Source organism: Mycobacterium shunyiense, from assembly GCF_058270035.1.
In genome coordinates this window covers 115,344-170,333 of sequence record NZ_JBZDPT010000002.1, presented here as the reverse complement: position 1 = coordinate 170,333, position 54,990 = coordinate 115,344, and the positions used below count along the sequence as shown (strand labels likewise).

Below are 54,990 nucleotides of genomic sequence, written 5' to 3'. Positions count from 1 at the left end.
ACCCGTGGTGTTCGGAGCCAACCATGCGGCGATGCCGGTAGTGAACCGTAGAGCGGCAAAGGTGCGGATGAGCACGTTGCGATTCATACTCTCAACACTTCAGGAAAGCCGGGAGCCCTTCAAGGAATGCCCTGAGGTTCGCCGTGGGGGAGCACCGCGTGTGTCAGTTGCGTCGCGGTGTCACAGCGCGTCGTACACCGCGGCGATGAGCCGATAGGCACGGCGATCGCCGGCCAACCAGTCGCGGCGCAGATTGGGCGTGAACGCGAAAGCGACCTTGCGTTCGAGATCGGCGAGTCCCACCGAGCCGCCGGCGCCCGGGTGGCCGAAAGCCGTCCGTTGTGCCGGTTCGGGCACCACGAAGTTCTGCGACGGCAGCATGTAGCCGAGCCCGAATGCGCTTTCCAAACACAGCACCCGGTCGTTGCCGCGCACGCGTTCTGTCGTCGCTTCCCGCAGAGGGCCTGGGGCGACCAGGGTTCCGCTGATCAGGTCACCATAGAATGTGGCCAGGTCGCGAGCGGTGGTGACGAGCCCAGCCGCGGGCCAGCCGGCCGCCAATACTTCTGGATCGTTGTAGGATGCAACGGGATTCGTTGATGCCCGGAGGAACAGCGATTCTGGATCGGACATCGCGGTCACCATCTCGGCGACGATGTCTTCCGGTATAGGCGGCGCGTTCTCGACGCTCCAGACTCGCTGCTCCGGCGGCGGCGAACTGATCCGGGCAACGTCGCCCACCGCCGAACCAGAAGTGCCGATGAACAGCCGATCGCCCAAGTGGCGCCGGGTGAACTCGCCGACAGTCATATCGCTGTGGCGGCGCACGAATTCGCCGACCAGCCAGCCGAAAGACAAAGCGTGATAACCATGTTCGGTCCCGGGCTGCCAGAGCGGAGATTGGCCCGCCAACAGGTCGGCCATCGCCGCGGGGTCCGCGGCCTGGGCCACCGAAACCGGGCGCTCCAAGACGGGCAACCCGGCTCGGTGGGTCATCAGGTCGCTCAGCGTGGTCTCGTGCTTGTCGTGTTGTGCGAATTCCGGCCACCAGGCGCTCACCGGGTCGTCGGCGCCGTGGCCGCATTGCTGGACGACCATGAGGGCGGCCGTCGCGGTCACACCCTTGGTGCAGGAAAAGGTTGGACACGCGGTGTCGCGCGTCCACGGACGTCCGGTCCGTCTGTCGGCGATGCCTCCCCATAGATCCACCACCGCACGACCGTCGACGAATACCGCCACCGCGGCGCCGAGGTCGTCGCCGTTGGCCAAACCTGCTTCAAAGACGGCTTTTACTTCCGCAAACGCAGGGTCCGCGTGCCCCGCCGCTGAACTGGACATGCACCGAATTAGAACACGTTCTAGTATTCGGCGAGTGCGGTTCCTCGACATCCCGCTTTGTTCGACTCGGCCGTATTCCTTTCGCCACGCAGCAGTGCCTCGCTCCAGATGTGGCGGGGGAGAGCTGCCTCTCATCCCATGGATCGAGTGGGCGCGAAGCGGATCGTCACCAGTGGCACCGGCCGGTCGATTGTCGCCTGGAACTCGGCCAACAGCTGGTTGTTTCGCCGCACCCACTCGGCGAACTCGTCGTACTCGGCACCCGCCAGTGCCGTCGCCGTTCCCTCACGCGTCTCGGTCCCGATCTCGACAGTGACGGTCGGGTTCGTTCTGATGTTGTGGAACCAGTCCGGATCCCGATCTTCTCGGAACGAACTGAGGTAGAGCGTGTCGCCGCGATAGTTGGGCGCCAGAGGCACTACTCGGAGCGCACCGCTGCGGGCACCGGTCGTAGTCAACAGGATCAGCGGGGACCCGGTGTAGTGACCGCCGACCTGGCCCGCGTTCGCCCGGAACTCGGCAATCACGTCGTCGTTCCAGTTCGATGGATCTTGGCCGGCTTCCTGATTCCAAGGGGCGTCGGCGTCGTCGTAGCTGATGTCTTGGTCCGCCATGATTGGAACCTACTTCTGGTCGATCAGTTATGGGGGTCAAGGACTTTGGGGAGCGCCTGAAGCAGTGTGTCGTGGATATAGGTGAGTTCGGGAGTCGGTTCCCACGCCGCCGAATCGTCAGTGTTTCCGGACCAGTCGGTGCCGGTGGAGCTCTCGCCCCGGTTGTTGTCCAGGGCGGTCCCGCGTTGGTAGACCCACCACAGGTTGTGCCAGGGGTCGAGGAAACGGGAGAAGACTTCACCGAAGAACTCGGTTGGGGAGGTGATGATCTCGGCACTGCCAGCGGCCGCACGCTCCAGCACGACCTCGACATTGTCGACATAAACTTGCAGCAGTGCCGGGGTGAATGGCCAGCCGGGCTTCCGTTCGGCGAACATCACAGTGCTGCCACCGATCTGAAGCTCGGCATGCAGGAGGAGCCCGTCGTCGTCGACGGTGCGGGCGTCGGGATGCTCGACGGCGTCGAACACATCGGTCAAAAAACGGATCAGCCCCTCGGCGTCACGCGTGATGATGAACGGGTTGATCGTCGAGAATCCGGCCGGTGCAGCGGGGGCAGCAGTCATGGGTTTCCTTTCGTCACCACTAGTTGATCGCGAAACCGCAGGCCAGTTCTTGAACCAGAACGACAACTCCCGATGCCGACACCGTCGCGGTGTCGTCTGCAGGCGCGTCAGTGCTGCCTACGCCTTTGGGCGGCAATGATCGCGGCCGGGGTCTGACCGCGGATCAACCGCAGTGAGCGCGTCAGATGCGGCTGATCGGCGAATCCGGCCGCGGCCGCCGCTTCCGCAGGCGAGTGCCCCGTCTGCAACAGGAAGTAGCCGTGCTGCGCGCGGTGAAGTTGATCGATCTGTTGAGCGGTCAGCCCGACCGTGCGACGGTAGCGGCGTTGCCAAGTCCGTTCCGAGGCGCCGGTCCGATCCCCGTTCAGTGCCTTGCGGACCTCCTCGTCGACCAGTAGCCCGCGGTTCTCAGCCAGGTGATCGACCCAGTCTTCAAGATCGGGCCAGGTTGGCACCGGCCATCGGTGATCCCCGAGGAGGACGTGGCCGCCCGATACGGGCAAGGTCACCGTCTCGCCGAGTATCGCTCGCTTGGGCACGCCTGGGATTGCGACATAGGCGGCGAGTTCGACGCCCCAGTACCGCTCACCCAAATGCCCGTCGACGACCCGATTGCGCAGGCTCGGACCATCCAGCTCCGCGGCCAACTCTCCGTCCCGGCGACGGATGAACGACAAACCCCAATACTCTGATCCGATTACCGAATAGCGTTCGGGACTCTCCACGTTCGCGCGCCAGACTGTGCGTACCCACGGTGATCGGCCCACCCGTTCCTCCCACACCCGAGGAAACATACTGCCCGGCAACCCCCGGCCACTATTGGTGCCCGGATGAGGTCCGGTTTGCTACTTGCACAGAACTGCTCGTACGGATCGCCTGCACGCTGAACCCTCACGGCGTGCCGGCAGCGGTGTACGAAGCCGAGGCGTCACCAACGACACGTGAGCAGGGCGGCCTGCTCGATATCGAGGAGCGCACCGGGCAGGTCGAAGACGACTTCGGGCTCGCCGCTGGTGGTGGCCACCGCCCGGACCGCCTTGTGTCCCCAGCGGATCGCGCCGGTAGGCAGTGCGTCGATCAGCATGGCCCGCAGCTCGCCGCGGTGGCATGTTCCGCGACCGTCTGGGCTAGGCGTCGACACCCTTGCGTGAGTAGCGGTAGGCCGACGTTTACTGCTCTTTGGCCCCGATCAGGGCTTCCGAGATCACGCCGGTGGCCTTCTTCAGCGCGGGCACGGCTCGGGCGATGAGTTCCTCACTGACATGAGCCGAGGGCCCGGAGATGCCGATTGCCATCGGAGTCGGGGCGCCGGGCACTGCCATCGCGACGGAGCGAATCCCGATCTCGAGTTCCTCGTTGTCGATCGCGTACCCGTCGATGCGCACGCGCTCTACGTTCGCGAATACCGCGGAGAGGGTGGATGCACTGTTCTCGGTCGGTGCGGGAAGTCCGGACTGTGTCACCAGTTTCAGAATGCGCGCGTCGTCCAACTCGCCCAGAACAGCCTTGCCCACACCGGACGTGTGCAGACCGACGCGCTGGCCGACTTCACTGTTCGTGCGCACCAGCGTCGAAGGCAGAACCTGTCCGGTGTAGATCACCATGTCACCGTCCAGCACTGCGAGACTCGCGGTCTCGGACAGTTCGTCGACCAACGACTGCAGTACCGGAGCGGCGACCGCGCCCAATTGGCGGTTCGCAACTTCGCCGAGCCGAATCAATCGCGGCCCCAGGGCGTAGCGGCGATTGGGCAGTTGGCGCACGTAGCCGATTCCGACCAGGGTGCGCAGGAAACGGTGAATGGTCGGCGGCGGCAACGGAGACTCCGCCGACAACTCTGTCAGCGAGCACTCTCCTCCGGCACGCCCGATCAACTCCATCAGCTCGAACGCGCGCTCCACCGACTGCACGCCGCCTGTCTTCCCCGCCATACATTCCACTCCCGGCCGACAACTGTCGTTCCATCCAACACGCGCAAGATTATTTCCGCAATATGGAATAAGTGTTTCGATCAGGAAACGCATATCAGGCGCCGATTGCACTCGCGTTAAACTCCACAATGTGGAATTGTGTCCATACGGGAACTTTCAGACAAGGGAGGCACATCTGTGACACGACGCCTCGACGATGCGGTGCTGGCCGACGTCGATCGCCGCCTCTCGGCCGCTGACGCAGAACTGGTGAACCGATACCCCGGCGACGACGGCCGTCGGCAGCCGGTCCACACCGTCTACATCCCGGGCAACCGGTACTCGGCGACGATGCCCGCCGACTGGGGATCGATCGCCCTCGCGGCTGCGAAGGACGCGGGCGGGCTCGACGCCGTGGCCGCACTCGTCGGCGCCGGCAGCGGAACCGACTGTGAACCCGAGACTCTCGCAGGCCTCGTCCAAAACAAGCTGGCCACCGAGCCGATCGAAGACCTCCGCATCGACTTCGAGGACGGCTACGGCACCTTCGACGACGCGACCGAGGACGCCGATGTCGCACACGCGATTGCCGCACTGCGCGTCGCGCTCGACGCCGGCACCTCGACGCCGTTCGTCGGCACCCGCTTCAAATGCTTCGAAGCCGGCACCCGGGCGCGCGGGCTGCGCACACTCGACATGTTCGTCAGCGGGCTCGTCGAATCCGGTGGCCTCCCGGAGGGTCTCATCCTCACCCTGCCCAAGGTGACGTCCGTCGGCCAGGTCGAGGCGATGGTCATGGTCGCGAGCGCACTCGAAGGGGCGAACGGACTCACCTCCGGCCGCATCCGCTTCGAAGTGCAGGTCGAAACGCCGCAGGCGATCCTCGGCGCCGATGGCCGCGCACCCGTAGCCCAATTCATCCACGCCGGCCAGGGCCGCGTCAGCTCACTGCACTACGGGACCTACGACTACTCGGCGTCCCTCGGTATCGCCGCCGCCTACCAGTCGATGGAGCATCCCGCGGCGGACCACGCCAAGAACGTCATGCAACTCGCCGTCGCCGGCACGGGCGTGCACATGTCCGATGGCTCGACCAACATCCTCCCGGTCGGCGAGCCCGGCAATGTCGCCAAGGCGTGGAAGCTGCACGCGCGCCTGGTCCGGCGCCACCTGGAACGTGGCATCTACCAGGGCTGGGATATGCACCCCGCCCAACTCGTCACCCGATTCCTGGCGACCTATGCGTTCTACCGTGGCGCCTTCGCGCCGGCCGCGACACGCCTACGCAACTATGTCCACCGGCTCGACTCGACCGTCATGGACGAGCCGGCCACCGCCCGCGCGCTCGCCAACGTCATCCACCGGGGCAGCGTGTGCGGCGCCCTCACCGTCGATGAGATCGAGACAGCCACCGATCTCTCCATGTCCACCGTGCGCGACATCGCGCTCGGCCACACCACCAGGAGCAATCAGTGACCCCCCCGAGGACCGAAGCGTCGTACTACACGCCCCGCGGCGGACTGCCCCCGCAGACCGATCTGCTGACCGACCGCGCCATCGTCACCGAGGCCTACACGGTGATCCCGCGCGGCGTCCTCTCCGACATCGTCACGTCGGTGTTCCCGGAGTGGACCGATACGCGCGCGTGGATCATCAACCGGCCGGTCGCCGGTGGTGCGACCACGTATTACCAGGCGATCGTCGAGGTCAAGCCAGGTGGCGGGGCGCAGCGACCCGAGCCGCAACCCGAGGTGCAGGGCTTCCTGTTCGTCACGTCCGGTGCGCTCACCGTCGACGCGGCAGATCAGTCGCAGACCCTCACCGAGGGCGGCTTCGCCTACCTTCCGGCGGGCACCGCCTGGTCGGCCCATAACAACGGCGACGCCGACGCGACGTTCGTGTGGATCCGCAAGCGCTACGAGGCCATCGAGGGCCACACGCCGTCGGTCAAGTTCGGCAACGAGCAGGACATCGAGCCGTCGGCCATGCCCGGAACTGACGGCAAATGGCGCACGACACGCATGCTCGACCCGCAGGACCTCGCGTACGACATGCACGTCAACGTCGTCACGTTCGAGCCCGGCGCGACCATTCCGTTCGCCGAGACCCACGTGATGGAACACGGCCTGCTGATGCTCGAGGGCAAGGCCGTCTATCACCTCAACGGAGACTGGGTCGAAGTGCAGGAAGGCGACTTCCTCTCGCTGCGCGCCTTCTGCCCGCAGGCCTGCTACGCGGGCGGGCCGTCCAACTTCCGTTACCTGTTGTACAAGGACGTCAACCGCCAGATCATGCTCTGACATACGACGAGGCCGGGCCCCTGATCAGGTGCCCGGCCTCGTCGTATGTGGTTGGCCTACAACTGGATTGGCCAGCCGATGACCTTCTTCTTGCGCGGAGTCGCGTAGGTCCGCACCTTCGACGTGGACAGACCCATCCGAACCAGCCCTTCGGCGATGGTGACCGCCGAGCGGACTCCGTCGACGATCGGGACGCCGGTCGCGGCTCGCACCTTGGCTTCGAGCTCGGCCATGCCGCCGCAGCCGAGACAGATCACTTCGGCGTGGTCGTTCTCGACGGCCTCTCGCGATTGGCGGACGATCGCCTCGACCGCCCGGTCCGGATCCGACTCGAGTTCGAGCACACCGAGGCCTGATGCCCGCACCGACGCGCATCGCGCGTCGAGTCCCGCGAGCTTGAGCCGGTCTTCGATCAGCGGGACGGTGCGGTCGAGCGTGGTGACGACCGCGTACTTGTGTCCCAGATACATCGCCGTCGACGCGGCTGCCTCGGTGATGTCGACCACCGGGACGTCGAGCAACTCCTGCAGACCTTCCCGACCGTGCTCGCCGTAGCCGGCCTGAATCACTGCGTCGAACGGCTCGGGGTACGACGTGATCGCGTCCATGACCGCGATGGCCGCGAGATAGCTCTCGAAGTTCCCTTCACACGAGTCCGCACCGAAACGCGGTGTGATGCCAACGATCTCGGTACCCGGCGACGCGACACCGCGTGCCGACTCGGCGATCGCATCGGTCATAGAGACCGTCGTGTTGACGTTGGCGATGAGGATTCTCATGGGGCCCTGTCTAGTGCGTGCTCGCCACGGCGATGGGATCGCCGGAGATGTCGTGGAACGGACCTCGGCGGTCTGCGACCACCAGATACACGATCGCACCGAGTCCTGCGCCGATGAACCAGGAGAACTCCGAGACAACTCTGAACGCCGGAACGAACGCGAGCAGGAGTGCCACTACCGCCGTGATGACGAGGGCGATCACCGCACGCACGTTGATGCCCTTCGCGTAGTGGTATTCACCGAGCGCATCGGTCGAGAACAGGGCGGGAACGTTGATCTTGGAACGACGCACCAGCCAGTAGTCGGCCATGATGATGCCGAACAACGGCCCGAGGATGGCGCCGAGGCCGCCGAGGAAGTAATTGATCACGGCGGGGGAGTTGTACAGGTTCCAGGGCAGGATCACCAGGCCGATGACCGCCGAGATCAGTGCTGCGCGACGGAAGTTGAGGTGCTTCGGGAACAGGTTGTTGAGCGCATAGATCGGGGCGACGAAGTTCGCCATCAGGTTCACCGCGATGGTCAGGATCAGCAGCGCGAGCCCCGCGAGCACCAGCAGCAGGGTATTCGGCACTTCCTTGACGATGTCGGCAGGCGATTCGATGATGCGTCCGTCGATGCGGAACTGAGCGCCGGCCAGGGTGACGACGATGCTGCCGAACACCAGCATGTTCAGGGGGATGCCCCAGAAGTTGCCTTTCACGATGGCCCGCTTCGACGTCGCGTTACGGGTGAAGTCGCAGAAGTTGAGGACGAACGTACCGTAGATCGCAACCCACAGGCTGGCGCCGCCCACGATCTTCAGCCACATGTCGACGCCGGTCAGCGAGTCGGGCGTGGTCCACGCGATGGCCCAGTCGGCGCTGTTGAGCATCCAGATCGCGAGTGTGACCATCGTGATCAGAATGACCGGACCGGCGACCGCCTCGTACTTGCGGATCATCTCCATGCCGTAGCTGACGATGACCACCTGGATGACCCACAACCCGACGAACGAGATCCATCCGAGCGTCGACAGCCCCAGGAAGCTGTTCGAGTCGAGGGTCGCCGCCGACGGAGCGAGTGCCACGATCAAGATGCGCAGCACCACCGACGCGAGGTACGTCTGGATGCCGAACCAGGCGATCGCGACCGCGCCGCGGACGACGGCGGGGATCTGCGCGCCGCGGATGCCGAACGAGATGCGGCTCATCACCGGGAACGGGACTCCGGTCTTTTCTCCCATGAACCCGGAGAGGCTGAGCAGGAGGAAGAGGAACGCGCCGCCGAGTCCGAGGACCAGCAGGATCTGCCACCCACCCAGGCCGAGCGCGAACAGGCCGATGGCGAACGAGTAGTTCCCCAGGCTGTGTACGTCGTTCGCCCACAAGGTGAAGATGTTGTACGCGCCCCATCGTCGGCCTTCGCGCTCGGTGGGCGCGAGATCGGCGTTGTACAACAACGGGCTCACGTCGGCGAACGGGGTCGCATCGGTACGACTGGAGTCGCCGATGAGCCCGGTGGACTCTGTGGTCATGGATAAGCCTGTCACGGTCAGTGCGACGACGCTCAACGTCGGCGCATGCATTCCATTATGTGGAAGTAATATTCCACGAATTTAGTAAGTAGGTCGCATCCAGGCACCCACTGTCAAGCTTTTGGCGCGATTGACTGTGTCAACGCTCACACTTAGAGTTGCCCGAAGGGTGGAGTTTCATTTCCACGATGAGGAATTATGCTGCTAGTCATGGAGAGCTGCCGATGACCACCGATGCGCCCGAGACGCTGAACCACCCTGAATTCGACCTGGTGGTCCGAGGCGAACGCACGCTGACGACGGCGGGAATCGTCGCCCGCGAGATCGGCATCCGCGACGGTCGCGTCGTCGCGATCGAGCCGCTGGGGAGTGGTCTCACCGGCGCGGAGATCGTCGAACTCACCGACGAGCAGGTCATGATCCCCGGCCTGGTCGATACGCACGTGCACGTCAACGAGCCGGGCCGCACCGAGTGGGAGGGGTTCGACTCCGCTACCCGCGCAGCGGCGGCGGGCGGTGTGACCACGCTGATCGACATGCCACTGAACTCGATCCCGCCGACGGTCAACGTCGAAGCCCTCAACGCCAAGCGTGCGGCGGCATCGGGCAAGACGCACATCGACGTCGGTTTCTGGGGCGGCGCCATTCCGGGCAACACCGACGATCTGCGCGGTCTCCACGACGAAGGCGTGTTCGGCTTCAAATGCTTCCTGCTGCACTCCGGCGTCGACGAGTTCCCGCATCTCGACGCGGATGAGATGGAGAAGGACATGGCCGTGCTGGCCGACTTCGACTCCATGATGATCGTGCACGCCGAGGACTCTCGCGCCATCGACCATGCCCCCACAGCCGAGGGGGACCGGTACGAACGCTTCCTCGCGTCGCGGCCGCGCGGCGCCGAGAATGTGGCGATCGCCGAGGTCATCGAGCGTGCTCGGTGGACCGGTGCCCGCGCGCATATCCTGCACCTGTCGTCGTCGGATGCACTGCCGATGCTCGCGACCGCAAAGCGTGACGGCGTCAAGATCTCTGTCGAGACGTGCCCGCACTACTTGACGCTTCTCGCCGAGGAGATCCCCAACGGCGCAACGGCATTCAAGTGCTGCCCGCCGATCCGTGAGGCGTCGAATCGTGAGCTGCTGTGGCAGGGCCTTCTCGACGGCACGATCGACTGCATCGTGTCTGACCACTCACCGTCGACGGTCGACCTGAAGGACGTCGAGAACGGTGACTTCGGCGTTGCCTGGGGCGGTGTCGCGTCACTGCAGCTCGGCCTGTCGCTGATCTGGACCGAGGCCAAGCGTCGCGGGATAAAGCTCACGCAGGTGCTCGAGTGGATGGCGGCCAAACCCGCCGCGCTCGCCGGACTGAACAACAAGGGCAAGATCGCGCTTGGCTACGACGCCGACTTCGCGATCTTCGAGCCCGACTCGGCGCAGGTCGTCGACGTGCACAAGCTGCACCACAAGAACCCGATCAGCCCATACGACGGACGGGCACTGGTCGGTGTGGTGAAAGGTACCTGGTTGCGCGGCAAGAAGATTGACTTCAAGACCGCGCAGGGTCGGATGCTGCGCCGCGGCGGCGTGTAGCGCACTGCGCCTCGAAATTGGTGCGCGGAGGGTCTGCGCCGACGACCTAGCCTTGGGGCATGGGCGAGGGGATGGCCGTCGGATCATTGCGACGGGCTTACGAAGCGATGGTTTCCGCCGACGTCGGACCCTTCCTGCGGTCGCGTGGATTCGACGTGGCCGGCCCCACCTTCGAGCGGAAACGGGGACCGCTCTATGACGTGATCAACTTTCAGGGCGACCGGCACAACGGGACCATGTCGTGGCATGGATTCTTCGTCAACGTGGGCATCGGATCGGCTGAGATCGATGCCGCGTGCCCCGGATACGAGCGAGCGGGGCATCCGCTCAAAGGTTCACTACTGCAACATCGTTGGGAACATTTGGTACCTGATTTGCCATACGAGGTGCGGTTCGGGCATGGCACCGACATGCGGCAGTTCGCCGCAGCTCTCTGCGACGGTTTCGACCTGACTCTGGCTGAGATGGAACGGATAAGCACTACTGAGCAGTTAGTGCGATATGCAGTCGAGAACAACTTGCTCATCGAATACGACAAGACCTGCCGATACCTCGCCGCAATCGACGACATCGACACACTGACGGAATATGTCACGACGTTGCATAACTGCTTCGGGCATCAAAGCCGTTGGTCGATCTTCGACCGCAACATCAGCACGGCTGTTGGGCGCTGGGCGGAGGTACTGCGGGAGCGAGAAATTCTGGACCCGTAACCATGGCAACGCGGCCATATGACCAACGTGTCGAACGGGTTTGCAATGACCTCCGCAGGTGTGTCTCACCGGTGATACGCTTGATGCATGACCGAGGTAGTGACAGTTCGCGACCTACGCAACCACGGTGGGGAAGTGCTGCGCAGGGTGGAACGGGGTGAGCGGATCGTGGTGACGCGTGATGGCACGGCGGTGGCCGAGCTGAGCCCGCTACCGCGTCGTAGTGTCAGTCCGACTGAACTGATTCGCCGTCGCCGAAACCTGCCGCTCGTGGACGTGGAGACGTTGCGTTCAGATGTGGACAGCGTGATGGACCCAGCGTTGTGACAGGGCCGGCCGACCAGTCACGGGGCATGCTCGACACGTCCACGGTGATTCTGCTCGGCCGCCTGGCGGATCCGGACGAGCTGCCAAACGAATCCGTGATCAGTGCGGTAACCCTCGCTGAGCTGTCCGTCGGGCCGCATGTGGCGCAGACGGATGCGGAACGTAGTGCGCGGCAGCAGCACCTGCAGCAGGCAGAGGCGGATTTCGAGGTCCTTCCGTTCGACGCCGAGAGTGCGCGGGCATTTGGGGGTGTCGCTGCAGCGTTGCGTACTTCGGGCCGCAAACCCGCCGCGCGGGCCTATGACGCGCTCATTGCGGCCAGCGCCGTCGCGCATGGTGTGCCGTTGTACACGTGCAACCCAGCTGACTTTTCCGGGATACCTCAGCTGGACCTACGCGCGGTTACTCACCCGGACCATTAGAGGGTGGGCGCCAACGCCATTGACCAGCAGCTCGGGCTCAGACGCTCACTGCAATGGCTCGGGAGTGAAGGTGACGTCGACTCCGCCTACGGTCATCGTTACTTGACCTTCGATCACCATCACCTGCGCCGAGACTCGTCGATCGACAGTCTGGGCCAGATGCTGGACCGGTGCGTGCGGTATCTGCACCACCGACAGGTTCGCCAGGCCCGCCACTTTGGGTCCGACGGTTCGCCACCAGGTCGCCACGCCAGCGGCGAACGGGAACAGCAGCACCTGGTCGGCCTGACTGGCGGCCTTGCCCAACACGCGTTCGTCGGGCTGGCCGACGTTGATCCACTCCAGGATCCGGCCGGTGTAGTCGGCGAGCCGCAAGTCCGGTACGCCAGGGGTGGACAGGCCCGCCCCGAACGCCAACTCACCGTCGATGTCGCTGAGTCGGTGAGCGCGTAGCCCAAACGCCAACAACCGCACGACCATCCGCTCATCGGTCTCACTGGGATGGCGGGCCACGGTCAGCGTGTGATCGGCGTAGTAACCGTGATCCACATCGGAGACGCCAAGTTCGACTTTGAATACTGTTGCGGATAGAGCCACGTCATAGTGTGCACCCCAGGTGATGTCCTCGAGTAGTCGGGCCGCTTTGAGTGGTCAGGCCGCCGCGCAAGCAGTGCGCGTGTACTGCCACACCAACGACTTCTATGGCTCTGTGCGCGCGATGGAAGTAGGCATGGACCTGGCCAGGGGATTCTCGCCAGAAGCCGGGAGGAAATGCTCGTGTTGTGAGCACCACATAGGATCAAGGCTCCGATCAGCCCGCCGTGATGTCCGCTTGCATCGGGTGACGAAGGGATATCCGCTGTTCGAGATACAAGCTGAGAACGGGTGGTGTCCGGCAAGAGCGCGACCACGATGGGGGAGTACGGCGAGGTGAGTCAGGCGTTGCATAGAGGCTCACAATGGTAGCTGTTTCGGTGCTGGTGCTTTCAGGTAAAGGCGGAACAGCGAAAACGCTATGGCAGATGATGCTGGCGGGAGAGGCCTCGCGTGCCGGGATCTCGACGTTGTTGGTCGACGCAGACCCAGAGCGAAACCTGTCTAACCACTTTGGAGTGTCGCAGCATTCGACCGGCTTGGGGTCAGTGCTTGAGGCTGCCGATATCAGTTTTTGGGGGAATCCCGACAAGGGCGCGAAGCGAATCGATGAGGAGATCATTGAAACTAGATGGCCCGGCATCGATTTGCTGCCTGCAGGTGCTTCCTTAGGCCGTGTTGCGGGTTTCGGCGTATCGGACACCGGATTGTTGCGGGCCATCTTTGATGAGGCCGGCATCTTTGGTCGTTATGAGGTTGTCCTAATTGACACTGGCGGCCGCACTGGCTCTCTGGAAGCCCTGGCAATGCATCTAGGTGATGTTGCGTACGCGCCGATCACTCCGACCCTTGATGCGGTACGCAAAGCCCGCGAGGCTCGTGACAGAGTTGAGCGTATCCAACGAACGCATCCACTCAGGTGGTGTGGTGTGGTTTTATCCGGTTTCGACCGTAGAAACGGCATCGACCAGTCGATCAGGGAACAAGTACAGACGGAATTCGGCGACGAGGTCCGTGCTGAGCTGCCACGTCGGGCCGTTGTCAATGAGGCCTTTCAACTCGGGAACCGACTCGGTGATTGCTCCGACCCAATCGCGACGAATCTCGCGCGAATCTTCCGAGATTTCCTGGAACGCGACCTGCTGGGTCGAAATACGAGCGACCGGTGATTCCAGCGAAATGCGCTAGGGGACAACGGGATAACGAGTTCCATATGTGTATGCCGGGTGACCCTCCATATTCGATTTCGCCATATTTCACCCGGTGAAGCGATGCGCCGACTCAGGTTCGGCGCAGTTACCACGACGGCCATGGCGGACATCGTCCACGCAAACCGCAGGAACGTCATCAACAAGAATTTCAGCGACAGCTGGTGCCGGCTGCTGCACCACCAGCAATCGCTCTCATAAGGTGGGTCCACTGTCGCGGTGGCAGGTCGGCCAGTCCCTCCGCCGGAGGTGTTCGAGGACAAGGCTGCGGACGGGTTCGACGTCGGCCAAGAGACCGTGTCCCGCGCCGGGGAGAATCACCGTGTGCGCTCCGGCATGCCGTGCGGTTTCCGCTGCTGCCTCCGAATCGTGCACCTGACTCGCCCCGGCCAGTGCGACGAGGGTCGGGACCGGCAGGTGCGTCAGGCCGTCTGGCAGGCGGGGGTGAACGATCGGCGAGGCCGGGAAGTGCGCGGCTCCGTGAGCAAGCAGGTCTAGGTAGGCCTCCAGATGCGCCGGTCCGCTGCCGGGGGCGCCCGGTGTCAGCATCGCGCGAGCCTCCTCGAAAGTCGGGTGCGGGTCGCGGTTCCGGCCCAGCTCCTCGAACTCGGGGCTGAGCCCGACGAAGGCCAGGGGTGGATCGAGCAGGACCAGCCGCCGCACTCGTTCGGGATGGGCGAGCGCGAACCGGAGCGCGAGGTGCCCGCCTAGGGACTGGCCGCACAGGTCGGCGGCGGGCAGCTCGAGCAGATCGAAAGTTTCCGCCAGCCAGTCCACCAGATCGTCCATGCTGGTCAAGGCGGCGCCGGTGTGTCGGCTGCGGCCGGGTTCGCCCATGGTGTCCACGGCCCGCACGTGGTGCTCCTCGGCCAGCGAACCGACTACCGGATACCACATTCCGGACGTGCCGCTGTATCCGTGGAGCAGTACCAGCGGCGGCGCTGCGGTCGGGCCCGCGGAGGTGACCCGAGTCGTTCCGTAACGTCCCGGAAGATCTACCGTCTCGGCCGGCATAGGCCAATTGGCCATCACCGCGTCGTAGGCCGCGAAATATGCTGCCGCCAGCTCGGGTTCGGTGAATGCGGTCATCGCGCGCTCCCCAACTCGAAACGGGTGCACTCGCCGGGGAGGGCGTGCGGCGCGCCGCCAACCTCCCTCCGGCTCGCCCGGTCGCGGTCCTCAGTGAGTGGTTCGACGTTCCTTGGCTGACTGGTCATTCGCACCATACCTTTCCAAGTCAGTTGTATTATGTCAGATGTATGGTAATAACGAAAAGGGGGTGTGCGTTGCCGAAACAGGTCGACCACCGAGAACGCCGCGAAACCATCGCTCGCGCCCTGTGGCGGGTAGTGGATCAACGCGGGGTTCTGCGGCTGAGTCTGCGTGAGGTGGCGGCGGAGGCCGAGATGTCACACGGCCAACTCCAGCACTACTTCGCGAGTCGTCAGGAGTTGCTTTCTTTCGCGATGGACTTCGCTGCCGAACAGACTGCTCAGCGAGTGACGCGTGGTCTGGAGGCGCTCGGCGCGGTGCCGCATCCGCGAGACGTCCTGCGGCTGATACTCACCGAAATGCTGCCGCTGCATGACGATGCGCGCGCGACGAGCCGAATGAATGCCGCCTACGTCCTCGAAGCACTGCACGACAACACGATTCGCGATCACACGCGCGAGGGTCTACGCCAGGGACGGGAGCAGGTCAAAGTGATTATCGCGCAAGCGATTACGGATGGGGAGATCGCCCGTCATCGCGACGTGAACACCGAGACCGACCGCATCCTTGCGTTGACCGGCCTGACACCCCTTCTCGACCTGGAGGTCATCAATCCGGGGGAGGCCCTCGCCGCAATCGATCAGCATCTCCACGAACTCTTCACATCGTAGGGTTGTCGCCCGTGAAACGGCTTTCGCCTGGACGTGCGGGTCGAGATGGGGGTGATGGAATGGAGCTGTTCTACAACGATGACGGCCGCAGGGACGGCGACGTGTCGATCAGTTCCGCTCGACAGAGGCCAGGAACTTGATGGTCTCGGAGACGGATGCTGATTCATCTGATGAAAACGGCGTACTCAACCTGACATAATGTCGCTTATCGGTACATAATCAACCTGGCGATACGCAACCGCCGGCGCCGCGTACAGTCGATCTCTTCGCCTTGCCTGCGGAGTCGTTTCCGGGAGCTTCTCATGCCCAACCATCATCCGTCTCGTTCGTGGCGTGGCTGCGCGATGTGTAAACCGCACAAGCGTCGCGGCGCCGGCCGTGCCGCAAAGGATCCGGTCGCCACACGTCGACGCCTCGGATATGCACGCCGGTACTCGCGCCGGTCGATCGGTGACGACGGCCGCTGACGCCCCTGGCCACCCCTGGGCACGACTCTGCAGTTACGTCACAGTGACGATTTCTCTTCTGGTGCCCGTGTGGCAGATTCGATTGCAGCGCAGGCGCTTTCGGCCGCGCCGGATTAAAACGAAGGTTCCAGCGGCAGCCGCGAGCGCGCGGCCGGTGATAGCGTTGTCAGTGAATGCAAGGGGCTGACCAGATGGCTGTTGGAGTGAGGCGGACTCGGTGGCGAGTTGCGCCGCTGCTGGCCATGATGGCCGCCGTGGCGCTCGCCACCGGGTGCTCTGGCGACGCGGGCTGGCCGGTCGCATCGGATGATCCCGTGACAACACTTCCCGTCCCGGCCAACATGCCACCGTTCCCGTATCCGAGTGACATTCCACAGGTCCCGTTGCCCAGCGCCGTGCCTACCGTCCAGCTGCCGAGCGACATCCCGCGGGCTCAGCTGCCGGCCGATGTGCCCCAGATCGAGTTGCCGGCCGCGATTCCCCAGATCCAGTTGCCTTCTGCGATCCCTCCTATCCCCTTCCCGTAAAATCAGGGCCAGGGGCGATATTCGTCACTGTGACGTATTATGTTGTGGCGGAACGGATTTGATGAGTGGCATGGGTTAACTCCTACCCTCGGTCAACTCTTCGTACAACCCTTGCAGGGCGGTGTGGTCGTCTTCGGAGCCGATATGCGCAGCGGCGAACCACCTTGCTTACTCAGCGATTTCGGAGAGCCGCCAGTCCAGTGCGAACAGCTCTAACATCGCGGGGTCGGGCCGCAATAGGTCCTGTGCCACAGCGACCAGGTCGGCGTAGTCACGTTCGGGCGGTGCAAGAGCCAGCGACTCCCAATCGACCAGCCGGACCCCGTCGGCGGTCACGACCTGGTTGTCGTTGTGCGGCTCGCCATGCGTCGGCACCCATGTGTCGCGTCGGGAGCAGGCTGTTTCGGACAGGTTCAGGTAGCGCTCGGTCCAGCGCTGAATCGGTTCAATGTGCGCATCGAGCGCCAGCCGCGCCTTCTCTGCCAGCGGACCGCTCGTCCAGGGCTCGGCGGTACGCGTTCGCAATTCGTCGGCGAACGACGGCCCGACCTGTGGGGTCCATGGCCGCAGTGCCTCAGGTGGAACGGCGCGATGCAGCGCGTCCAGAGCCAGAACCACTTGGCGGGCGTGCTGGGGTTCGCGGGCCTGTGCCTCGGTTGGGCTGTTGCCCTGCAGCCATGGCGTCACGCTGAGCGCACTGGTCCCGACATCGACGGTGAACCGTCCGGAGCGGGCCGGCAGCGGTGCGCACACCATGCCCAAACCGGCGGCGGCAAGGGCGGCGGCCCCGGCGTAAGCAGCCTCGAGAGACGATCTGGTGTGTCGGGGTTCCAACTGGTCCAACGTCACGAACAGTGTGGTGCCGCCGCCGCTCGCCCGCCAGTGGTGCGCACCGAAACCCCATGGCAAATAACTGATGTCGGAGATCTGGGGCAGCCAGTGTACGGCGACCACATTGGCAATCGTCTCGTCACTGATGGACGCTGGGCGGGATAGCACGAGCCGAATCCTAAAAGATGTGCCTTCCGCCGTCCCTCTATCCCCGCCCAGCGAATCCGGCGGAGGGGGTTTCGTCGATCAAGCCACGCTGACCGCTTGGCGCGCGGGTTCGCTCCGGTAACGCGACGCCGGACCGTCGATTCGCAGAACCCGCCACAGGATCTTGGCGATCGGATTCATCAGGCCGGTGTCAACGGCGAGCATCCGCACGTCGCCGTAGATCTCACGGAGCATCGCCCTGGATTCAGGTGCCCGCCAGTAGATCTCCTTCTTCACCGAGCGTGGGATGTCGAACTCACGCCAAAAGGAGCGCGGCGGCTTCGCGATGAGCGTGGCCGCCAGACGGAAGCTGAGCGGATAGATGATCGACAGCCCGAATCGGTTGAGCCGCCGCATCTCCGGGATCCGCCGACGCAGGAATTCGTGGGCAAATGAGATGTGCCGGGCTTCCTCGGCGACGTGGATCGCCATCACGCGCTCCATGATGGGGTGTATCGGTTTACCCTCGCGCAGAATGGATTTCTGCATGTGGTCGATCGGCTCCTCGCCGCAGAGGACCATCATGAAGAAGAACACCGGCATCGGACTCGCGAACAGCGGAGGCAGTGAGTGCAACCATCTGAGCCACCGGGCCAAACCTGGAACATCCACGCCCGCGTGATTCACCATCTCCTGGAACATCAGGGTGTGGTTGCACTCTTCGACCGCCTCGTGCAGGCAGTACCGATATTCGGGGCTGCCGTTGGGAACCCAGAAGGTGTAATTCAGGATTCCTCGGATCAGCATGTTCTCGAATTGCAGGCCGGCTTTGGCGACATTCGCCTGACGCCACATGCCGATCGCGATCTGCTTCTCCAGCGGCTGCGCCTGATACCACGGGCTCATCCCAATTGGGTCGCTGTCCGCCGCAAGTACCCAGCGCGGGTCGTTCTCGATCACCTTGAACTCCGGCGAATCCCACGGAATGTCCAGGTAGGGGTTGAAGTTCCGGCGCACTGACCCTGCCGAGAGGGTTTCCAGCCTCGTGCAATAGCCCGCGTCGCCACGGACGTTCATCGCGTCCCGCCAGCGACTGACCGCCTTCGCAAATGCCATGACGTCATTTCTCCTAGACGGTTGATCACCGTGGCCGATTTACCGAGACTGCGAGTCCCATTCCGTATGTACATGGGACACCCTGTCTCATACGCCTGTCAAGTATGGGTCCAAGCCAAATCGGGCAGCCACGCCCCCGCTCGGTCAGAGAAGCAAATCGCCTGTTGTGGCAATGCATCTCGACATCGTTGCCCACGACATCGGAGCGGCCATGCCCCAGGCGGGCAGTCCTGGCGGCCCTGGCATCTCAAAGGGCAAGGAGTTCAAACCCGGTGACCGGGCATGCGGGCTGCTCGATCGGGGCGCCGAGACTGTGGCGGCAGTTCCTCGACCACAGGATTCCGCCCATCAGACATGTCGATTCGAGTAGTGCATTACTCACGTCGGTGCGCCGACGGCACGCGAAAATCGACATGACGACCGGCGGCCGGCGGTCCCGCTGCTCGACGACCCACGCCTCGCGCGCTCGGCGGGCCACCGGGCGCGATGTGCAACAGAGGGGGCGGGTGATGGCAAACGACGGACCCGGAATCGGGGTGGCACTGTCCGGAGGTGGGCACCGCGCCGCGTTGTTCAACCTCGGCGCGCTGCTGTATCTGATCGACGCCCGCAAGGGCCCTCAGCTGCGATCCGTGTCGTCCGTCTCGGGAGGATCGCTGACCAACGCGTACCTCGGGCATGCCGTCGATTTGTCGACTGTCGACCCCGAGACTGTGTGGGCGCACGCCCGCGCGCTCGCGACCCAGGTCGCCCGCCGCGGGACGCTATGGGCCGCTCCCGTCACCTACCTGTACCTGGGCAGCATCGGGGCGTTGCTGGCACTCGCGGCCACCGTCAGTTTCGTCGGTGCCGGCTGGTGGGTCGCCGCGGTGTGGGTGATCGTGATCGCACTGTGTGGATGGCTGGCCCAGCAGCGCAGCGTAGTGGTTGCCCGCGCCCTCGACACCACGCTCTTCCACCGCAGACCGCTGACATCGATGAACTCCGTTGTGTCACACGTCTTGTGCGCCACCGATCTCCAGATGGGCCAGGCCGTCTTCTTTTCGAGCAACTTCGTCAACTCGTGGCGCACCGGATGGGGCACACCGGGTGACCTGAGGATCGCGCGAGCGGTGCAAGCCTCAGCCGCATTACCCGGGGCCTTCAGTGTGGTGTCGCTGCCGCTGAGCCGCTTCGGTCTGCCTCAGCAGGGCGTCCCCGATCGGCAAGCGCCCCAATGCTTCAAGCTTCTCGATGGGGGCGTCTACGACAACATGGGTTCAGAGTGGTTGTTGGAACTCGATGATCGACTCAAAGGTTCTCCCCCGCCCGGCCTGCAACCGGTCGGCGAAGTCATCGTGGTCAATGCCTCCGCGGACGACGACGTGGTTTCGCGTCCATCGGTCACACTTCCGCTCATCGGCGAGGTCCGAAGCCTGCTGGCGGTCAAGGACGTGATGTACCGCCAGACGACCGCGGTGCGGCGGCGACTGCTCAACACGCGTTACCGCATCTCCCGCGACGACGACCTCGGCAACATCGGCCCCAACGCGGGCGTGTTGCAGGAGGCGTTGCGTGGCACGACGATTCAGATTAATCGCAGCCCATTCGCGATAGCCGATGCCTACAAGTCGGGGTCCGATGCGATTGCCGCTCGCGCACGGGCGGCAATCGTGACACTGGGGGAAGAGAACAGGGCATTCTGGGCAGGCGAGGCCGATCGCAATCGCCGCGTCAAGACGACGTTGTCCCGGGTCTCCCAGGCACGCGCCGAGTCGCTGATCCGGCACGGCTACATCCTGAGCATGGTCAACTGCCACGTTCTGCTCGACTATCCGCTCGTCGGAATTCCGACCGACGAGAAGACTCGTCAGTTGGTCACGCCAGACCCGTTGCGGCGCCGTCGTATCGACAGCCCCGAATCACCGCCGCATCTTCAACCAACGGTTCCACCGCAGTAGCCCCTTCGGCAGCCGGCAAGGAGGCCTCGATGCGCAAATCCCCGGAACGCAGAGCCCTGCGAATATTCGCGTTCGATCCGATGATCTCGCGAGCAGGCGATCATCGTGTCACCGTGGAAGTGCCATATCGCAAGCTCGAACGGACGGAGCGTTCCTTCTGGGACGACCGGCTTGAAGTGGTCGACTACGACGCGGCCGCCGACGTGTACTACAAGGCGGTCCAACTCGACGACGCCGCGATCGCGATGCAGCAGGGCATTGAGCCGTCGGATTCCGATCCGCAGTTCCACCAGCAGATGGTGTACGCGGTCGCCTCGCGTGTGCTCGAGAACTTCGACCGCGCGCTCGGCCGACGCCTGCGGTTCTGGGGCGGCGCGCGGCTGCGCCTCATGCCGCACGCCTTTCAAGGGAGCAACGCGTACTTCGACGACGACCTGAACGCCGTTCTCTTCGGGTACTTCTCCGCTGATGTGGACGATCCCGGCGCGAACCTCCCCGGCCAGCTGATCTTCACCTGCCTGTCGCACGACATCGTGGCTCACGAGGTCGCGCACGCGGCGCTGAGCCGCCTGCATCGCCGGTATAGCGAGCCCACGAACGCGCAGGTGCCCGCCCTGCACGAGGCGTTCGCCGACATCGTCGCGTTGTTCCAGCGCCTGACGTTCCCGGAAGTCGTGGCCGCCGCGATCCGCGAGACGCGCAACAACCTCCTGGATCCGAAGGGACGGCTGCTGGACATCGGCGCGCAATTCGGCTCTGCCGCGGGTAAAGGCCATGCGCTGCGCAGCATCGCGGCCACGCGCGATCCGTCGAAAGTCGCCTCGACCACCGAGCCGCACGCACTCGGCTGGATCCTGGTATCCGCGGTGTACGACGGGTTCGTCGACACCTACGAACGGCGCACCCGCGACCTCATTCGCATCGCGACCGGAGGCAGCGGCAAGCTGCCGGACGGGGAGCTGCATCCAGACCTGGTGAACCGCCTCGCCGGAGAGTGCGTCCGCACGGCGCAGACGGTCCTGTCGATGTGCATCCGCGCCACTGACTACCTGCCGCCTGTCGACCCGACGTTCAGCGATTACCTGCGGGCGATGATCACGGCCGACTTCGAACTGAACCGATCGGACGAGACCGGCGTGCGCGCCTCGATGATCGAGGCGTTCCGTCAACGCGGAATCCGGCCCCAGGCGGTGGGTTCGCTGGCTGTCGAATCGCTGCTGCTCGACGCGCAGCCCGATACCGCGCCGAAGGACATCGACCTCGCGAGGATCGTCGCGGACTTGGTCGAGGTTGGTGCACGTGAGCTCGGCCGGACGACGGGCCCGGCGAAGTCCAGCACCTACACGAAGAGGCCGCGCGCACGCGAGGTGACGAGCCGTTCCGACTGGGACGCGCAGCAGTATCAGTCGCTTTCGGAGCCGCCGAGAGAAGATGCGCAGATCCCCGAAACCGAGGAACCGGACGACGATTGGCGAAGCCTGGGCGGCAGGCTTGGATCTTGGGTGAAGCTGAACCGCCCCAAGCTCGGTCTCGAAATCGACATTCCCGCGGCAGTCGTCGGATTCCATCCGGTGCACCGGATCGCGGCCACTGGCGAGCTCCTGGTCGAGATGGTCGCGCAGATCGTCCAGACCATGAGTGTCGAAGACGACCTCGGTGGCCTGCGCTACCGCGCAGGGCTGACACTCGTTGCCAACATCGACGGTCAGATCCGCTACTACATTCGCAAGCCGTTCCGTGACGACCGGAAGCAAGCCCTGCGCGACCGGGTCACCGCGTTCGACGACGCATACGGGATGGGCTGGAAGCCACGCAATCCCGAACCCAACAGAATCGTCGCGGCGTACTCGGCGCGGGCCATGGACGCACGGAGGTGGCGATGAGCTCGACAATGACGATCCGCATGTACAACGTCGGCTTCGGCGACTCGTTCCTGCTGCTACTGCCCGGCAAGAAGACGATCCTCGTGGACGCCGGCTTCCACAGTCAGGGCAAGGGCGCGTTTACCGCCAACGACCTCGCCAGGCAGATTGTGGCGGACGTCAAGGCGCACAGCGGCAGAGCCCGCATCGATGTCGTCATCGCTACGCACCGGCACCAGGACCATGTGTTCGCTTTCAACTCGGCCGAATGGGAGAACGTCGAGATCGGCGAAGTATGGATGCCCTGGGTCGAGGACCGCGACAACCCGGACGCCAAGAAGCTCTGGAAGAAGCAGCAAGGGTTTGCGATGGCGCTGGCCCAAGCAGCCCCGGGCTTTGACCTCCATCCGGACGACCGTGCGGAGCTGGACTTCCTGCTGTGGAACGCCGGGATCGACATCACCGGCCTCGTGCCCGACGCCGAGCTGGCGGCATGGAGCAACCAGGGAGCGCTGGACGTGCTTCACGACGGGTTCAAGCACCGCGAGCGCTCCGATCCCCGATTTTTGCCCGAAGGCAACGACTTTCCCGAGACCTTCGAAAGCAACGTGATCACCGGGATGAAGGTGCACGTCCTCGGTCCGCCGCGTGATCCCGACGAGATCGAAGAGCTTGATCCCGCGAGCGATGACGAGACCTACAAGGCGCTCATGTTGCAGGCCGCCAGCGTCCGCCACCAGGAGGTGACGGCCCCATTCTCGGCGCAGTGGCGCGTGCCCGCCACCGATCCGGGGCCGAAGCTCGCCGACGACGACCTCAAGCGGCTGAAGGGGCTCGCGCACTCGGCCGACGCGCTGCTGGCCGCGAAAGCCGTTGACGACATGATCAATTCGACAAGCCTGGTGCTCGTGCTGGACATCGGCAGCGCACGCCTGCTGCTGCCGGGCGACGCCGAATGGGGAACCTGGAAGCGCATCCTCGCGAACAACAAAGCGCGCTCGCTGCTGCGTGGCGCATCCTTCTTCAAGGTCGGCCACCACGGCAGCCACAACGCCACGTCCAAGACTCTCGTCGAGAAGGTGTTGCCGCGAGAGATCCCCGCGATGGTTTCCACACAGGCCGGCCTCGGAAGATACCGCAACAACATCCCGCTGGACGAGCTGCTCACGGCTCTCCGAGACCACGAGATCAGCTGTGCACGTAGCGACAAGGGCAACGAGGTGTTGCCGGACGGCTTCGTCGCCGAAGCCAATGCGAAATGGATCGACCTGGAGATCGCCTGCTGAGCCGCTCCGATTCCCGCTGACCGACCCCCGAACGCTCCCCGGACAACACCGAGGACAGCAACGACGGAGCTTCCGAGCGCGGCAGGCGGATCAAGCCAACAGGCGCCCCTGCGGCGATGACGATGCAAGGATGGCCTCCATGACTGTGGTTCTCGTGCACGGCAATCCGGAGACTGACGCGATCTGGGGTCCACTCGTCGATGCGCTCGGTCGCGATGACGTGGTGCGGCTGTCGCCGCCGGGATTCGGTGCACCACTCCCCGACGGCTTTGCTGCGACCTTCCTTGCCTACCGCGACTGGCTCGAAGGTGAGCTGGAGAACATCGACGAACCAGTCGACGTAGTCGGGCATGACTGGGGTGGCGGCCATGTGATGAGCGTCGTCATGCACCGACCCGAACTGGTGCGCAGCTGGGCCACCGATGTGATCGGTGTCCTCGACCCCGACTACGTGTGGCACGACATGGCCCAGGTCTGGCAGACACCCGGAGAAGGCGAGGAACTCGTCGACACCATGCTCGGCGGAACCATCGAGGATCGCGCCGCCCAGATGTCCGGGTTGGGCATCCCGATCGACATCGCAGCCTCGATTGCCGCCGAACAAGGACCAGAGATGGGACGGGCGATCCTCGCGCTGTACCGCTCGGCCCGCCAACCTGCGATGGCGGAGGCCGGGCGAGCGCTGGAGAATGCTCGGGCCCGGCCCGGCCTTTCCCTGCTCGCCACCGACGATCCCTACATCGGCTCCGACGAAATTCGACAGCGAGCGGCGACGCGGGCCGGTGCACGCACGGAGGTACTCGACGGACTGGGACATTGGTGGATGGTGCAGGACCCGGCTGGTGGCGCAGCGGCCCTCACCCGCTTCTGGGACGGCCTCGGCTGAAGCTGCTCGGGACGTCGTGATCCTGACGAACATCTGTTCGCGCTCGAGTTGCCGTCCTTTGTAGGCTGCGAACATGCCGTTAAATGCCGGTGACGTCTTTGCCGGGTACACCATTCAGCGGCTCCTGGGCGCCGGTGGCATGGGCGAGGTCTACCTGGCCCAACATCCTCGCCTTCCCCGTCTGGATGCACTCAAGATCCTCTCGGTGAGCACCACGCGCGATGAGGAGTTCCGCGCCCGGTTCAACCGCGAGGCGGAGCTGGCCGCATCGTTGTGGCATCCGCACATCGTCGGCGTGCACGACCGGGGCGAGTTCGACGGCCGGCTGTGGATCTCGATGGACTACGTCGAGGGCACCGACGCCAAGCACTTGATCGAGCAGAACCCATCTGGGATGCCCTTGCGGGATGTGGTGGAGATCGTCACGGCAGTCGCCGAAGCCCTCGACGTCGCGCATGAACGCAACCTGCTGCACCGCGACGTCAAACCGGCGAACATCCTGGTCACCGTCCCGTCGGGAAGTGCCCGGCGACGCATATTGCTCACCGATTTCGGTATCGCCCGAGAAGCCGACGACGCGAATGGCCTCACGGAGACCGACGTGGCCATCGGTACCGTCGCGTATGTAGCTCCCGAGCAGCTCACCGGGAAGGCGCTCGATGGCAGAGCAGACCAGTACGCCCTGGCGGCGACCGCCTTCCATCTGTTGACCGGCTCGCCTGTCTTCGAAGACACCAATCGCATCGTCCAGGCCGGCAACCACCTCTATGCGCCACCGCCCCGGCTGTCCGAGCGCCGCCGCGACCTCGCCCATCTGGACGCCGTGATGGCGAAGGCGCTGGCCAAACAACCCGACAAGCGCTACGCGCGGTGCCTGGACTTCGCGCGGGCGCTGGGCGGGAGCACGGACGTGTCGACCGCGCCCCAGCCGGTGGCGCCCGCTACGGGCGTTCACACCGCCCCGCTGGAGATCCCCGACGTCCATGAGCGGAGCAGCTCCCCGGAAACCAAACGGCTGGCCATGCTGACGATCCTGGGCACTGCCCGCGGCGTGCAGAAGCAACCGTCCGGACCTGACAGCGACGAGGAGGTCTGGGCCTTCCGCGTCGAGCGCTACGAGTCGACCGGTGAAGCACACACCGTCGTGCCGGTCGAGCTACGCGGCAACTCCATCACGGGCGAACTCTCCGACGGGGATGTGGTGGAGGTCAGCGGCCCCTGGGATGACCGAACGCTGTACGCCGACTCGGTGGTCAATCATTCGGCCGGGAGCCGCGGGCGCCGCCGGCGCAACTCGTTCGAAGTGAGGTCAGGTAATCGCCGCCGAACTCTGACGTCCCGTCCCGTGCGCATCGTCTTGGTTCTGGCCGTGATCGCGATGATCGTTGCCATGTCCGTTCTTCTCATTCGCGGTTCGGGATCGTCGTCGCACAGCGCCCCGGGGCCAATAGTGACGCCCGAGAGTGCGACGGTGTTCTCCCCCGGCGGCTCACCAGACCATCCGGATCAGGCGAGTCTGGCCGTCGACGGCAACCCGGATACGTCGTGGTCCACCGATATCTATCAGGATGCCGCGCCGTTCCCGGCCTTCAAACAAGGTGTCGGCCTGCTACTTCAGCTCCCCTCGCCGACCGCTTTGAGCGAGGTGACGATCGACGTGCCCAGCACCGGAACAGAAGTCCAGATTCGCGCGGCCGACAGTGCTCACCCGAGCAACCTGTCCGACACAACCGAGCTGACGCCGACCGTGGCGTTACAGCCCGGGGAAAACATCATCACCGTCGACAATCGGACGGAAACATCCAATGTGCTGGTGTGGATTTCCAAGTTGGGCACCCTCGATGGGCAGAGCCGCACCACCATCTCAGAGATCACGCTGCGGGCCACCGGCGATTGATGCAATTTCCAGATGGCATCCCGGCCTACCAGGCCTCTATCAGCTGCGTCGTCTGCGGCACCTGACGCTAATATCCGGGTGTGGTCTGGATGCCGGAGGATGATGAATTGTCTTCTTGACCATCGGAGTTCGGGTTGACGGGCTAGCTGGGACGCTGCCATTTCGGTGGAGTGCGCCATGGAGGACGTTCGCTCGGCCGGGTCTGTCATCGCGCCCCTCCAAAGTGACCACCAACCGGTCCCCCGGGCTGCTCCGCGCGCTTTCGGCCGGGACCTGGAATTACCAGTTGGTGGTGGTACCGGCTAACGGGGTGCGAGTTGGGGGCCAGCACCAGTGGTTTCGCCCCGCGTGTTGGGAACCCTGGAGTAGAGACACGAAATCACAAACAAGGGAGCGTGGTGGCAGTGAATACAACCTACAAACGATCGAGAATGCCAACAGTGGCTGTGGTGGCGAGCGCAGCCGCAGCGCTGGGGATCTTGCTCGCACCAAATGCTCAAGCCGCACCCGGAGCCAACTGCAGAAATGACGGCGGCTCCGTGCTGTGCCAGTCCCCTGGCAACGCGCAGGTGTACTCAGGGCCGCCGAGCACCAGCCCGGGAATGGGCATCGGCGCCAATGGCCCCTACGGACCGTGGGGAAACGTGCCGCCGCTGAAGTAGAAACCGCAGCAAGGGCTGCCGATGAGGTGGTTTGACCCGCACGAACTGAGTACCAATTCCGTTGCATGACAACATAATTAGCCAGGCATTGCGCAGCCACGTTCATCGACCGTATGGAGGTCCCGGCCGCCCCGCTCGTGGTCGATGACGAAGCAATGGACGAAATCCAGTGGAGGCTTTGCTATCGGCGGCGGCAGCCAGTAGTGCGTCGCCGCCAGCACTGCTTCAATGGGTCCAGGACGAAGGAGTCGATATGTCTGACCGGTTCAGCGTTGATGCCCATGTGACGTGGAACTCGGAGGCCGGACACGTGTCGGGCACGGTGACGAAGATCCGCACGAAGGATTTCGAATACAAGGGTTACACGCGGCGGGCGTCCCCGGACGATCCGCAGTACGAGACCAAGAGCGACAAAACCGACCACATCGCCGCTCATAAGGGCAGCGCCTTGCGGCTGGTCGATGAGTGAGCCGTTCTTCACGGCCGGACACTCCACCCGAACGCTCGATGAGTTCGTCGACCTGTTACGCGGTAGCAGTGTCGGGCTGATTGTTGATACCCGGAAGCTTCCCGGCTCCACACGGTATCCGCAGTTCGACCAGGAAACGCTCTCAAGGTGCCTGAACGAGGTCGGGATCGGGTACCGGGCCTCGAAAGGCCTGACTGGGCGTCGTCCAATGAGCAAGGAAGTGTCATTCGAAGTCAATGCCTGGTGGAAGAACCGTAGCTTCCACAACTATGCCGACTATGCACTCTCCGACGACTTCACGCGCGCCCTCGCTGAACTGCGCATGGAACTCACCACAGTTCGAGTCGCCGACCTGAGGGACACCGATACCGGTCGTCAAACCGACACCATCGCTACCGGCGCTGCCCCAATCGCGTTGCCACGACGAAAGCTCGAGGTCTCTCAACGCACCGGGAGTCAGGTTTGTAACCGACCTTTCCTTCAGAATCTTTGGCGAGAAGCCGATCCGGGAGCGCGAGCGTGAAAATAGTGCGCACGGTCTCCAGGTATTGACGTACGAGCGGGCCGGTCGTGTACGGCAGGTCGAAGCGGCCGCATATGGACCGAACCTGCGGAGCGATCTGTGCGTAGCGGTTGCTCGGCAGATCCGGAAAGAGGTGGTGCTCAATCTGGTAGCAGAGGTTTCCGCTGAGGAACGCCAACACCGGCCCGGCGCGGAAGTTCGCGGTGCCGAGCATTTGTCGCAGATACCATTCGGATTTGGACTCGTCCTCCAGCGCGGCGGGTGCGAATTTCTGCGTACCGTCGCCTAGGTGCCCGCAGCAGATCACCACGTAAGCCCACACGTTGCGCAACATGTTGGCGGTCGCGTTCGCGGTGAGCGTGCGGCGCCATCGTCGAAGACTCAGCGCGGGAAAGATCAAATAGTCCTTCCCAACCTGCCGTGCCACCTTGCCGACCAAGGCTCGAGTGAGCGCGGATTTGTCGGCGCGAGTCGCCGCGCGCTTCTGCTGCGACTCCCACCCCTGCAGGGCGATGCCCCATTCGAACATGATGGCCAGCAACATGCTCCGTAGCGGCTGCAGTAGATTGGTCGACCGCCACTGCTGGTCGCGGGTGACCCGCATGATGCCGTATCCGAGGTCGTCGTCCACGCCGATCACGTTCGTGAACACGTGGTGGCGGTAGTTGTGGGCGTACCGCCACTGCGAGGAGACACCGGCCATGTCCCACTCCCACGTGCTGGAGTGGATTTCCGGATCGTTCATCCAATCCCATTGACCGTGGCAGATGTTGTGACCGAGTTCCATGTTTTCGATGCTTTTCGCGGTGGCCAGCGCGGCGGTTCCCAGTGCCCAGCCGGACCCGCCTCGGCTGCCGGCGATCATGAGCCGTGCGATGATGTCGAGGCAGCGCTGAAACGCGATGGCCCGCTGGATGTATGCCCGATCTTGTTCACCGCGCGAATTCTCGATGTCGCGACGGATTGCCTCGAGTTCGACTCCGAGCTCCTCGAGGTCGGCCTCGCAAAGGTGCGCGTATTCGGCTGCGTCTGTTACTGCCATCTTCTTGCCAAGTCTGTAATTAGTTTCGGGTCATACGTATTCGCACAGGACGAACGCGAGTGGGAGAAGCGTGGAGTGCGGCGTCGAGATCACGTCCGTTCGTGATTGTCTTGTGGAGGTTCGGCGGTGTGCGCGGGAGCGGCACCGGGAACCGAGAGCCGCGCGGCCAGTCCGCTGAGCAGAATGTCGAGCCCGCGGTCGAGTTCGGCCAGTCCGTCGTAGGTAGCCCATATTGGTGCGAGCTCGCGAAGGTGTCCGAACTGGTCGATCGGAAGCCGGTGTAGTCCCAAGCGCAAGACGTGGTCGGTTTCCTCGGGCCGCTCGACGATTTCCTGCAGTTCGGTAAGCACGTGCCCGTACAGGAACCCGAACAACGCCCGGTAGACGTGCAGCGCGTCCTCTCCGGTGAACCCGGCACCGATGAGCAGGGTGAGGATCTCTTCGAGGTGCCGCAGGATTCCCGGTGGGCGCATCCCAAGCGGTGTTGCCAGCGGGCGGGTGACCAACAAAGGCACCACGTTGGGATGCGCACGTGCCAGATCGCGGAACTCGTGGCCGAGCTTGCGTAATGCAGCGGCCCAATCCGGCGTTGTGGTGTCCAGCGAAAGCTGTTCGAAGACCATCTCGACGACTCCGTCGAGCACCGCAGCCTTGTTCGGCACATGCCGATACAGGGCCATTGGGTCGCGTCCGAGCGCCTCACCGAGTCGCCGCATCGAGAGCCTGTCGACGCCGTCGCGGTCGATGATCTCCAGAGCGCTTGCCAGGACCGCTGCGCGGGTGATCGGCACGCCCTCACCGTTCGACTCGATGTTACGGGCGCCGGTCGCGGGTGGACCTCCGGGCGGTGCGGTCATGAATGCTGCCACCTTTCGACGTGTCTCCAGTGTTGTCCTCCACTGTAGGCCTACACCGTAGACCCCACAACGACGCACAGCCTCGGATCATCGACAGGGTAGAACTATGCTGTAGACATACACTGTTGACAACCCCACCGATGGGGCGTGTACTGGACTTCTAAGTATCAGTAGAGGCGCCGCCATGATCGTCATCGTTGGATCGGTTGTTTGGCTCGTCGCGGTGGTCGTGGGGTTCACCGGGCCGACGCAGGCCGCTCCCCTCCGGGATCTACGTCGGCCTATTCCGAAGCTCGGCTTGATCGTGTTGGCGGCGCGTGCACGCGCCGCGGTTGCCTCCCCGGCAAAACGAACCTCAAACGCATGCCTTCGTCCCGCGATCGCGGGACGTGAACTACGGAGAACGAGGAGCCGCGAAATGAGTTTTGGTAGAGAGGTCGCCCACAAAGCCGAAGCGGCTGTGGGCAGCATGAAGAAAGCCTTCGGCCGCGCCACCGGCAACACCCGTCTGCGGGTTGAGGGACGCGCCGGCCAGTTCAAAGGCAACACCAAACAGGCAGGCGACAAGCTGAAAGACGCCTTCAAACACTGATCTCGGGCAAACCCGCCCCCGACCATCCACATCGAAACTAGGTAACTGCCATGATCATCCTCGGAATCGTCATGATCGTTCTGGGGCTCCTCCTCCCCAGCCTCGTCCCCACATTCGCTTTCGCTCACGTTGTCCTGGTCATCGGCGTCATCCTGCTGGTCGTGGGCCTGCTCATGATGCTGATGGGGCGGACGGGTCACGCCGTCGGCGGCCGGCGTCACTACTACTGACCGGCCCGTGGGTCATGGCCGACGACCTTGAATCGACGGCCATGATCGGCCCGTGCCCCCCCTGCAGAACTCACGTTTCAACAATCGCAAGGAGCCGATATGGCTACCAGCACTATGGTTTTCGTCTTCCTCGTGGTGTGCGCCACGATGGTGCCCATCTCTGTCTTCGCGTGGGTGGCAGGCACTAGACGCGACAAAGTTCGCTCTGCGCACCACGGCATCCACCGATCCGTGGAACTGGACGCACCGGAAGTTCGCCGGCGCGAGGCATGGGCTGACGAGGCCGCCGCCGGCAGCGCTGAGCGCGGCCATAGGCGGGTATCTGGGCGCCCCCAGCATGGGGCCTGTCTCAACGGGACGCCATCCGCTGCAACACGGCGGCGAATTCCCCTCAACAGCTCGACGACCCAGTGGGACCGAGCCGACACGATGAATACCGTTTCACAAGCCCCTCGTGCAGATGTGAATGCCGAACGCAAGGAACGCCAAGGCAATTGACAGTCTCAGAGGTGCGCCGGACAGTCGGCATAGAGGAAGAGTTCCACGTTGTCGACCTCACAACCCGACGGCTGGCCGCGCGGGCGCCAGAGCTGCTGCAACTACTGTCTGACGGCTATGTGGCCGAGTTGCAGCGCTGTGTGGTGGAGACGAACGGCAGTGTGGTCAGCACTCTTTCAGATCTGCGAGCTGATCTGATCGCCCGACGCCGAGTCCTCGTCGACACCGCCGCTACTCTCGGGTTGGGCGTGGTCGCCGCGGGCGCCGTTCCGTTGTCGGTGCCCAGCGAGATGCGAGTGACCCAGACTTTCCGTTATCAGCAGATGCTTGCCGAATATCAGCTGTTGGCACGCGAACAACTGATCTGCGGGACTCAGATCCACGTGGGGATCGACGACCGCGATGAGTCTGTCCTGGTGGCCGGCCGGGTGGCCGCCTACGTCCCCACCCTGCTTGCGCTGAGCGCGAGTTCGCCATTCTGGTCCGACGGATCTGACACCGGCTACAGCAGTGTCCGCACACTGGTCTGGCAACGGTGGCCGACCACTGGTTTGGCACCCCCGGCCACGTCAGCCGCGGAATACGACACGTTGATCTCCAATCTAGTTGCGACCGGAGTGATCACCGATGCGGGGATGTCGTATTTTGACGTTCGCCCCGCCCTGCGAACTCCCACCTTGGAACTGCGCGTGTGTGACAGCTGCCCACGCACCGACACCATCGTGCTCATCGCGGCGTTGTTCCGCGCGCTCGTCGAACGCGAGATCGAGGGAATACGCGCTGGGGTGCCTGCCGCCATGGTGGTCCCCCCACTCGGCCGCGCCGCACTGTGGCGAGCCGCTCGGTCAGGGTTGGAAGGCGACCTGGTGGACTTGATACATCCGGCCAGCCGACCCGCGGGCGATATGGTCACCGACTTGGTCCAGATGCTCCGCCCACAGCTGGAGGCGTCGGGAGACTGGCAGGCCGTCGAGGAATTGGCGCGCCAGGCACTGACGGACGGCAGCTCGGCGGCCCGGCAGCGTCGCGTCATGCGCATGAGCAACAACCTGTTCGACGTCGTGGATCACCTCATCGCCGAGACGGCAGACATCGCGCCTCGTGCCCAAGGTGCGTTGGGCAACACGGCATGACAGGACCGACGATGAGGACTCCCGGCCCGCATTCAGACTGGATCAGCGTAGGATCACAACTATCGGCGGTACTTCGTACACGCAACCATTTCGGGTGTGTCATCGCTGATTTGAAGGACAGGACCGCGTCAACGCGGTCCAGACGGGAGCGTCGTCATGACGCCACAGCAGACACGCAGAAATGATCAGAACTCCACCGTGCCGGCGCGTACGCCACGCCTACGGTTGAAGCCCAAGGCGCCACATAGTGGCTATGTCGACGGGGCGTGGTGGCCTCACAGCGATGACCTCAGCGCAGAACTGCCAGACCTGTTGGCCGTGCTCTCGGTCCGCCTGGGCCGCATCGACCGGGTGTTGTATCACCTGAGCGCATGGGCGACAGCGCCACGAAAACTGGTCACCGGAGGGCGGGCGGTACGCCTGGATGGGTATCGGCGGCAGCCGATCAACACCGTTGAAGTTCTCGGGCTCGACGGTGACCGGCTCACGCTACTGGTAATCGCGCCCCACACCGACGCCGACGACGCCCACCACACCATGATGACCGCGGCGCAACCCCACAACGCCGCGACCGTCGACGGATTGCTCATGATCGGCCAACGAGACCGGGACAGACGCACCCAAGCGTCTGCTGCTCAGGAACGATGGGAATCAGAAGGTGGAACCACGGCTTCCTCACGGTTGGCGCAACTACGCGACTGACACGGGGAGCCCCGGGTCCGCATACATCACCGATGGAGCATCGCCGGTTGATGTGGCGTGGCGCATACTATTTGGTGATCGAGTGATTCGCATACAGCAAGCGAGTAAATTCGAAGCTGGCATATTGCTCATGCACGATGATGAAACAGGCCGTGGGGTTTCCGCTTCTCATCTCCGGTCACCTGGGTCCAGCCTCCCGCCGGATAAGTCGCGGCCTGCATTGTTCCGGCACGGACAACTTCCAATGACCCGTCGGTGTGTTTGATGTAGCGATCGCCGAAGCGGGCAAACTCATCAGTGGCACCGTCGTTGCGGGTTACTTGTACCGTCATGGTCAAATCCGATCTCTGACGACATCGTCAGCGTCATGTTGTTCAGAAGTGTTCACCGAATGGATATTCGGGAACGCACTGTGTGGTTACGAGGTCTGTGACGCCCAGCGCTGCTGGGCAACAGCGGCCCGGTCCAGACTGACCCGGACGCGCGGCTCAATCCCGAGAAGGCGGTCCACACGGGTCTCGTCGCTGGGATGTGCGGCCCTCATCATTGTCGCGTGCGCGTCGGATGCGTCCGCGTGTACAGCTACGATCAGCAGGTCGAGTCGACGGAGCCCGGGTCCCAGCAGGCTGATAGTTGAAGTCGGTTGGCGCTCATAGCCATCCAGCTTGACTGAACCGTCACCAGTGGTGAGTTTTCGAGGCGCCGGCCGCCAGTCAGACAATCGGTAGAGAACGCGTTCGACGTGTCCCAGCTTGACGGACAGCGCCGCTAGAAGGTCGGGAAGTTCCGCGCTGAGGTCATCACCGCGGGGCCACCACGCCCCATCGACAAACCCAATGCGTCGCGCCTTCGGCTTCAACCGCAATCTTGGAGTACGTGACAGGCCTTGCATCCGTGGCGAGTTCTCAACAGCTTGTAGCGTCATGTGGACGCTCCCATCTATGGCCGAGCAAACCGACCTGTCGAATGGATGCTCCAAACCCGAACGGGAATCTGTATGACGGAGCACCAATAAGTTTGACGATACTCGCAGTCACACAATAAAGCGACAGACAGGGCTGTGCAGCGCCGGGTTCGTGAGCTTTTATCGGTTGCGCGCGGCCAAGATGCGGCAATCAGATTGCGCTCGACCACGTTTGGTCACGATTGGGCGAAAGCGATTTCAACAGAAGTCATCCGACAGTTCGGCACACTGAACCGGCACCGCAGGCGGAGGCGGAGGCGGACGCATCAGACGGACTGAACACCGGCCTCGAGCAAACGCTTCGGATGCATGCCGTCGACCTGACCGATGAAGGGTGGGTGGATGCTGTAGCCGAGCATGCGGCGGATGTCCTCGGAGACGGCCCGCACGGTGTCGCGGGTCATCGACAAGGTGAATGCCTCCTGCGGACGCAGCCACGGCTCGCAGTACTGCGCGGTCAGGGCCAGGCGTGCATTCGCAGAACGGTTGGCGCCGCCGCCGTGCCACAGGGTTCCGACGAAGAACACGCAGGATCCGGCGCTCATCACCACCGGCTCGCGGTCGGTGGGCTCGGGCAGTCGATCACCCCACTCGTGGCTACCCGCGACGATGTCGGTGGCGCCGTTGTCGGCGGTGAAGTCGTCGATCGCCCAGATCGTGGCCGCGCCCAGTGCCTTTCGCGGTCGGGGCAGCGGATAGAAGCCGTCATCGGTGTGCAACATCTGGGCCTGCTCCCCCGGCAGGATGTTGATCACCTGCAGCATGGACAACAGGTAGTTGGGCATGAACAACCGATCCAGCAGCGCCAGCACCCGCGGATGGTCGGCGATGCGGTCGCAGCTGCGGGTCTTGTTCAACACGCTGTACACCCGCTGGGTGGAGTGTCCTTCAAATCCGTTGCGGCCCAGCAGATCTAACAGTGTACCTACAGAATTCCGAATCTCGTCGAGCTCGGCGGCACTCAGCAGATCAGGCAGGACCACGTACCCGTCGCGCAGCACCGCCGCCAGGTCTGCGTCTGCCAGCGCAGGGTCCACCTGCTCACCACTGCTACGGGTCCGCCGATACGTACCGGCCAGGTCGCCGGCCAACTCCGTCAACGACGTCACTTCAGTGCTCATATCGCCCTCACCGAAACATAACTGACTTCTGTTATGGTTCGGACTATGGCACGCGCGCCGGTCGGACGTCAACAACTGATCGATGCCGCGCGCGACGAACTCGTGCACGGAAACGGCGTCTTCGAACTCAGCGGGCTGACCCGTCGCGCCGGCCTCAGTACCGGCGCCCTCTATCACCATTTCGGATCGAAGAGCGGGCTTCTGACCGCGATCTATGACGGCTTCTACGACGGGTTGCGCCACGCGATCGCCGATGCCCACCTACCCGACGGAGATTGGGCTACTCGTGAACGCAACCGCACTCACCGCTTCGTCGCCTATCACCTTGCCGACCCGCTGGCGCCGATTCTGCTCAACCGTACCGCCGGCGACCCGCAGCTCACCGAACTCGGGGAGGCCTACATTCACGACCTCATCGACAGCGCCGCCGCCAACATCCGCCATGGACAGCAACTCGGCGCACTCCCAACAGATCTGGACCCCGACAGTGCCGCGGCTTACGTCATCGGAGGCCTGCGTCACGGCATCGCGCAACAGCTCCGAGTCATCCCGACGCCGAATTCCGATCAAGCCACACAGACACTTTGGCGCTTCACTGCTGCGGTCCTCGGCATCACCTAGGCCGATGACCCAACGGTGTCAGTCCCGGTCGTCGCGACCGCGCCCCGTGAACCGGTTGATGGCGGAGACGCCCGGCAGGTTCGTCAACATCCGGAACACGTCATTGCCCGTGTTGATCAACGATTCCAGTTGCGGCAGGAGGCGGTCCAACGTACGGAACATCGGGTCGGCCATGGCCATATACCGTTCGGTCCGATCGATGGTGGTGTTGAGCCGTTCTGTCGCGACCGCAAGATTCTCCAGCAGATCGGGTAACTGGGCGGCAAGTTGAGCCGACGCCGGCGGAATGCGCATCGCGCCGCTTGCCACCGCCTGGGCGGCGCCGACGGCGGACTGAGCCGTCTCGACGGCTGCCTGAGCGGCCGATTTGAGGTCGCTGGGTTTAGGTACCTTCTGGCTACTCATACCGCTAACTGTCCCCCCACGTCGGCCACTTCGTCAGCAATATGCTCGAGCTGACCCGCACGAGAGAAACCCCCGTATGAGCACACCTCGCACCTCGATCGACCCGGACGCGCCGGTGCTCGTCACGGGCGCCAGCGGGTACATCGGCAGCTGGATCGTCCGGTTACTCCTCGAAGCCGGTCACACCGTCCACGGCACGGTGCGCAACCCTGCCAAGGCCATCGGGTTGGAGCATCTGCACAAGCTCTCCGCCGACCATCCCGGCCGACTGGAACTGTTCAAGGCAGACCTGCTCGAGCCCGGCAGTTTCGACGCCGCGATGGCCGGGTGCGAGCTTGTCATGCACACTGCCTCGCCGTTCCTGCTCTCAGGTTTCAAGGACGCGCAGGAGGCGCTGGTCCGCCCGGCGCTGGAGGGCACCCGCAATGTGCTCGACTCGGTGAACCGCACCGATAGCGTCAAACGTATGGTGCTGACCAGCAGCGTGGTCGCGATCTATGGGGACGCCCGTGAGGTGTTGGATGTCGCGGGCGGTGTCTTCACCGACGAACATTGGAACACCACCAGCAGTGTCGGCCACCAGCCCTATCCCTACTCCAAGACGGTCGCGGAGCAGGAGGCCTGGCGGTACCAACGGGCGCAGGACCGCTGGGACATGGTCACCATTCACCCGGGCCTGGTGCTCGGCCCGGCGCTGACCACGGCCAGTGATTCGGCCAGCCTGAGCACGATGAAGCAGTTCACCGACGGCAGTCTCCTGGCCGGAGCGCCCGCGCTGACCATGGGCGTGGTGGACGTGCGCGACGTCGCCGATGCCCATCTGCGTGCCGGATTCACCCCCGAGGCCCACGGCCGCTACATCGTCAACGCCGATTCTCTGACGCTTCTGGAGATCGGCAAGCTACTGCGGCGGCGGTTCGGCCCGTTCTACCCGTTCCCGAGGATGACCGCGCCCAAGGTGCTCGTGAAGGCCATCGCGCCGGCTGCCGGACTCACGCGAGAGTTCGTCGAGCACAACGTGGGATATCCATTGGCGTTCGACAACAGTCGTAGCCGCAACGAGCTGGGGCTGGCCTATCGTCCGGCGGCGCAGACGGTCACCGATCACTTCCAGCAGATGCTCGACGACGGCCTGGTCCGCCGCATGCCGGGTAGCTAGTCCGCGGGTTCGGGCGGAAGCCCATACTGCACCGCGATACCGGTGAGCAACATCGTCATTCGGTGCTGAAAGGCGTCCTCGCTGAACGGATCGAACCCGGACTGTGCGACCGCACGCAACGTCGGATAGTCGGACGCGGAACGTTTGGCGGTGAGTTTGAAGATCCGGGCCAGCCAGGGCTGTCCGCTTTCGGCGTGGAGGTGTTCACGGTGCGCCTCGGTGACGCTGCCGATCGCCATCGCGCTCACCGCAGCCCACACCGCCATCGCGTCGTCGGGCGACAGGCCGTGCCCGGCCAGTGCTTCGACGGCGTCGCCGTTGCACTGCATCTCCATCTCGTCGCGGACCCCGCCGGTGACGAACTTCTCGACCAGCGCCGGCTCGGAGGCCAAGACCGTCCTGATGTAGGACGCATAGCTGCGCATCCAGGTCGCCCAATGTTCGCCGGAATAACGCGGGGGCGGTGACATGACCAAGGCGCTCTCGGTGGCCAGTCGCAGCAGATCGTCCTGGTTCTTCACGTGGTGATACAGCCCGGGCAGGCTGATGCCGAGGTGTTCGGCCACCCGGCGCATCGTGACGTTTTCGGTGCCGATCTCCCGCACTGCTGCGACAATGGCGCTGTGGTCGATACGGGGAGGCCTCCCTCGACGCGGCGTTAATTCGTTGGCGCTCATGTCATCCCGGTTGCTTCTCCCGCGGGCTCATGGGTGTCCTCCCGCCTGGCGAGACACTTTCAGTCTGGGGCTTGACGATAATCGATATGCATTCTAAGAATCAATATGAAAAATCGGATGGACACCTCGATCTTCTCGATCCTCCATAGAAATGAGCAGCGACATGACTGACTCCGCGCACCGCCTGAACCGTCAAGTCCTGTTGCGTCGCCGCCCGAATGGGCTGGTCTCCCCGGACGACACGGAAATGGTGACCACGTCTGCGCCGGTTCCTGCCGACGGTGAGGCACTGCTGCGGACGACGTATGTGGGCATCGACGCGGCCGCTGGCACCTGGCTGGACGGCGAACCCGGCTACCTGCCCGCTCTCGAATTGGGCGAGGTCGTCCGAGTCGCCGGCATCGGCGAAGTTGTCGAATCACGTTGCGATGCCTACAAGGTGGGCGATCTGGTCACCACGCTGACGGGGCTGCAGGACTACGCGATCATCCGCGACGACCTCTTCAGTACGCCGGTGGTTGGTTACACCGATCCGCTGGCGGTGATGTCGATCTACGGACCGACGGGCGCCACGGCGTATTTCGGCATGAAGGGGGTCGGCAAGCCGCAGGCCGGTGAGACGGTGGTGGTGTCGGCCGCAGCGGGCGCGACCGGATCGGTGGCAGGCCAGATCGCCAAGATCGCCGGTGCCCGGGTGGTCGGTATCGCGGGCGGCCCGGAAAAATGCCGGGCCGTGGTCGAGGATTTCGGCTTCGACGCGTGCGTCGACTACAAGGCCGGCGACCTGTCCGCCGCGCTCAAGGAGCAGTGTCCGAATGGGATCAACGTCTACTTCGACAATGTCGGCGGAGACATCCTCAATGCGGTGCTCGGCAACTTGGCGCACAAAGCACGGGTGGTGATGTGCGGCATCATCTCGAGCTATCTCAACGGCGATCACCCAGGCCCGGCCAACTACGTCAACCTGCTTGCCACGTCCTCGACGATGCAGGGCTTCATCGCACTCGAAGAGTGGGCGCACTTCGATGAGGCCTTCGCCGCGCTGAGTGAATGGGAGCAACAAGGGCTGCTCGTCCATCGCGAAACCGTTTACGAGGGACTCGAATCCAGTATCGACGCCCTCAACGGACTGTTCACCGGGGCCAACATCGGCAAGATGCTCGTCAGGATCAACGAACCAGAAAATTGACACCGTGCTGACCCCTTTTGATGACTACCCCATTCACAGCTCGGCCGACCCGGTCGCCACACCGGTCAGTGCCGACCCCAACCACTACGACCGCTACTGGTTCAACGGTCATCAGCGTGGCGGCGAGTTCTACTTCGGTGCGGCGATGGGCCACTACCCGGTTCGCGGGATCATCGACGCCGCCTTCAGTGTGGTCAAGGACGGGGTGGAACATTCGGTCTTCGCTTCGGGGGCAATGCCGCTGGACCGATCGGCGACCGTCGGCCCGTTCCGTATCGAGGTCGTCGAACCACTGCGCACCATCCGCTACCTCGTCGACTCCAACGAACACGCCATCTCCTGCGATCTGACCTTCCGCGCCACCACCGTCGCCATCGAGGAACCGCGCCAACAGCGGCGTACCGCCGAAGGCATCGTGCTGACCGACCACACCCGGCTCACCCAGTGGGGATCATGGGAAGGAACGATCTGCGTCGACGGCGAGGATCTGACGGTCGAGGCCGGCGCCGTGCCCGGAACCCGCGACCGGTCCTGGGGAGTTCGGCCCATCGGCGAGCAGGTACCCGTGCTCCGGCAGCCGATGCCCTTTCATGTGTTCTGGCTCTGGGCGCCTTTGCATTTCGGCGATCGATTCACGCACTACGCCTTCCACGAACACGAGGACGGGCGCCGCTGGTTGGAGACGGCGCAGATTCTGGATCCGATTCCGGCGGGCGCCTCACCGTGCAGCCGGGTGGGTGTGCGCGAGTGTTACGACATCGGCTACGAACTCGAGTGGGAGCCGGGACGGCGGGAGATCCGACGGGCTCACCTGTGGTTCACCGATCCCGTCGACGGTGAGACCCACATCGAAGTGGAGAAGCTCTTCACCTTCCGGATGCGCGGGATCGGCTACTGGCATCCGCATTGGGGACACGGCTCCCATCACGGACAATTCGAGATCGGTCGGGAATCCATCGATCTCGACGCCTTCGACCCGACCGACTTCACCTCGATTCACCTGCAGAACGTCGTCAAGGCCACCATGGGTGAGCGCACCGGGATCGGTGTCGTCGAGCAGATCGCGATCGGGCCACACGCACCGTCGGGGCTCACCGGATTCCTCGACGGGTACCAACCCTGACGCTGCTGCGCGTCGGCCAACTGTTCCATGACGCGCAAGGTCTTCGGTCATCGAGGAACCAGACTCTGCGCGGCTTGCCACCGCTCAACCCTAACCGCGACAGCGCATCGTCGACGTCGCCCTTGATGTTCACTTTGACCTCGACCGCGCTCGGCTCTGCCATCTCGCCTCCCCATTCCCCACAAGCGTATGAACTGCGCGCGCAGTTGCCATGAGTACTGCGCTACCCGTTCTGACGCACTGCCGGGCGGCATTCGAGCGTTGCGTCCGATACCAAAACGCAACCTACGCAATGAATTACCACTATGAAATTTGAAAACGGATGGGGCTGACGTGATTATTGTGATCTACAGTACGTACGTACGTAGTTACTACATAGTTCCCGTGAATGCGGAGGCTGTCTCCGCCACTTCTATCGCAAGGCGGAGGGGGATGCGTGACCATGCCTTCCATTGCCCATAGGCGTTCCCTGTGCTGGGATCGCCGAACACTCATGCGCACAGGGATTCTCGCCGCGGCAGCGTTGGGGGCCATGGGTGCTCCCCTCGCCCACGCGGAACCCAACGCCGGCCAGTGGGACCCCACTCTGCCCAACATTCTCAGTGCGGGAGCGCCGGGTGATCCGGTCGCCATTGCGAATGCGTCGTTGCAGGCGAGCGCTTTTGCCGCGCAGACGACGTTCGACATGGGCCGGAAGTTTCTCGGCAGCCTGGGTCTCGGGCCCGCGGACACCGGTGCGGCCCCCGTCCTGCGCGGCAACCGCGTCTATGGCAGGCAGGCAGTCGAGTACGTGATCCGGCGGGCCGGCACCCAACTCGGGGTGCCGTATTCGTGGGGTGGCGGCAGCCTGACCGGGCCCAGTCGCGGAGTGGATTCCGGTGCCCGCACCGTCGGCTTCGACTGCTCGGGGCTCACCCGCTATGCGTTCGCCGGCGTCGGAGTCCTGCTCCCCCGCTATTCGGGCGATCAGTACACGGCGGGACGCCACCTGCCGCCGTCGCAGGCCAAGCGAGGTGATCTGCTGTTCTGGGGCCCCGGTGGCGGACAGCACGAAGCGCTCTACCTCGGCGGTGGCCAGATGCTCGAGGCGCAGCAGACCGGTGTCCCGATCAAGATCTCTCCGGTGCGTACCTCCGGGATGACACCGTATGTCACTCGCATCATCGAGTACTGACCCCAACGACAGAGCAGGCCCGATGCACCCAACACGACCGTCGCGACCGGAACCAGGGCGATCACTGCCATCGCCCCGAAGAGACCTGCCCCGGCCCCGACCCGGATCCACGGCGCGGGAGGAAGAGCAAGGCGCTCAGCACGGTTCAGCAAGGCCACGTCGGCGGCGCCGAGGGCCTGTGCCGGCGTCGCTCCGGCGAGTGCCATCAGCCCGGACAGAAGCGTGTGCTGTCCATGGCGGCGCACCGCGGCATCGTCGGCGCACATTTCCAGCAGCCGACCGACATCCGCGGCGCCCCGGGTCATCAGCCGCACCCGTGGAAAAACCATCGCCAATCCGCGCAACGCGGTCACGATCTTCGGATGGCGTCCGTCGAGATGCGCCCGCTCATGGGCCAGTACGGCCTGCAGCTCATCGCTGCCCAGTGCGGCAATCGCCCCAGTGGGGACCACGATCGCCGGCGGCTTTCCCGCCGCGCAGTACGCAGTGCGCTCACCGGTGTCGACGATGAAGACGTCGCGCTGATCGGTCGGACGTCCCACCAGACGCACCGCCTGGGCGTGACCGTCGGCATGGGCGCGCAGCCGCCGAATGGTGCGCTGGGCTTTGATCCCGACACGGACCAGCGCCACGAACAGCGCGACTGCCCCGACCATCACCGATGCTTGCGCCACGATGCCTGCACGCCCGGCCGCGATGTCGCAGAGGAACTCCACACACGACGCCAGGAATGATGTGCGCCGGCCGCCGTGGAAGACCACGTCGAGGATGACCAGCACCGGAATGACGATCCAGGTGGCCAGCACGCTGACGACGGCCGTCAACCATGCCGCCACACCGAATCTGGGGGCGGATCCGCCGCGGGTGAGAGCGCTCAGCAGCGTCGGCGCCAACACCATCATTGCCACGCTGTAGATCAGCAGACCCGCGGCGACGTTCACCGCTTTTTCGCCCTCGTCGATCGTCTTGCCAGCGTGCGTAGCGCGGCGCGCAGTCGATCGGAATCCTGCGGGTCGATCTGCTCGATGAAGTAGCTGAGCACCAGATCGGAACGGCCGCCACCGTCGAGCGCCTCACGCATCAACTGAGCGGTGTGCTGCTCGCGGTTCAACCGCGGCCAGTACCGGTAGGCCCGGCCGTCGCGGTCGCGTTCCAGCCAGCCCTTCGTGTGCAGATTGTCCATCGTCGACATCACGGTGGTGTACGCGATCCGACGCTCTTCGACGAGCTCATCGAACACCTCGCGCACCGTGACCGCCGCGGGACCGCGATTCCAGATGCGGTCCATGATGTCGGCCTCGAGTTCGCCGAATCCTCGTACGCGCACAGCATCCCTCCAAGATCGGTGAGGTGAGCGTACCCCGCGCCGGGGTGCCGCAGCGGTCTCGACGCGGTGGCCGTATCTACTACATAGGCTAGTACGTAGTACTGGACTAAGTTCAGCCGGCGTAGTCGACACGGGTCATCATCCCCGCATCCTGATGGTATGTGTTGTGGCAGTGGAGCATCCATGCGCCAGGATTATCAGCGGCGAATACCACGCGTACCCGCTGCATCGGCAACACGATCAGGGTGTCCTTACGGGCGCCGGGCCGGCCGTCGTCACCCACCACCTGAAAGGTGTGGCCGTGCAGATGCATCGGATGCCACATCATCGACGAGTTCCGGAATGTCATTGCCACGCGCTGCCCTTCGCGCACGGTCAGCGGCTGCGCTTCGGCGAAGGTGCGGCCATTGATCGTCCACTCGTAGGTCGCCATCGAGCCGCCCAGTTCGACGGGCAGTTCGGCATCTACGGGCATGGATTCCAATGTGGCCTCCGGAGTTGCAGTGAACAACCTGACCGTGCCAAGCCGTCCCCGCAGTTCCGGCGGCGCGTAGTCGGGCGGCGGGGTCGAGCCATCGGCGGTGATCAGCAAGGCCCTCGTGGACGCATTCTTCCCCTCGGCGGTCGCGACGAGCGGAAACACCCCGTCCCGTGCGGTGACGACCACGTCATAGCGCTCCCCCATCCCGAGCAGTACTGCATCCACCTCGGTGGGGACCACGGGAAAACCGTCGGTGTGGGTGACGGTCATGGGGTGCCCGGCCAATGCCACGCGGAATGCCGTATCGGAACCGGCGTTGATCAACCGGATCCGCACCCGTTGTCCGACTCGCACCCGGAAGCTGGTGGGGTTCTGGGCGTTTCGACCGTTCGCGACGTACATCGGGTAGTCGACGTCGCCGGCGTCACCTCCGAGGGGCGAACTTCCGCGACCAACGGCGGGCCTCATCGCGTCGTGGCCGCTCATGCCAGGCATGCCACCCATGCCCGGCATGTCGTGTCTCTCGCCCGACGGCATGCGCAAGCGGTCGTATATCTGGGCGGGGCTTTCGCCAACGCCATCGGTCCAGTCGTCGAGCATCACCACCCATTCGGCGTCATATCGGCCCGGCTCATCGGGGTCATCGATGATCACCGGGAAGTACAGGCCGGTGTCGGCGTCGAGTCCGGTATGCGGGTGTGCCCAGTAGGTTCCGGGATGAGGCGCCGAGAACCGGTAGGTGAAATCACCTCCGTCGGGGATGTCCGGAGTGGCCGGTGCAGCCCCGTCCATGTCGTTGCGGAGCGCCAGGCCGTGCCAATGCGCCGAGGTGGCTCGGCCGAGTCTGTTGCGCACCGTGACCTCCAGTTCATCGCCGACCGACGCCCGTAACAGCGGCCCGGGCACCACGTCGTTGTAGGCGATGGTCTCGGCGATCCGACCGCCGAGATCGACTCGCGTGCGCTGCGCGGTCAAAGTGGTCGACACGGTGCGGCCACTGTGCGGGCGGCGAGCCTCGGCCGCGGTGATGGCGTCCCGAGAAGTCGCGGCGGTCGAGGTGGCGTCGGCGCCACGCTGACACGCCGCGATGGCCGTTGTGCTCAAGGCGGCCGTGGCCATGAGGAATCCCCGGCGGCTGAGACGCGGCAGGCTGGTGGTGTCGGGCATGGTCGGGGCTCCGGTGGTCTGACGTGATGGGTGCATGTGTGCTTGGCCTCCACCTGACCACCGGAGGACAGTGAATTGGTATGGGTTGAATGAAGGTTTGTTGAAGAACTGCGCCTCAGCGGTGGCACACCGTCGTAGGAACCGAAACTCATGTCGAACACAAAGCGCTACGCCTATTTCTACGTATTAATCCCGTATGTGGTACCTACGTACGTGATGATCACGCAGGTCAACGCAGCGCTCGGGCGCGCGGTGGCTTTACAGAACCGTCACAAAAGCAATGGTAAATAACCACTTTCGACGAGTAGGTCCACTGGCGATCGGCCGTTCACTCACCGCCACGATCTACTATCCCCGTACGTAGCTAGTAGACTGGTCGCGCAACCATGAATCCGCCCGAGCGGGCGTGGTCATCAAGGACACCTCGTCGATGGAGGCCTCGTGCAGCACCGCACCAGCTACCTGTGGATCACCGCGATCGCGGCAACCGTCATGGTCACCGCATCGAGCGTGACCGGCACTTCCGCACTGGCGGAGCCGGCGGGACCCCCACCACCCGTCGAACCGGCACCCCACCTCGCGCCCCAGATGCCGTGGCCCGCCCCCTTCGGCGAGGCCGCTACTGTCGGCACCCCGGCAGGACAGAACCTGCTGCCTTTCACTGGCGAACCGCCGTTCCTGCCACCCGCATTCAATCCGGCCAACGGTGCCACAGTCGGTGTCGCCAAGCCGATCTACATCACGTTCCAGCGGCCGATCGCAGACCGCCAGATGGCCGAGGACGCCATCCACATCTCGTCCAACCCTCCGGTGCCCGGCAAGTTCTACTGGATGAGCAACACGCAGGTGCGTTGGCGTCCAATCGATTTCTGGCCGGCCGGGACGGTGGTCAACATCGATGCCGCCGGTGCGAAATCCAATTTCCGCGTGGGCGATTCACTGGTGGCCACCATCGACGACAACACCCATCAGATGCAGATCCACCGTAACGGCGAGCTGGAGAAGACCTTTCCGGTGTCCCTGGGCAAGCCCGGCTACGAAACCCCCAACGGCACCTACTACGTGCTGGAGAAGTTCTCCGACATCATCATGGACTCGTCAACGTACGGGGTCCCGGTGAACTCGGCCGAGGGCTACAAGCTCAAGGTCCAAAATGCCGTCCGTCTCAGCAACACCGGGATCTTCGCGCACAGCGCACCCTGGTCGGTCGCCGATCAAGGCAAACGCAATGTCAGCCACGGCTGCCCCAATCTCAGCCCTGCCAACGCACAGTGGTTCTTCGACCACTTCGGTAGCGGCGACCCTGTCGTCGTCAAGAACTCCGTCGGCCTCTACAACCAGCCGGACGGCGCCCAGGACTGGCAGATCTGATCACCGCGGGGTGCCGAGTCCGCCGCCTTGATCTGTGGCGGGCTCGGCGCTTCCGGTGCGGCCGAAATGGGCTCGCGAATTGGGCTGAATTAATGGCAGGAAATTGATTGTCGACCTTGGAATGAAATTCAGCGATTACACATGAGGTCGACGTATGCAGTCGTATAGCGCACGAGATTGTTCACATTGCCCGTGGGCCCCCGCTGCACCCATGAGTGTTTGACGTCCGTGCCCTGCCGCACTGCAGTGACGGTGCATTGATCGATGGGCGCATTGCCCACCTTGTTGAGGATCACGCGAAAACCCTGTGCTTCGAGGTCGCTGATGGTCGCCTGAGCGGACGTCTGACCACTGGGTGCCGCATGTGCCGGCGCAGATGCGGCGAACCCGAGTCCAGTCGCAATCGAGGCAACGGCGACGGTCTTCACGAGCAGATTCTTCGTCATCCAATTCCCTTTCCGGCCAGTCGATAAGCCAACCTCGTATTCCTGAGGCGTCTGACATCGAGCCTAGTTGCGAATACGAATCCAGGGCGAAACTCATATGCGACGCATAATTAGCCGCATACGAGTTTCATGACGAATTCAGGTCGAATTCAGATATGAGGGCCGAGCCCGTCAGAACTTCCCGTCCAGGAACTCTGCGTACGCCGGCAGGTCGAGTTGGCCGTGACCCGACAGTCCGATGACCACCACCTGCTCGGCCGGATCACCGGCGACGTGCCGGGCAGCGGCGGCGATCGCGTGGGTGGCTTCCGGTGCCGGGACGATGCCCTGGGTCCGCGCGAACAGCACCCCCGCCGAGAACGCGTCGTGCTGGCCGACGGCGACGCCCTCGAGCAGTCCCAGTTCGACGGTGTGGCTGAGTGCCGGCGCCATCCCGTGGTAACGCAGACCACCGGCATGGATGGGGTCGGGCACGAAATCCATTCCGAGCGTGTGCATCTTGAGCAGCGGGGTCAGGCCCGCCACATCACCGTGGTCGTAGCGGTACTCCCCCTGTGTGATCGACGGGCACGCAGCCGGCTCGGCGGCCACGACCTTCGGGTTCGACCGTCCATGGATCTTTTCGCCCAGGAACGGGAATGCCAGCCCGGCAAGGTTGGAACCGCCACCGGCGCAGCCGAAGACCACGTCGGCGCCGTTCGGCTCGACGGCGGCGAGCTGCGCCACGGCCTCCTGACCGATCACACTCTGATGCAGCACCACGTGATTCAGCACGCTGCCCAGCGCGTAGCGCGTGTCCGGATCGCCGGCCGCAACCTCGACCGCCTCGCTGACCGCCATTCCCAGGCTGCCGGTGGTGTCGGGGGTGGCTGCCAGGATTGCGCGCCCGGACGCGGTGAGAGTCGAGGGGCTGGAGTGCACGGTGCCGCCGTAGGTGCGGATCAGGTGACCGCGGTACGGCTTCGACTCGTAGGACGCCCGGACCTGCCAAACCTCGATCTCCAGACCGAACTGGGCTCCGGCGAACGCCAGCGCGCTACCCCACTGCCCGGCGCCGGTCTCGGTGGTCAGCTTCCGGACCCCGTCGATGCTGTTGTAATAGGCTTGTGCCACAGCAGAATTGGTCTTGTGACTACCGACCGGACTGACGCCTTCGTACTTGACGTAGATGTGGGCACCCGTATTGAGTGCCTGTTCGAATCGCCGAGCCCGGATCAACGGGGACGGACGCCACATCGAGTAGATCTCACGCACGGCGTCCGGGATCGGGATGTACGGCTCGGTGGACACTTCCTGCGCGATCAGCCCGCTCGGGAACAGGGCTGCAAGGTCGTCCGGGGTGACCGGTTCCTTGGTGGCGGGGTGAAGGTGCGGCGGGATCGGTTGATCGAGCTCGGCCGGCAGGTTGTACCAGTGCGTCGGCACCTCGACCGTGACCAGATCGGGATGGGCGGCGTCGGCGTGCAGCGTCATGCGGACACTGTAGCCAGGCTTGCCCTGCTGCTCTGCGACCTGGCAACCCAATGCCGCCGGGCCCATGTGGCAAGCAGTGCGGCGGCAATACCCGCAGGCAGCGCGATCGGCGCCACGTGCGGCGAGACACCGACGAGCATCAGGAGCCCGAAGCCGATGCCGATTGCCAGCAACGACAGCCGGTGCGGCGTCCAATGCGAATCAGACCGGAACCGCATCGACAACAGAATTCCGAGTGTCAACGCGACAGCATGGCCGATGGCGGTGAAGTCCGACCCCGCGACCGCGACCACCAGCGCGGTGGTCACCCACCCGCCGACCCATGCCGGACGCCACCTCATGGGGATCGCCGCGGTCAAGGTGCCGAGGACTGCGAGAGCGCCGTAGCTCAACCCGACATCGTTGGCGTGTGCGACCGAAATGGGCAGCCACCCGAGTTTGATCGCGGCCGCCAGTCCTGCGGCCACGATCAGGGTGGCACCAAGATGGCCGAGGGCGAACGCCTGGATCAACCGCCTGCTGCGCCAGAGCAGCTCCGCCAGCGCGAGCAGACACACCAAGCCGGGCAACAGCAGAAACGTGTATCCCTCAGCGGTGACGAAGGCGCTGCCGAGCAGTGTTCCCAGATGACCCCGCCCGAGATTCTCCAGGTTGGTGCTCAGATGGCTGACCACCCGGTCCCGCACCTGGGGCCCCAGGATCAGCAGCAGAGACGCGATCACGAAAAGTGCCGTCGAGTAACTGAGGGTCACCCGGACCCGGAGCAGACTGGAGAACAAGCGCGACAACATCTCGATACAGCATACCGGCGCGAAGCTACCGAAATGCGCTGGTCAGATGGGTCGAACGGTGTGGGGTGAGTTCCAAGGTCAGCAATGCGGCCGCCGCCGGAATGACATCGATCAGTGGCAACAACACGTACCGCCGCTCCGCCATGGCGTCGAACTTGCGGACGTACCGATACAGAGACTCCAGCTTGATCAGCCGGTCGCCGACGTGCGCAAAGGTCCGTAGCGCGCGCACGATGACCTCACCGCTGCGGTCATCGCTGAACAGCTCGGGGAACGGCGCGAAGGCCAGCGAGACGCGTTCGCCCTTGTGCGACCGGGCCCACGTGATCATGTCCACGGTCAGCCGTTCGTCGATCCCGTTTGGCGCGCCTGATCGCCGCCACGGCAGGTCAAGGCTCAGCTCGCTGCCACCACCAGCACTGGCATACCGCTGAAATGCCTGAATCCGTCCGGCACGATCGCGCCCGTAGATCAGCAACACGCCGGTGGCGAAGTCACATCTACGATCTCCCCGTGCTGCCCGAGGTATGGGTCAACCCCTCACCAACCAATATACGAACCGGGACTGAATCGCGCCGCCAGAAAAGGACCGATCGGACGCCGATCACGCGGAGCGGCGGGAGCTGTTGCGCGAGAGCAGGTTTCAGCGACGCTCCGAAGGGCGGTTGGACCTGGCTCGGTGCCGCCTGACGGCGTCACGGTTGGCGCAGCCGTGGCTGCAGTACTTCTGTGTGCCGGGACGGGTGAAGTCGACGAACGCCGTGGCGCAGTCTTTCAGTGCGCACCGGCGGATACGTTGCATCCCGCGTTCGGTGAGAAAGTGCGCTGCCGCAGCACTTGTGGCGCCGGCGAGGGTGCCGGCGAAGCTCGCGTCGTCATCGCGGTAGTGCAGATGCCAACCACTGCCGTCGTGGTTGGTGATCGACGGACTGGTGGCGAACCGAGCCAGCAACTCGTTGAGGATGAACACCCGGTTCTCCTCGCTGCCGGCATCGACGACGTCCGTCCAACCCTCGAGAAATTCACCCACCTGTCGGAGGTCTCTGCGCGTGACGCGACAGTGGATCGGCATGCCCAGACCCGTCCAGCGCTGTTCCAGATCGCCGGGCGTCGTCGCCGGGTGGTTGACCAGATCGAGCGCATTCCGGAGCAACGGCTCGACGTAACGGTTTACATGCACAAGACCATTACAGCAGGGTCAGGCCATGCCGTCGAGCTCCCTCAACTCCAATTCCGTCCACGCTGCCGCAGGCGATCGAGACACCGATTGGCGCCCTTTGGTGACTTGCTGTCTCGGGACTTTCCTACTGCTGGGGTTCACCACCGTCGTGACCGTCAGCGCCGAGCCCATCGCAGACCGGCTCGGCGCGGGATTCGCAGTAGCCCAATGGATCATCGACGTCTACACCCTCGCGTTGGCGGCGCTGGTGGTGGCGATGGGTACGCTCGGCGACCGGCTGGGACATCGGCGCTTGTTCCTGCTCGGTCTGATCACCTTCGGGGTTGCATCGGCGGGTTGCGCGGCGGCGACCAGCGGCGGCCTTCTGGTAGCGGCGCGTGCCGTCCAGGGCGTCGGCGGTGCCGCGATCTTCGGTACCGCCGTCCCGCTGTTGACCTGGCACTACCACGCCCGGGCGCGTGGGACTGCATTCGCCGTGTGGGGCGCAGTGGCCGGGATCGGCAGCACTGTGGGGACGATTGCCGGCGGAGCGGCAACCGAATTCATCTCGTGGCGTTGGTTGTTTCTCGCGGCGCTGCCCATATGCGTGGTCGCCGTGATCACCGGCATGCGGTCGCTGTCACGTGACCGTCACGCGACGGTACGACTCGATGTCCCTGGAGTTGCACTCATCACCACGATGATGACGGGGGCCACCTACGCCGTGATCAATGCAGGCGAGTCCGGCTGGGCTTCACCCGGAACCATCGGTGCCGCTGCGATCACTGTCGCCGCGATCTGGAGTTTCGTCCAGGTCCAACGCCGAGCCACGATCCCGTTGCTGCCTCCGGACCTTTTCGCCACCCGCGGTTTCCTCGCCGTCCTCGTCGCCGGATTCGCTTACTACTTTGCCGCTTTCGCCGTTCTGCCGGTCCTGTCCCGGTGGTTGCAGTCCAGCGCCGGCATGGCGCCCCTGCAGGCTGCCCTGGTGCTGACCGTGCAACTTGCTGCGTTCGTTCTCGTTTCGCTCATATTCAGCGCGCGATTGCACGAAGCGCCGCGCAGCTGGGTGCTCGGTGGCGGGACCGCACTCACCGGCCTGGCCTGTCTGTCCGGTGCTGCACTTCTGCTACGCCCGGATTGGACCTCCCTGATCGCGATGCTGATCGTCACCGGCATCGGGGCGGCGATCGTATCCCCCGTGCTTCCTGCAGTTGCGGCGACATCGGTCCCGCCGGAACGGGCGGGAGTGGCCGCCGCGGCGGCCAATGCTGCTCGCCAGCTCGGTCTGACCATCGGTATCGCCTTGTGCGGCACCATCAGCCGGGCAGCAGACACCGGCGGCGGGCCGGCAACCGGCGCGGTGGTGACGGCCGTTTTCGCATCGGGCGCGGTTGCGCTTTGCGGCGGCGCAATCAGCGCCATGTTGTTCCGTTGCGAAGCACCTTGCAACGAAACCGGATAACCAGGTACCGCCGCTCCGCTACGTCGCAGGAAGCAAGCAGATCTCGGTTTCTACTGCAACAAGAACGCGGCGGGCCGTCTCCGCAGCGGTTTCGTCGGAGGTGTCGAAGGCATGGGAGTTGAGTTGACCAAGATCGGCGAATTGATCCCAGAGGTCAAGGATCGGTTGCCGGTCGGTGAGGGCGTTCGGGCCTTTGCGGCTCGTTGCGCGCGACAGGGTGGCCTCACGGTTGGGGAACAACACGATGTAGTGCACGGGGATTCGCGGTTGGAGATCCATGCGCGCCTGGAAGTGATGCAGCATCCACGGACCGACGATTCCGTCCACAACTGTGGTGAATCCTCCGGTCGCATACGTGAAAGCAGCTTCCGCGATGACGTCCAGGTGTGGTTCTGATGATCGGCCTCGGGCCGGTGGGGCGGTATGGCACCGGCCACGATCGCGTGCCAGAAGTCGTCGGTGTGCAGGTGAACCCCCCGTCGGTACGTGCGGGCGACGTGGCCCGCGATCGTGGATTTTCCCGAACCCGGCGGACCGGTGAGAACGATGATCCCGGTGGTCAATGGCCCCTCCTTCGTTGCGATTCAGCTTAGGGCCCGGAGCCAGGGATTTTTATTGTCCTCGTTAGGTTTACGGCTTACCCCTACGGGATAGCCAACGTGTCCGTGAGATTCATCCGCATACGGATTGGAGGTCTACGGCCATGAAGATCACCAGGATAATTGCCAGTGCAGCCGTTGCAGGTGGGATGGCGGCTGGAGCCGCCGGACTGAGTGCGGTTACCGCGAGCGCTGCCCCCTCACCAGCACCTGCGCCCAACCAGCCGATGGTCGCAATGACCATTCCTGGGGGACCTAACCCCGGTCCGCCGCCTGCATCGGCACCGCCGGCACCGGCTCCGCCGATGTGGGGTGCCGGAAATCCTCAGGTGTGGGATGACGGCTGGCAACACTGGGGCGTCTGGATGAACGGAGTGTTCGTACCGACGTTCTGACCGGAACACGTCCTCCGTCACCGCGGGGTTTCCGGCGGTGACGGAGTCGTATTCAGATCGTGTTCCGAGAAGCGGGATCGCCAACGGCGCGGTGCTCAGAAACCCGTAGGTTGGTCGGCATGACGGAGCTGGAACTGAAGCAGATCGACACACCCGCCGGAGTCCTGCGGTATTACGACACGGGCGACGGACCGACGTTGCTGTTCCTGCATGGCTCGGGCCCAGGGGTCACCGGCCGGCGCAACTTTCAGGGAATTCTGCCCACCTGCTCGCAGCAATTTCGTTGTCTCATACTGGAATTCCCAGGATTCGGAGTCACCGACGACATCGGCGGCCATCCCATGGTCACCGCCCAGGGGGTGGTGGGGCCGTTCGTGGATGCCCTCGGGCTCGGCCGCGTCCACATCATCGGCAACTCCATGGGCGGCGGCGTCGGGATCAACTTCGCCATCCGCCAACCCGACCGCATCGGCAAGCTCGTCACGATCGGCGGTATCGGAACGAACGTGTTCAGCCCAGGACCCAGCGAGGGCATCCGGTTGCTTCAGGAATTCACCGAAGACCCGAGCCGCCAACGCCTGATCGACTGGCTGAACTCAATGGTCTACGACCCGGCGCTGGTGACTGACGAGTTGATCGAACAGCGCTGGGAGCTGGCGACCGATCCCAAGACGCTGGCCGCCGCCAAACGGATGTACGGGAAGGCGGCCTTCGCGGGAATGATGGCCGCCATGCGGTCGTCCGACGCCCCGATGCCCTGGGCGCAGATGCACAAGGTGGCCGCGCCGACACTGCTGACCTGGGGACGAGATGATCGGGTCAGCCCCCTTGACATGGCCCTGATCCCGATGCGCACGATCCCGAACGCCGAACTGCACGTGTTCCCCAACTGTGGGCACTGGGCAATGATCGAGGCGAAAGAAGCCTTCGAGCAGACCGTGTTGGGCTTCCTGACCCGCAGCTAGGGCTGTCTTCGGGCCGCCTCGAGCGTGCAAATTCATCATTGAATCTGCGATACAGCTCTGTATATTAAGCGTGTGCGCCACGCCACATGACCCGCTGGCCTGCCCTCACCGCTCCTCCAACGGAAAAGGACCGCAATGGATCTGGTCGATCGAATCGCCAAACACCGCCGTATGGCCGAGAGCTACCGGGACAAATACGTACTGCGCAAGGTCCAGGAAGGCGAGTCCTACGACGAGTGGGAGTTCACCGACGACGCCGTGTACACCTCGCCCTACTTCGTCGCCGGTCAGGAACTCGTCCTCAAGGATGTGGCGACGTCCTTCGACGTCGCAGCCACCGTCGAGGCCAAGGCCTACTCGGTGGTCTTCCCGGACTGGAAACCCGTCGACCACAAGTTCTGGCCGGCAGAGAACGGCCTCGTCATGCGCTACCGGTGGGAAGGGACGACGGCCGACGGCGAGACGATGGGCTTCTACTCGATCAGCTTCATCGACACCAACGAGGACGGCCAGATCACCCACTGGTCGACCTACGTCAACGACGAGGAGTACGGCCCCTTCCTGGAGAAGGCGATCGGCGCTCGCGGTCCGTTCCACGGCGACGAATACATGGAGGCGCTGGCCCGTCATTTCGAGAAGCACAACCTGACCTGGTGAACGTTGGGCTGCCGGCCCGAACCTGAGAGTCGTCTGTCGACTCTCAACAGCATTGATTCCAAGCAGTTTTCATCCCGTTACCGACCGCACAGCGCCTACCAATCGTCAGCACAGGGCAAACACAACCCTCCGAAATAGCTTTGCTCTCCGTGCGGCACCGTCGTCGCACTGGTCAGAAACGGAGTAGAGCAATGGGTTTCAAGAGATCCGTGGGCATATCGGCGATGGCGGCAGGAATCGGCATGGCTGGGCTACTGGGCCTCGGCCTCGGCATCGGTACCGCCGGTGCCGACCCGGGGCCTGGTTGCGGCCGTCCGGGCGCGCCGCAGTGTGACCGGCACGACGACCGCGGCGCCAGGCCCGATGACTGGCACGGTCGCGGCATCGACGAGGGCCGTCGCGATCACCAACCCTTCGAATGGAACGGCCAGCGAGTGACCCCGATGCCCTCCGGTGACGGCCGCGGCTGGGGCTTCTGGTTCCTCGATCGTTGGGTTCCGATGTAGGCAACCGATTCTGGTGGGGCACTCATCCCCTAGTGCCCCACCAGAATCTCAGAATCAGAACGCTCAACGTGGCGTGGAGCAGACTGCCTTCACTGCGCCGTCCATCGCGGTGGCCGCGGTCCAGTCCGCTTGGTCTGGCGGCTCGAACTTCGGCAGCTTCGCGGCGTAGGTGTCCGTGTACCGCGACTGCGCCCGCAACAGACCGGCCAACAGCGGATCCGAGGCCTTGTCGGCCAAGCGGCGTAATTCCGCGGCTTCCTGATTCAGAACCGGGATGACCGACATCGTCACCGACCGTTGCTTGCGCGACCAGCGCGAGGCCGGAA

The 54,990-nt window shown here is 64.2% G+C and carries 59 protein-coding genes and 1 pseudogene (1 of these 60 cut by a window edge); 31 read left to right on the top strand and 29 right to left on the bottom strand.

Going from position 1 to position 54,990, the window contains the following annotated elements; translation table 11 throughout:
* Positions 1 to 180: 180 nt before the first annotated feature.
* From AC4ELS_RS02725 to AC4ELS_RS02700, 6 genes are all read right to left on the bottom strand, one after another.
* Positions 181 to 1,338, bottom strand: a complete 1,158-nt coding sequence (locus AC4ELS_RS02725; RefSeq protein WP_499045715.1) for a serine hydrolase domain-containing protein — start codon at positions 1,336 to 1,338, stop codon at positions 181 to 183.
* A 131-nt stretch (positions 1,339 to 1,469) separates the two neighbouring features.
* Positions 1,470 to 1,952 (bottom strand): nitroreductase/quinone reductase family protein, encoded by a 483-nt coding sequence (locus tag AC4ELS_RS02720; RefSeq protein WP_499045713.1) that lies wholly within the window; start codon positions 1,950 to 1,952, stop codon positions 1,470 to 1,472.
* Between the two features lie 23 nt (positions 1,953 to 1,975).
* Complete coding sequence (locus tag AC4ELS_RS02715) at positions 1,976 to 2,518, bottom strand: VOC family protein (RefSeq protein ID WP_499045710.1); 543 nt, start codon at positions 2,516 to 2,518, stop codon at positions 1,976 to 1,978.
* Between the two features lie 107 nt (positions 2,519 to 2,625).
* The gene (locus AC4ELS_RS02710; RefSeq protein ID WP_499045707.1) at positions 2,626 to 3,195 is read right to left on the bottom strand and encodes a helix-turn-helix domain-containing protein; all 570 of its coding nucleotides are present in this window, start codon (positions 3,193 to 3,195) and stop codon (positions 2,626 to 2,628) included.
* A 251-nt stretch (positions 3,196 to 3,446) separates the two neighbouring features.
* Positions 3,447 to 3,602: a hypothetical protein gene (locus AC4ELS_RS02705; RefSeq protein WP_499045704.1), complete on the bottom strand. Its 156-nt coding sequence runs from the start codon at positions 3,600 to 3,602 to the stop codon at positions 3,447 to 3,449.
* Between the two features lie 85 nt (positions 3,603 to 3,687).
* Positions 3,688 to 4,449 (bottom strand): IclR family transcriptional regulator, encoded by a 762-nt coding sequence (locus AC4ELS_RS02700; protein ID WP_498883306.1) that lies wholly within the window; start codon positions 4,447 to 4,449, stop codon positions 3,688 to 3,690.
* Between the two features lie 177 nt (positions 4,450 to 4,626).
* On the opposite strand from AC4ELS_RS02700, the gene AC4ELS_RS02695 reads away from it, so the two are divergent.
* Positions 4,627 to 5,904: a DUF6986 family protein gene (locus AC4ELS_RS02695; protein ID WP_499045701.1), complete on the top strand. Its 1,278-nt coding sequence runs from the start codon at positions 4,627 to 4,629 to the stop codon at positions 5,902 to 5,904.
* Positions 5,901 to 6,728, top strand: a complete 828-nt coding sequence (locus AC4ELS_RS02690) for a bifunctional allantoicase/(S)-ureidoglycine aminohydrolase (protein ID WP_448447440.1) — start codon at positions 5,901 to 5,903, stop codon at positions 6,726 to 6,728. The genes AC4ELS_RS02695 and AC4ELS_RS02690 overlap by 4 nt, the downstream gene beginning before the upstream one ends.
* Positions 6,729 to 6,784: 56 nt before the next feature.
* Here the strand turns inward: AC4ELS_RS02690 and AC4ELS_RS02685 are convergent, their stop codons facing one another.
* Positions 6,785 to 7,507: an aspartate/glutamate racemase family protein gene (locus tag AC4ELS_RS02685; RefSeq protein WP_498883304.1), complete on the bottom strand. Its 723-nt coding sequence runs from the start codon at positions 7,505 to 7,507 to the stop codon at positions 6,785 to 6,787.
* Between the two features lie 10 nt (positions 7,508 to 7,517).
* Positions 7,518 to 9,023, bottom strand: coding sequence for an NCS1 family nucleobase:cation symporter-1 (locus AC4ELS_RS02680; protein ID WP_448447436.1), 1,506 nt, complete (start codon positions 9,021 to 9,023; stop codon positions 7,518 to 7,520).
* 224 nt (positions 9,024 to 9,247) lie between these two features.
* On the opposite strand from AC4ELS_RS02680, the gene allB reads away from it, so the two are divergent.
* From allB to AC4ELS_RS02660, 4 genes are all read left to right on the top strand, one after another.
* A complete protein-coding gene (allB, locus tag AC4ELS_RS02675; RefSeq protein WP_499045698.1) occupies positions 9,248 to 10,615 on the top strand; it encodes an allantoinase AllB in 1,368 nt (455 codons plus the stop codon).
* 59 nt (positions 10,616 to 10,674) lie between these two features.
* Complete coding sequence (locus tag AC4ELS_RS02670) at positions 10,675 to 11,328, top strand: DUF4304 domain-containing protein (protein ID WP_498883302.1); 654 nt, start codon at positions 10,675 to 10,677, stop codon at positions 11,326 to 11,328.
* 87 nt (positions 11,329 to 11,415) lie between these two features.
* Positions 11,416 to 11,655: a type II toxin-antitoxin system Phd/YefM family antitoxin gene (locus AC4ELS_RS02665; RefSeq protein WP_448447430.1), complete on the top strand. Its 240-nt coding sequence runs from the start codon at positions 11,416 to 11,418 to the stop codon at positions 11,653 to 11,655.
* A 26-nt stretch (positions 11,656 to 11,681) separates the two neighbouring features.
* Entirely contained in the window at positions 11,682 to 12,077 is a 396-nt protein-coding gene (locus AC4ELS_RS02660) for a type II toxin-antitoxin system VapC family toxin (protein ID WP_498883301.1), read from the top strand.
* A gap of 45 nt (positions 12,078 to 12,122) precedes the next feature.
* On the opposite strand, the gene AC4ELS_RS02655 is transcribed toward AC4ELS_RS02660, so the two are convergent.
* Positions 12,123 to 12,674 (bottom strand): YaeQ family protein, encoded by a 552-nt coding sequence (locus tag AC4ELS_RS02655; protein ID WP_448447425.1) that lies wholly within the window; start codon positions 12,672 to 12,674, stop codon positions 12,123 to 12,125.
* Positions 12,675 to 13,036: 362 nt separating this feature from the next.
* On the opposite strand from AC4ELS_RS02655, the gene AC4ELS_RS02650 reads away from it, so the two are divergent.
* Complete coding sequence (locus tag AC4ELS_RS02650; protein WP_448447423.1) at positions 13,037 to 13,840, top strand: ParA family protein; 804 nt, start codon at positions 13,037 to 13,039, stop codon at positions 13,838 to 13,840.
* Positions 13,841 to 14,074: 234 nt separating this feature from the next.
* Here the strand turns inward: AC4ELS_RS02650 and AC4ELS_RS02645 are convergent, their stop codons facing one another.
* On the bottom strand, positions 14,075 to 14,968 hold the full coding sequence (locus AC4ELS_RS02645; RefSeq protein WP_498883299.1) for an alpha/beta fold hydrolase: 894 nt from the start codon (positions 14,966 to 14,968) through the stop codon (positions 14,075 to 14,077).
* A gap of 197 nt (positions 14,969 to 15,165) precedes the next feature.
* Here AC4ELS_RS02645 and AC4ELS_RS02640 point away from each other — a divergent pair, with 197 nt between their 5' ends.
* Both AC4ELS_RS02640 and AC4ELS_RS02635 read left to right on the top strand, forming a co-directional pair.
* Positions 15,166 to 15,762, top strand: coding sequence for a TetR/AcrR family transcriptional regulator (locus tag AC4ELS_RS02640; RefSeq protein ID WP_498883298.1), 597 nt, complete (start codon positions 15,166 to 15,168; stop codon positions 15,760 to 15,762).
* A 658-nt stretch (positions 15,763 to 16,420) separates the two neighbouring features.
* Positions 16,421 to 16,756, top strand: a complete 336-nt coding sequence (locus AC4ELS_RS02635; protein WP_499045694.1) for a hypothetical protein — start codon at positions 16,421 to 16,423, stop codon at positions 16,754 to 16,756.
* Between the two features lie 168 nt (positions 16,757 to 16,924).
* Here AC4ELS_RS02635 and AC4ELS_RS02630 read toward each other — a convergent pair whose 3' ends face one another.
* On the bottom strand, positions 16,925 to 17,755 hold the full coding sequence (locus AC4ELS_RS02630; protein ID WP_498883297.1) for a phosphotransferase: 831 nt from the start codon (positions 17,753 to 17,755) through the stop codon (positions 16,925 to 16,927).
* Between the two features lie 78 nt (positions 17,756 to 17,833).
* Positions 17,834 to 18,850, bottom strand: coding sequence for an AurF N-oxygenase family protein (locus AC4ELS_RS02625; protein WP_064881432.1), 1,017 nt, complete (start codon positions 18,848 to 18,850; stop codon positions 17,834 to 17,836).
* Between the two features lie 509 nt (positions 18,851 to 19,359).
* On the opposite strand from AC4ELS_RS02625, the gene AC4ELS_RS02620 reads away from it, so the two are divergent.
* The 8 genes and pseudogenes from AC4ELS_RS02620 to AC4ELS_RS02585 form a co-directional block, all read left to right on the top strand.
* Positions 19,360 to 20,790, top strand: coding sequence for a patatin-like phospholipase family protein (locus AC4ELS_RS02620; RefSeq protein ID WP_448447399.1), 1,431 nt, complete (start codon positions 19,360 to 19,362; stop codon positions 20,788 to 20,790).
* A 29-nt stretch (positions 20,791 to 20,819) separates the two neighbouring features.
* Positions 20,820 to 22,673, top strand: coding sequence for a gluzincin family metallopeptidase (locus tag AC4ELS_RS02615; RefSeq protein ID WP_135360179.1), 1,854 nt, complete (start codon positions 20,820 to 20,822; stop codon positions 22,671 to 22,673).
* On the top strand, positions 22,670 to 23,938 hold the full coding sequence (locus tag AC4ELS_RS02610) for an MBL fold metallo-hydrolase (protein ID WP_135360178.1): 1,269 nt from the start codon (positions 22,670 to 22,672) through the stop codon (positions 23,936 to 23,938). The genes AC4ELS_RS02615 and AC4ELS_RS02610 overlap by 4 nt, the downstream gene beginning before the upstream one ends.
* Before the next feature lie 139 nt (positions 23,939 to 24,077).
* Positions 24,078 to 24,824 (top strand): alpha/beta fold hydrolase, encoded by a 747-nt coding sequence (locus AC4ELS_RS02605; protein ID WP_135360177.1) that lies wholly within the window; start codon positions 24,078 to 24,080, stop codon positions 24,822 to 24,824.
* Positions 24,825 to 24,897: 73 nt separating this feature from the next.
* On the top strand, positions 24,898 to 26,721 hold the full coding sequence (locus AC4ELS_RS02600) for a serine/threonine-protein kinase (RefSeq protein ID WP_499045692.1): 1,824 nt from the start codon (positions 24,898 to 24,900) through the stop codon (positions 26,719 to 26,721).
* Positions 26,722 to 27,152: 431 nt separating this feature from the next.
* Positions 27,153 to 27,383, top strand: a complete 231-nt coding sequence (locus AC4ELS_RS02595) for a hypothetical protein (protein ID WP_499045690.1) — start codon at positions 27,153 to 27,155, stop codon at positions 27,381 to 27,383.
* Positions 27,384 to 27,636: 253 nt separating this feature from the next.
* A complete protein-coding gene (locus tag AC4ELS_RS02590; protein WP_135360174.1) occupies positions 27,637 to 27,852 on the top strand; it encodes a hypervirulence associated TUDOR domain-containing protein in 216 nt (71 codons plus the stop codon).
* Positions 27,845 to 28,174: pseudogene (locus AC4ELS_RS02585) on the top strand (DUF488 domain-containing protein); the annotation flags it as partial. The gene AC4ELS_RS02590 and the pseudogene AC4ELS_RS02585, both read left to right, overlap by 8 nt.
* Before the next feature lie 70 nt (positions 28,175 to 28,244).
* Here the strand turns inward: AC4ELS_RS02585 and AC4ELS_RS02580 are convergent.
* Together AC4ELS_RS02580 and AC4ELS_RS02575 are read right to left on the bottom strand one after the other, a co-directional pair.
* Positions 28,245 to 29,417: a fatty acid desaturase family protein gene (locus AC4ELS_RS02580; RefSeq protein ID WP_418007517.1), complete on the bottom strand. Its 1,173-nt coding sequence runs from the start codon at positions 29,415 to 29,417 to the stop codon at positions 28,245 to 28,247.
* A gap of 89 nt (positions 29,418 to 29,506) precedes the next feature.
* Positions 29,507 to 30,274, bottom strand: coding sequence for a TetR/AcrR family transcriptional regulator (locus AC4ELS_RS02575; RefSeq protein WP_135360172.1), 768 nt, complete (start codon positions 30,272 to 30,274; stop codon positions 29,507 to 29,509).
* Positions 30,275 to 30,692: 418 nt separating this feature from the next.
* On the opposite strand from AC4ELS_RS02575, the gene AC4ELS_RS02570 reads away from it, so the two are divergent.
* The 4 genes from AC4ELS_RS02570 to AC4ELS_RS02555 all read left to right on the top strand — a co-directional run bounded on the left by AC4ELS_RS02570 (position 30,693) and on the right by AC4ELS_RS02555 (position 33,429).
* Positions 30,693 to 30,866, top strand: a complete 174-nt coding sequence (locus AC4ELS_RS02570) for a CsbD family protein (RefSeq protein WP_418022816.1) — start codon at positions 30,693 to 30,695, stop codon at positions 30,864 to 30,866.
* A gap of 50 nt (positions 30,867 to 30,916) precedes the next feature.
* Positions 30,917 to 31,096 carry a DUF6131 family protein gene (locus AC4ELS_RS02565; protein ID WP_135360171.1) on the top strand — a complete coding sequence of 60 codons (180 nt, stop codon included), beginning with the start codon at positions 30,917 to 30,919 and terminating at the stop codon, positions 31,094 to 31,096.
* Between the two features lie 410 nt (positions 31,097 to 31,506).
* Positions 31,507 to 32,727, top strand: coding sequence for a carboxylate-amine ligase (locus AC4ELS_RS02560; RefSeq protein ID WP_498883293.1), 1,221 nt, complete (start codon positions 31,507 to 31,509; stop codon positions 32,725 to 32,727).
* A gap of 156 nt (positions 32,728 to 32,883) precedes the next feature.
* A complete protein-coding gene (locus AC4ELS_RS02555; protein WP_237165857.1) occupies positions 32,884 to 33,429 on the top strand; it encodes a DUF5994 family protein in 546 nt (181 codons plus the stop codon).
* 128 nt (positions 33,430 to 33,557) lie between these two features.
* Here the strand turns inward: AC4ELS_RS02555 and AC4ELS_RS02550 are convergent, their stop codons facing one another.
* The 3 genes from AC4ELS_RS02550 to AC4ELS_RS02540 all read right to left on the bottom strand — a co-directional run bounded on the left by AC4ELS_RS02550 (position 33,558) and on the right by AC4ELS_RS02540 (position 35,514).
* Positions 33,558 to 33,761, bottom strand: coding sequence for a hypothetical protein (locus AC4ELS_RS02550; protein ID WP_135360169.1), 204 nt, complete (start codon positions 33,759 to 33,761; stop codon positions 33,558 to 33,560).
* 86 nt (positions 33,762 to 33,847) lie between these two features.
* Complete coding sequence (locus AC4ELS_RS02545) at positions 33,848 to 34,354, bottom strand: DUF5994 family protein (protein ID WP_135360168.1); 507 nt, start codon at positions 34,352 to 34,354, stop codon at positions 33,848 to 33,850.
* A 305-nt stretch (positions 34,355 to 34,659) separates the two neighbouring features.
* Positions 34,660 to 35,514, bottom strand: a complete 855-nt coding sequence (locus AC4ELS_RS02540) for a phytanoyl-CoA dioxygenase family protein (RefSeq protein WP_448447386.1) — start codon at positions 35,512 to 35,514, stop codon at positions 34,660 to 34,662.
* 33 nt (positions 35,515 to 35,547) lie between these two features.
* Here AC4ELS_RS02540 and AC4ELS_RS02535 point away from each other — a divergent pair, with 33 nt between their 5' ends.
* Positions 35,548 to 36,135 (top strand): TetR/AcrR family transcriptional regulator, encoded by a 588-nt coding sequence (locus AC4ELS_RS02535; RefSeq protein ID WP_526023050.1) that lies wholly within the window; start codon positions 35,548 to 35,550, stop codon positions 36,133 to 36,135.
* Between the two features lie 18 nt (positions 36,136 to 36,153).
* On the opposite strand, the gene AC4ELS_RS02530 is transcribed toward AC4ELS_RS02535, so the two are convergent.
* Complete coding sequence (locus AC4ELS_RS02530; protein WP_064881447.1) at positions 36,154 to 36,540, bottom strand: hypothetical protein; 387 nt, start codon at positions 36,538 to 36,540, stop codon at positions 36,154 to 36,156.
* Positions 36,541 to 36,616: 76 nt separating this feature from the next.
* Between AC4ELS_RS02530 and AC4ELS_RS02525 the strand changes: the two genes are divergently transcribed.
* Positions 36,617 to 37,699 carry an SDR family oxidoreductase gene (locus tag AC4ELS_RS02525; RefSeq protein ID WP_499045685.1) on the top strand — a complete coding sequence of 361 codons (1,083 nt, stop codon included), beginning with the start codon at positions 36,617 to 36,619 and terminating at the stop codon, positions 37,697 to 37,699.
* On the opposite strand, the gene AC4ELS_RS02520 is transcribed toward AC4ELS_RS02525, so the two are convergent.
* The gene (locus tag AC4ELS_RS02520) at positions 37,696 to 38,304 is read right to left on the bottom strand and encodes a TetR family transcriptional regulator (protein WP_499045683.1); all 609 of its coding nucleotides are present in this window, start codon (positions 38,302 to 38,304) and stop codon (positions 37,696 to 37,698) included. The two genes, AC4ELS_RS02525 and AC4ELS_RS02520, sit on opposite strands and share 4 nt — an antisense overlap.
* Before the next feature lie 235 nt (positions 38,305 to 38,539).
* On the opposite strand from AC4ELS_RS02520, the gene AC4ELS_RS02515 reads away from it, so the two are divergent.
* The 3 genes from AC4ELS_RS02515 (at position 38,540) to ripB (ending at position 41,862) form a co-directional block, all read left to right on the top strand.
* The gene (locus tag AC4ELS_RS02515; RefSeq protein WP_499045681.1) at positions 38,540 to 39,565 is read left to right on the top strand and encodes an NADP-dependent oxidoreductase; all 1,026 of its coding nucleotides are present in this window, start codon (positions 38,540 to 38,542) and stop codon (positions 39,563 to 39,565) included.
* A 4-nt stretch (positions 39,566 to 39,569) separates the two neighbouring features.
* Complete coding sequence (locus tag AC4ELS_RS02510; RefSeq protein ID WP_499045678.1) at positions 39,570 to 40,688, top strand: Rv3169 family protein; 1,119 nt, start codon at positions 39,570 to 39,572, stop codon at positions 40,686 to 40,688.
* A 493-nt stretch (positions 40,689 to 41,181) separates the two neighbouring features.
* Positions 41,182 to 41,862, top strand: coding sequence for an NlpC/P60 family peptidoglycan endopeptidase RipB (gene ripB / locus AC4ELS_RS02505; protein WP_499045675.1), 681 nt, complete (start codon positions 41,182 to 41,184; stop codon positions 41,860 to 41,862).
* Here ripB and AC4ELS_RS02500 read toward each other — a convergent pair.
* From AC4ELS_RS02500 to AC4ELS_RS02490, 3 genes are all read right to left on the bottom strand, one after another.
* Complete coding sequence (locus tag AC4ELS_RS02500) at positions 41,748 to 42,803, bottom strand: M56 family metallopeptidase (protein WP_499045672.1); 1,056 nt, start codon at positions 42,801 to 42,803, stop codon at positions 41,748 to 41,750. The genes ripB and AC4ELS_RS02500 overlap by 115 nt on opposite strands.
* Positions 42,800 to 43,189 (bottom strand): BlaI/MecI/CopY family transcriptional regulator, encoded by a 390-nt coding sequence (locus tag AC4ELS_RS02495; RefSeq protein ID WP_064881457.1) that lies wholly within the window; start codon positions 43,187 to 43,189, stop codon positions 42,800 to 42,802. The genes AC4ELS_RS02500 and AC4ELS_RS02495 overlap by 4 nt, the downstream gene beginning before the upstream one ends.
* Before the next feature lie 112 nt (positions 43,190 to 43,301).
* Positions 43,302 to 44,837: a multicopper oxidase family protein gene (locus AC4ELS_RS02490; RefSeq protein WP_448447467.1), complete on the bottom strand. Its 1,536-nt coding sequence runs from the start codon at positions 44,835 to 44,837 to the stop codon at positions 43,302 to 43,304.
* A gap of 492 nt (positions 44,838 to 45,329) precedes the next feature.
* Between AC4ELS_RS02490 and AC4ELS_RS02485 the strand changes: the two genes are divergently transcribed.
* Positions 45,330 to 46,208 (top strand): L,D-transpeptidase, encoded by an 879-nt coding sequence (locus AC4ELS_RS02485; protein WP_448447465.1) that lies wholly within the window; start codon positions 45,330 to 45,332, stop codon positions 46,206 to 46,208.
* Positions 46,209 to 46,336: 128 nt separating this feature from the next.
* Here the strand turns inward: AC4ELS_RS02485 and AC4ELS_RS02480 are convergent, their stop codons facing one another.
* The 5 genes from AC4ELS_RS02480 to AC4ELS_RS02460 all read right to left on the bottom strand — a co-directional run bounded on the left by AC4ELS_RS02480 (position 46,337) and on the right by AC4ELS_RS02460 (position 50,098).
* Entirely contained in the window at positions 46,337 to 46,636 is a 300-nt protein-coding gene (locus AC4ELS_RS02480) for a hypothetical protein (protein ID WP_448447371.1), read from the bottom strand.
* Between the two features lie 189 nt (positions 46,637 to 46,825).
* Positions 46,826 to 48,127 (bottom strand): TrpB-like pyridoxal phosphate-dependent enzyme, encoded by a 1,302-nt coding sequence (locus tag AC4ELS_RS02475; RefSeq protein ID WP_499045670.1) that lies wholly within the window; start codon positions 48,125 to 48,127, stop codon positions 46,826 to 46,828.
* On the bottom strand, positions 48,124 to 48,918 hold the full coding sequence (locus AC4ELS_RS02470; protein WP_499045668.1) for a rhomboid-like protein: 795 nt from the start codon (positions 48,916 to 48,918) through the stop codon (positions 48,124 to 48,126). Before AC4ELS_RS02470 ends, AC4ELS_RS02475 begins: the two co-directional genes overlap by 4 nt.
* 25 nt (positions 48,919 to 48,943) lie before the next feature.
* Positions 48,944 to 49,399, bottom strand: a complete 456-nt coding sequence (locus tag AC4ELS_RS02465) for a phosphatidylglycerol lysyltransferase domain-containing protein (protein WP_499045665.1) — start codon at positions 49,397 to 49,399, stop codon at positions 48,944 to 48,946.
* Between the two features lie 162 nt (positions 49,400 to 49,561).
* On the bottom strand, positions 49,562 to 50,098 hold the full coding sequence (locus tag AC4ELS_RS02460; RefSeq protein ID WP_499045663.1) for a CGNR zinc finger domain-containing protein: 537 nt from the start codon (positions 50,096 to 50,098) through the stop codon (positions 49,562 to 49,564).
* A gap of 25 nt (positions 50,099 to 50,123) precedes the next feature.
* On the opposite strand from AC4ELS_RS02460, the gene AC4ELS_RS02455 reads away from it, so the two are divergent.
* Positions 50,124 to 51,542 (top strand): MFS transporter, encoded by a 1,419-nt coding sequence (locus tag AC4ELS_RS02455; RefSeq protein WP_499045661.1) that lies wholly within the window; start codon positions 50,124 to 50,126, stop codon positions 51,540 to 51,542.
* A gap of 18 nt (positions 51,543 to 51,560) precedes the next feature.
* Here AC4ELS_RS02455 and AC4ELS_RS02450 read toward each other — a convergent pair whose 3' ends face one another.
* Positions 51,561 to 51,869, bottom strand: coding sequence for a hypothetical protein (locus tag AC4ELS_RS02450; protein ID WP_499045659.1), 309 nt, complete (start codon positions 51,867 to 51,869; stop codon positions 51,561 to 51,563).
* 786 nt (positions 51,870 to 52,655) lie between these two features.
* Between AC4ELS_RS02450 and AC4ELS_RS02445 the strand changes: the two genes are divergently transcribed.
* The 3 genes from AC4ELS_RS02445 (at position 52,656) to AC4ELS_RS02435 (ending at position 54,664) form a co-directional block, all read left to right on the top strand.
* Entirely contained in the window at positions 52,656 to 53,501 is an 846-nt protein-coding gene (locus AC4ELS_RS02445) for an alpha/beta fold hydrolase (RefSeq protein ID WP_499045656.1), read from the top strand.
* 135 nt (positions 53,502 to 53,636) lie between these two features.
* Entirely contained in the window at positions 53,637 to 54,158 is a 522-nt protein-coding gene (locus AC4ELS_RS02440; protein ID WP_064881473.1) for a nuclear transport factor 2-like protein, read from the top strand.
* A 191-nt stretch (positions 54,159 to 54,349) separates the two neighbouring features.
* Complete coding sequence (locus AC4ELS_RS02435; protein ID WP_499045654.1) at positions 54,350 to 54,664, top strand: hypothetical protein; 315 nt, start codon at positions 54,350 to 54,352, stop codon at positions 54,662 to 54,664.
* A gap of 63 nt (positions 54,665 to 54,727) precedes the next feature.
* Here AC4ELS_RS02435 and AC4ELS_RS02430 read toward each other — a convergent pair whose 3' ends face one another.
* Positions 54,728 to 54,990 carry the final stretch of an ESX-1 system-associated protein gene (locus AC4ELS_RS02430; RefSeq protein ID WP_131811627.1) on the bottom strand. It continues 604 nt past the right edge of the window, so the window shows 263 of its 867 coding nt (coding positions 605-867); the start codon falls outside the window, past its right edge — the gene reads right to left on this strand; its stop codon occupies positions 54,728 to 54,730.

Bases quoted from the DNA above. Each gene is read 5' to 3' on its own strand.
- AC4ELS_RS02470 (WP_499045668.1), bottom strand. From the start codon at position 48,918: ATGTTGTCGCGCTTGTTCTCCAGTCTGCTCCGGGTCCGGGTGACCCTC.
- AC4ELS_RS02625 (WP_064881432.1), bottom strand. From the start codon at position 18,850: ATGGCATTTGCGAAGGCGGTCAGTCGCTGGCGGGACGCGATGAACGTC.
- AC4ELS_RS02475 (WP_499045670.1), bottom strand. From the start codon at position 48,127: ATGACGCTGCACGCCGACGCCGCCCATCCCGATCTGGTCACGGTCGAG.
- AC4ELS_RS02540 (WP_448447386.1), bottom strand. From the start codon at position 35,514: ATGAGCACTGAAGTGACGTCGTTGACGGAGTTGGCCGGCGACCTGGCC.
- AC4ELS_RS02615 (WP_135360179.1), top strand. From the start codon at position 20,820: ATGCGCAAATCCCCGGAACGCAGAGCCCTGCGAATATTCGCGTTCGAT.
- AC4ELS_RS02555 (WP_237165857.1), top strand. From the start codon at position 32,884: ATGACGCCACAGCAGACACGCAGAAATGATCAGAACTCCACCGTGCCG.
- AC4ELS_RS02670 (WP_498883302.1), top strand. From the start codon at position 10,675: ATGGGCGAGGGGATGGCCGTCGGATCATTGCGACGGGCTTACGAAGCG.
- AC4ELS_RS02605 (WP_135360177.1), top strand. From the start codon at position 24,078: ATGACTGTGGTTCTCGTGCACGGCAATCCGGAGACTGACGCGATCTGG.
- AC4ELS_RS02485 (WP_448447465.1), top strand. From the start codon at position 45,330: ATGGTCACCGCATCGAGCGTGACCGGCACTTCCGCACTGGCGGAGCCG.
- AC4ELS_RS02545 (WP_135360168.1), bottom strand. From the start codon at position 34,354: ATGACGCTACAAGCTGTTGAGAACTCGCCACGGATGCAAGGCCTGTCA.
- AC4ELS_RS02535 (WP_526023050.1), top strand. From the start codon at position 35,548: ATGGTTCGGACTATGGCACGCGCGCCGGTCGGACGTCAACAACTGATC.
- AC4ELS_RS02455 (WP_499045661.1), top strand. From the start codon at position 50,124: ATGCCGTCGAGCTCCCTCAACTCCAATTCCGTCCACGCTGCCGCAGGC.
- AC4ELS_RS02570 (WP_418022816.1), top strand. From the start codon at position 30,693: ATGAGTTTTGGTAGAGAGGTCGCCCACAAAGCCGAAGCGGCTGTGGGC.
- AC4ELS_RS02515 (WP_499045681.1), top strand. From the start codon at position 38,540: ATGACTGACTCCGCGCACCGCCTGAACCGTCAAGTCCTGTTGCGTCGC.
- AC4ELS_RS02705 (WP_499045704.1), bottom strand. From the start codon at position 3,602: ATGCTGATCGACGCACTGCCTACCGGCGCGATCCGCTGGGGACACAAG.
- AC4ELS_RS02680 (WP_448447436.1), bottom strand. From the start codon at position 9,023: ATGACCACAGAGTCCACCGGGCTCATCGGCGACTCCAGTCGTACCGAT.
- AC4ELS_RS02580 (WP_418007517.1), bottom strand. From the start codon at position 29,417: ATGGCAGTAACAGACGCAGCCGAATACGCGCACCTTTGCGAGGCCGAC.
- AC4ELS_RS02665 (WP_448447430.1), top strand. From the start codon at position 11,416: ATGACCGAGGTAGTGACAGTTCGCGACCTACGCAACCACGGTGGGGAA.
- AC4ELS_RS02715 (WP_499045710.1), bottom strand. From the start codon at position 2,518: ATGACTGCTGCCCCCGCTGCACCGGCCGGATTCTCGACGATCAACCCG.
- AC4ELS_RS02445 (WP_499045656.1), top strand. From the start codon at position 52,656: ATGACGGAGCTGGAACTGAAGCAGATCGACACACCCGCCGGAGTCCTG.
- AC4ELS_RS02600 (WP_499045692.1), top strand. From the start codon at position 24,898: ATGCCGTTAAATGCCGGTGACGTCTTTGCCGGGTACACCATTCAGCGG.
- AC4ELS_RS02725 (WP_499045715.1), bottom strand. From the start codon at position 1,338: ATGTCCAGTTCAGCGGCGGGGCACGCGGACCCTGCGTTTGCGGAAGTA.
- AC4ELS_RS02565 (WP_135360171.1), top strand. From the start codon at position 30,917: ATGATCATCCTCGGAATCGTCATGATCGTTCTGGGGCTCCTCCTCCCC.
- ripB (WP_499045675.1), top strand. From the start codon at position 41,182: ATGCGCACAGGGATTCTCGCCGCGGCAGCGTTGGGGGCCATGGGTGCT.
- AC4ELS_RS02550 (WP_135360169.1), bottom strand. From the start codon at position 33,761: ATGACGGTACAAGTAACCCGCAACGACGGTGCCACTGATGAGTTTGCC.
- AC4ELS_RS02435 (WP_499045654.1), top strand. From the start codon at position 54,350: ATGGGTTTCAAGAGATCCGTGGGCATATCGGCGATGGCGGCAGGAATC.
- AC4ELS_RS02575 (WP_135360172.1), bottom strand. From the start codon at position 30,274: ATGACCGCACCGCCCGGAGGTCCACCCGCGACCGGCGCCCGTAACATC.
- AC4ELS_RS02720 (WP_499045713.1), bottom strand. From the start codon at position 1,952: ATGGCGGACCAAGACATCAGCTACGACGACGCCGACGCCCCTTGGAAT.
- AC4ELS_RS02650 (WP_448447423.1), top strand. From the start codon at position 13,037: ATGGTAGCTGTTTCGGTGCTGGTGCTTTCAGGTAAAGGCGGAACAGCG.
- AC4ELS_RS02525 (WP_499045685.1), top strand. From the start codon at position 36,617: ATGAGCACACCTCGCACCTCGATCGACCCGGACGCGCCGGTGCTCGTC.
- AC4ELS_RS02635 (WP_499045694.1), top strand. From the start codon at position 16,421: ATGGCTGTTGGAGTGAGGCGGACTCGGTGGCGAGTTGCGCCGCTGCTG.
- AC4ELS_RS02440 (WP_064881473.1), top strand. From the start codon at position 53,637: ATGGATCTGGTCGATCGAATCGCCAAACACCGCCGTATGGCCGAGAGC.
- AC4ELS_RS02490 (WP_448447467.1), bottom strand. From the start codon at position 44,837: ATGCCCGACACCACCAGCCTGCCGCGTCTCAGCCGCCGGGGATTCCTC.
- allB (WP_499045698.1), top strand. From the start codon at position 9,248: ATGACCACCGATGCGCCCGAGACGCTGAACCACCCTGAATTCGACCTG.
- AC4ELS_RS02645 (WP_498883299.1), bottom strand. From the start codon at position 14,968: ATGACCGCATTCACCGAACCCGAGCTGGCGGCAGCATATTTCGCGGCC.
- AC4ELS_RS02530 (WP_064881447.1), bottom strand. From the start codon at position 36,540: ATGAGTAGCCAGAAGGTACCTAAACCCAGCGACCTCAAATCGGCCGCT.
- AC4ELS_RS02660 (WP_498883301.1), top strand. From the start codon at position 11,682: ATGCTCGACACGTCCACGGTGATTCTGCTCGGCCGCCTGGCGGATCCG.
- AC4ELS_RS02700 (WP_498883306.1), bottom strand. From the start codon at position 4,449: ATGGCGGGGAAGACAGGCGGCGTGCAGTCGGTGGAGCGCGCGTTCGAG.
- AC4ELS_RS02590 (WP_135360174.1), top strand. From the start codon at position 27,637: ATGTCTGACCGGTTCAGCGTTGATGCCCATGTGACGTGGAACTCGGAG.
- AC4ELS_RS02685 (WP_498883304.1), bottom strand. From the start codon at position 7,507: ATGAGAATCCTCATCGCCAACGTCAACACGACGGTCTCTATGACCGAT.
- AC4ELS_RS02620 (WP_448447399.1), top strand. From the start codon at position 19,360: ATGGCAAACGACGGACCCGGAATCGGGGTGGCACTGTCCGGAGGTGGG.
- AC4ELS_RS02610 (WP_135360178.1), top strand. From the start codon at position 22,670: ATGAGCTCGACAATGACGATCCGCATGTACAACGTCGGCTTCGGCGAC.
- AC4ELS_RS02595 (WP_499045690.1), top strand. From the start codon at position 27,153: ATGCCAACAGTGGCTGTGGTGGCGAGCGCAGCCGCAGCGCTGGGGATC.